Genomic DNA, 57,671 nt, shown 5'->3' on the forward strand with positions numbered 1-57,671 from the left:
GAACGGTTACGAGCAGAAAACGCATTCTTAAAAAAGTTAGAGGAACTCGAAAGGAGGCGGGAATAAGCCAGGTACGATTTCCCGATACATATATAGCTATTCAAAAGTTACATGAGGAAGAAGGCTTTTCTATTACTCTACTTTGTGATATCGCTGGGATCGCGCGGTCTTCTTACTACAAATGGATCCATCGCACACCTTCTGAGAGAGAACGTCAGAATGAGGAAATCATAAAAGAGATGAAGGCCCTTCATGAAAAAGTTAATGGCATTTATGGGTACCGTCGAATGACGTTACATATGAATCGAATATTCAATCAAAACTTTAATCACAAGAGAATTTATCGACTGATGAAAGTTTCTGGCCTACAATCTGTCATTCGAAGAAAGAGAAAGCATTATCCTCGTTCGTCACCTCAGCATGTGACTGAAAATGTGTTGAACCGAGAGTTTAAAGCAAGTAAACCAAATGAAAAATGGGTCACTGATGTCACAGAACTCAAATATGGATCTTCTAAGAAAGCTTATTTAAGTGCGATTCTTGACTTATATGATGGTTCGATTGTTAGTTACATGCTGGGCCATTCGAACAATAATCAGTTGGTGTTTAAAACGCTAGATCAAGCCATTGCCTCGTTACAGGGAGAACAACCATTAATTCACAGTGACCGTGGATTTCAATATACTTCGCTTGGATTTAAAAAAAGAATTGATAAGGCAAAGATGACTCATAGTATGTCACGTGTGGGCAGGTGTATTGATAATGCACCAATGGAATCTTTGATGAACGACTTCAGAAACGACTAAACGGCCTCAGCCCTATGGAATATAGAGCCAAAGCCGCTTAGATGATTTTAATTATTTCCACTGTCTACTTGACAGGGGGCAGTTCACTTTTGGGACAGCCTCTTTGTTTTTTAATCGTGAACTTCATCTTCAATTTCATCGCGAAATCTTTCAATGGCTTCTAAGCGGCGGTCATTTTTTGCTAAAATTTGCTCTTTTTCTTTTTTAGATCATTCTTCAGGAATATTCATGGTGTCTACAGTCGATTCCTCAATCAAACCATTGACATTTTTTGCGGCGATATAGCCCCCACCCAATCCTTCATTTGTCATTCGATCAATATCCATAAACATTTTATCTCGGCCTTCATACAGGGAATCTTTTGCTTTTGGATTTTTATCTGCCAATGAGAGAACCTCCTGTCATTGTTTTTAAACCCATTTAAAAAGAACAAGATCAATCTTGTTCTTTTTTAGTATGACCCTTTAATAAAAAAAAACTCCCACCATCGCTTATGTTATCACAGCACCTTCGACATATTTTATAGATGGATTAAACGATTTAAACGTTTTTGACTTTCTCCAAGTATAGGGATAATCTCCTTAATTCTCCGGTATGTTAATCGATTGATGGGTCCTGAGACAGTTAATGCGGCAAGGATTTTCCCCGAATGACTAAAGATAGGTACAGAGACCGCAGAGGTTCCTTGTTCCCGTTCTTCAAAACTGGTCGCATATCCTTGGTTTTTTACTTTCGAGAGTTGCTTTTCAAATTGTTCTAAATCAATTTGTTCATTTTCCTTTAAGTATTGAAGGATTTGTTGTTTTTCACCGGAATCAGAATAGGCGACTAAAACTTTACTTGAGGCGCCAACTGAAAGAGGCATTCTGGCCCCTACTGGTGCAACTCTTCGGATCGGTAATTGACTTTCTACCGATTGTATCCGTAATCGTTCATAGCCATCTTTAATGTAAAGACTAATAGTCTCGCCAATTCTGTCTCTTAAAGATTGCATTTCAGGGAGAAACAAAATTGCTGGATCATTTTTCCCCACAATATTTGCCGATAACTCTAAAATTTTATAACCGAGGCGGTATTTTTCTGTATCCATTGTCTTAATGAGAAATCCTTTATTTTCTAAAGTTTGCACTAAACGGAAAACGGTACTTTTATGAAGGGATACAAGATGAGCGATTTCTGTCAAGTTTAATTCTTTGTGTTGCAGGAAACAAAGTAAAATATCTAAGGATCGGTCAACGGCTCGAACAATAGATTTTTTTTCATTTGCTTCTCTTTCCATATGTTTTCTTATCTCCATTCTTTTTAAGGTATGAAACGAAATTTTGTTTAATAAATTATAGGGGACATCAATAGAAGTGTAAAGAGAGAAAAATTAAAAAAAATATGAAAAAAAGGATATATCCGAATTGACAAAAAACATGTATAATAAAAACGATAAGAGAAAGAAAGGAACCCTGTTTCATCAAGTGAAACGGTTCTTTTCATTATTAATAAGGAGGGGAAAAGCATGGCAAATAACGACGTATTCTCTGTTAAAAGAAGCCTTCAAGTGGGAGACAAAACGTATATTTATTACTCTCTCAAAGCCTTAGAAGAAAAAGGAATTGGCAACGTATCAAAACTTCCTTTTTCTATTAAGGTGTTACTTGAGGCAGCTGTACGTCAATTGGATGGTAAGGCGATTACAGAAGAACATGTAAGACAATTAGCAAACTGGGATAAAGGGGCAGGAAAAGACAAAGAAGTACCTTTTAAACCAGCACGGATTGTTTTGCAAGATTTTACGGGTGTACCTGCTGTTGTTGACCTTGCTTCGATGCGAAAAGCAATGGCAGATGTAGGTGGCGATCCGGAGAAAATCAATCCCCTTGTTCCAGTAGATCTTGTCATCGATCATTCAGTTATGGTTGATAAGTTTGGTTCAGATGATGCATTCCAATATAACATGGATCTTGAGTTTGAAAGAAACATGGAACGTTATAAGTTACTTCGATGGGCACAAGATGCGTTTGATAATTTTCGCGCTGTGCCACCTGGGACAGGAATTATACATCAAGTGAACTTAGAGTATTTAGCAAAAGTAGCTTTAACCAAAGAAGTTGATGGGGAAACCGAGGTATTTCCCGATAGTTTAGTAGGTACAGACTCTCATACGACAATGATTGACGGTCTTGGTGTTGTAGGTTGGGGTGTTGGTGGTATTGAGGCAGAAGCAGGAATGCTTGGACAACCTCTATATTTCGTAACTCCTGAAGTTATTGGCTTTAAATTAACGGGTCAATTATCTGAAGGAGCAACAGCGACCGACTTAGCTTTAACGGTTGTAGAAATGTTGCGGAAAAAAGGTGTAGTAGGCAAATTTGTCGAGTTTTATGGCGATGGTTTAAGCAACATAAGTCTAGCTGACCGGGCGACGGTTGCCAATATGGCCCCAGAGTATGGTGCAACGATGGGATACTTCCCAGTCGATCAGGAAACATTAAATTATTTGCGCCTCACAGGTCGTGATGAGGAATTAATCCAACTGGTTGAGGCTTATTATAAAGAACAGGGATTGTTCCGCGAAGATGGAATGGAACCTCCAGTATTTACCGATACCATTGAATTAGATCTTTCAACTGTCGTTCCAAGTTTAGCAGGTCCAAAGCGTCCACAGGACCGGATCCTTTTAACAGAGATGAAAAAAGCTTGGAATGAAGTGATTCGCAAACCAATTGATAAAGGCGGACTGGGATTATCTGAAGAAGAAATTGAAAAGCGCGTTGAAGTCGAACATCCAAACGGAGAGAAGACTACCCTTGGTACGGGTTCTGTTGTGATTGCCGCCATAACCAGCTGTACAAATACATCCAATCCAAGCGTGATGCTAGGGGCAGGACTTGTAGCAAAGAAAGCCGTAGAAAGGGGATTAAAAAAACCTGCATATGTAAAGAGCTCTTTAGCTCCTGGTTCTCGAGTCGTTGCCGATTATCTCAAAAACGCAAACTTGCTTGAACCGCTAGAACAATTAGGATTCCATATTGTTGGTTATGGTTGTACAACATGTATTGGCAATAGCGGTCCATTACCAGATGAAGTAAGCAAGGCCATTGAAGAAAATGACCTAACTGTTGCATCCGTACTCTCTGGTAATCGTAACTTTGAAGGACGTGTTCATGCACAAGTGAAAGCGAATTATCTCGCTTCACCACCACTTGTTGTGGTTTATGCATTAGCGGGTACTGTTGATATTGATCTAACGAAAGACCCAATTGGATATGATCAAAATAACCAACCGGTATATCTCAAAGACATTTGGCCAACCAATGAAGAGATTCAAGAAGCTATCAAATCTTCGATGAATCCAGAACTCTTCCGTAAACAATATAGTTCCGTATTTACCGCAAATGAGAAATGGAATAATATTGATGTTCCAAAAGGAAAACTTTATCAATGGGATGAAAATTCCACATACATTCAAAACCCGCCATTCTTTGAAGGATTAAGCAAAGAAGTGGGTGATATTGAAGAGATTAAGGGTGCAAGAGTCCTCGCTTTACTCGGTGACTCGGTTACTACCGACCATATTTCACCTGCAGGTAATATTAAAGTAGACAGCCCCGCAGGAAAATATCTCTTAGATCACGGAGTCGATCGGAAAGATTTCAACTCATATGGTTCTCGTCGCGGTAACCATGAAGTGATGATGAGAGGTACATTTGCGAATATCCGCATCCGTAATCAAGTGGCACCGGGAACAGAAGGGGGAGTAACCAAATATATTCCTACAGGTGAAGTCATGCCAATATATGATGCAGCAATGAAGTATCAGGCAGATGGTACTCCATTAGTTGTCATTGCTGGTAAGGAGTATGGTACAGGAAGTTCACGTGACTGGGCAGCCAAAGGTACATTCTTGCTTGGAGTAAAAGCCGTTATTGCGGAAAGCTTTGAGCGAATTCACCGTAGTAACTTAGTCGGAATGGGTGTGCTTCCATTACAATTTGCAGAAGGATTAAGCTGGAAGTCTCTTAATATTGATGGTACTGAGACATTTGATATTCTTGGTTTAGATAATGATGTAAAACCAGGTCAAAGATTAAAAGTCGTTGCTACCCGTCAAGATGGTTCACAGTTTGAATTTGATGTCATCTGCCGTCTTGATAGTGTAGTCGATATTGAATACTATCGTAACGGTGGTATCTTACAGACGGTATTGCGTCAAATGCAGTAACATTCCATATGAAAAATAGAAGGGGTTTCGTCACACCATCACACGTACCGGCTCGTATATGAAGTTTATGAGTTTCAAAAAATCTTTTAGAAGACTTTTAAGCCCTTGGAATCACTAGGCAATTCCAAGGGCTTTATGATGTAAATGAGGGGCTTATCTCACACGTTTATTTTATGATTCATAAAATTGATTCTATTGTAAAAAAAGTCGAAAAAAGTTTTACAAATACATTGACTTGTTAGCGTTTTCATAAATAAGATAAATTTAAATTTTATCAATTTAATCTAATAAAAATTTTTAGAAATTCAGTCGAATTCTAGATAGCAAGGAAGAAAATTATGGAAATTAAAAGTGGTATTGAAATGATTAAGCCTAAAATCATGAACGATTTTTACTACCTTCATCAGAATCCAGAAATCAGCTGGCAAGAGTTTAAAACAACCATGTATTTAAAAGAACGCCTAGAGTCATTAGGTTTGAAAACGATGACTTTTAATGATATGACAGGAGTTGTAGGTATTTGGGATCAGCAAAAACAACATAAAAAAGGCTTAACAGTCGCTTTACGTTCAGATATTGATGCATTGTGGCAAGAACTAGATGGTAAGTGGCAAGCTAATCATTCTTGTGGACATGATGGACATATGGCAATCGTGTTAGGAACTGTAGAATTATTAAAAGTAATTGGATTTGAACCGAATGGTACATTAAAAATTATTTTTCAACCTGCAGAAGAAAATGGAACCGGAGCTTTAAAAATGGTTGAAAAAGGAGTGGTCGATGACGTTGACTATCTTTATGGTGTCCATCTACGCCCCATTCAGGAGTTACCTTTCGGAAAAGCAAGTTCAGCTATTTTTAATGGGGCAGCACTTTTGATTAAAGGCAAAATTTACGGAACAGCAGCACATGGTGCAAGACCTCATTTAGGAGTTAATGTTATTGACGTTGCTGCTCATTTAATTCAAGCTCTCCACTCCATTTATACTGATCCAATGATTCCTGCTTCAGTTAAAATGACTCAGTTAAAAGCTGGAGGAGAAAATGCAAATATTATTCCCGATTTTGCGGAATTTTCTTTAGATATAAGGGCCCAAACCAATCAACTATTAGATGAACTTTACGAAAAAGTCAAATTCCGATTAAAAGGGATTGGGGACTTATATGGAGCAAGAATTGAAATCGTTCCTTCAAATAAGATTCCTGCTGCAGAGGTGAATCAAGAAGCGAAACAGATCATGGAAAAAGCAATAAAGGAAACGTTAAACGAAGAAAATTTGGTACCAGGCATTGTTACGCCAGGTGGAGAAGATTTTCACTTTTATACATTACAAAGACCATCAATTAAAGCGACGATGCTAGGGCTTGGCAGTGATCTTCAACCTGGTTTACATCATCCGAAAATGACCTTTAATCATATGGCATTAGTTTCAGGCGCGGAAATTCTAGCTAGGGCAATTGTTCATACCTTTAAAAGGGGGAAAAATGGTGACTGAACATTTAGTAGAGACATCTTTAGAAATTCGTACTTTAAAGCAAATTGATGAATTAGAAAAAGTACAAGAGCTTGAAAAAATGGTATGGGGTATGTCTGAAGTCGTTCCAACCCATCAGACATTAACGGCAGTTAAAAATGGAGGATTAGTATTAGGGGCCTATTATGATGAAAAGTTAGTGGGTTTTCAATATAGTTTTGCTGGTTATAATGGCAAAGAAGTTTATCTTTGTTCCCATATGTTAGCCATTCATCCTGAATTTCGCCATTTGGGAATAGGAGAAAAATTAAAACGCGCACAAAGAGAAGAAGCCTTAAAGTTAGGTTATCAACTGATCACATGGACATATGATCCTTTAGAGAGTGTAAACGCTTATTTAAATATCGGAAAACTAGGCGCAATCACTTCTACTTATATTTCTAATGCTTATGGAGAAATGAATGATTCATTAAATCAAGGCCTTCCTTCTGATCGTTTTTTAGTAGAATGGTGGTTAAATGATATTCGTGTTTTACAAAAAAGTAAGGGTGTAAGATTTGATGAGCGGAATTTTAATTCTAAGTATGCTTTGATCGAATGGAAAGTGAATGATATTGGGTTACCTATTGCCACGTCACTTCATTTATCCTTGGATCAACATCAGGGTTTCCTTTTTGTACCAATCCCTAGCAAATTTCAACAATTAAAACACCTAGATTTTCAATTGGCATCCGATTGGCGAATGAAAACGAGAGAAGTATTTACCTATTATTTTGAAAAAGGTTGGGCAGTTACAGATTTCTTTAAGCTATCAAGTGACGACCAAAATGGAGTTAATTTTTATGTTCTAACGAAAAGAGGGGAAAATCATGCAATTTAAGCACATTACGTTACGACATTTAAAAATGCGACTAAAGCATCCGTTTACAACGAGTTTTGGGACTCAACAAGATAAAGAATTTATTCTTGTAGAAATTAAAAATAAGGATGGAATCTCTGGCTGGGGAGAGTCCGTAGCTTTTACTGAACCTTTGTATAAAGAAGAAACGGTAAAAACCAATTGGCATATCATGGAGGATTTTTTAATTCCTTTACTTTTTAAAGAACCCATTAACCATCCTGATGAAGTTTCCCAACGTTTTGCTCATATAAAAGGAAATTACATGGCGAAATCGGCATTAGAAGGTGCCGTTTGGGATCTTTATGCCAAGGAACAGGGCATCTCATTAGCAAAAGCTTTAGGAGGTGAAAAAGAGAAAATTGAAGTTGGTATTAGCATAGGTATTCAAAAATCAATAGACGATCTATTGAAGATCATAGATCAATATGTAACTGAAGGTTATAAACGGATTAAAGTGAAAATCAAGCCAGGATGGGATGTTCAGGTTATTCAACAAATTCGGGAAAAATTCCCTTCTATTCAGTTGATGGCTGATGCCAATTCTGCTTATACCTTAGATGATGTGGATCATTTAGCAAAACTGGATGATTTTAATCTTATGATGATCGAACAGCCTTTGGCCCATGATGATATTATAGATCATGCGGCTTTGCAAGCAAGATTAAAAACTCCCATATGCTTAGATGAAAGCATTCATTCGGTTGAAGATGCAAGGAAGGCGATTCAATTAGGCAGTTGCAAAATTATCAATATTAAAATTGGGCGAGTAGGTGGTTTGACAGAAGCAAAGAAAATTCATGATCTATGTAAAGAAAAGGGCATACCTGTCTGGTGTGGAGGAATGCTCGAATCGGGAATTGGAAGAGCCCATAATATTGCTTTAACAACCCTGCCTAATTTTATTCTTCCAGGGGATACGGCCGCCTCATCTCGCTATTGGGAGAAAGATATCATTCATCCTGAGGTTGAAGTGAATAACGGGGAAATCATTGTTCCCGATGGTCCGGGAATTGGCTTTGAGCCGAATCTGGAACAAATTGAAGAATACACTTTATACAGTAAGATCTTTCGTCCTTAAGGGTGAAAAAAGAATGGCCAAAAAGCCATTCAATTTTCCATAAATTATCAGAAAATTATAAAAAATTAACGAAGTGAGGGATACTTGATGAACGTTAAGCAAATGTTTAATATTGCAGGAGCATATGTTGGAGTAGTGGTAGGTGCTGGTTTTGCGTCGGGGCAAGAAATTTTACAATTTTTTACATACTTTGGTTGGTGGGGAACCTTAGGTGGAATCGTTGCTGGGCTTTTATTTGCTTGGTTTGGTTATCAATTGCTTCAAATTGGTTCAGGTATGAATGCTAGCTCACATAAACAAGCCATTCATCTGATAAGCGGTAAATATCTAGGGTGGTTAATGGATATCATTATTACTTTCTTTTTGTTTGGTGTTGCAGGAGTTATGTTAGCTGGTGGTGGAGCTGTTTTAAATCAACAATTTGGAGTACCTGTTACCATCGGTAGTATTATTATCTTAGTTCTAACAATTCTTACTCTTCTTTTAAAGATGGAGAAAATGGTATCAGTGATTAGTATTTTTACACCCTTTTTATTAATTGCCGTTTTGATCATTACAATTGGTGCATATTTTACGATGGATAAGGATTTTGCAACTTTAGCTTCGTTTGCCAAACCTGATAAGGCTGCAGCAAGTAATTGGATTTTTGGTGCTTTTTTATATGTTTCATATAATCTAGCGGCTACAGCTCCAATTTTGATTACAATGGGTGGAAGAATTTCTTATGATAAGAGAACCTTAGGAATGGGAGGTATGATGGGAGGATTAACCCTAGGTCTCCTTGTTCTCATCATTCATTTAGGAATGTTATCCCATCTTGATCAATTGACTGGAATTGATTTACCTACTTTATATTTAGCCAATCAACAATTTCCCTGGTTAGCGCCAATTCTTTCTATCATCATTTTAGGGATGATTTTTAACACTGCTGTTGGAATGCTTTATACGTTTACTTCTCGAATGGTTTCATCCGAAAGCCCAAAATTTAAGTATGCTTTGATTGCATCAGGAATATTAGCCTATGTATCAAGCTTATTTGGCTTTTCCAAATTGGTCGGTACAGTTTATCCAATTATGGGGTATTTAGGTTTTCTCTTAATGGGAGCAACCATATTCGCATGGTTAAGGAAAAAATCGAGATTAACCCCTTTTTCTAACGAAAAACTTGAATATTAGGCTTATATATGATATTTTTAATTTTGTTAAACACCTGAGGGAGGTGCAAACGGTGGCCTTATTTTTGAAAATCCTTTTAGTGATCTTTTCATTAGGACTGATTATTGCGGTCTTATTGCAATCGGGTAAAAGTGCAGGTTTATCTGGTGCTATTACAGGAGGAGCCGAACATTTATTCGGGAAACAAAAAGCTCGGGGAATGGATGCCATCTTAGAAAAAGCCACGATTGTTTTAGCTGTAGGATTTATTCTCTTATCACTAACCGTTGCTTATATTGTTAAGGGATAAGAAAATTTTGGACATAATAAAAGGTAACAGCAAGCAAACACTTGCTGTTTTTTCTTTAATTGGCCTTTATGTTCTATAAGCTGATTAAGCTGATTCTTTAGAGTGAGTTTTTCTACCGACCTTATTTACGGAAAGCCGTAAGGTTAGAAGCAGCGTTGGAATGTACAAACCTATAATCGTTGGTGAGACATTTTATGAAGAAAAAAGGTTGTGTATTGATCCACGGGTTTACAGGAAGTCCCCGAGAAATTGAAATTCTAGCCAAACACTTGCAAAAAAAAGGATTGATTATCTCAACCCCTGTTTTGCCTGGTCATGGTTATCCATTACAACGATCAAAAATGAAACAATCTCATTGGCAAGATTGGATCCGAAGTGCAGAAGAGGCTGTAGAACAGATGGCAAAGCAAGTTGATGAGTTATATTTAATTGGTTTCTCTATGGGGGGGATGATCGCAAGCTATTTAGCGACGAAATATCCTGTGAAAAAGTTGGTATTACTTAGTGCTAGTTTGTATTATATCAATCTGGGAAGGTTGATCAAAGATTTTTTTGAAGGGTTTATTCATCAGCCGATTAAGGATCATTATCAACGGTATTGGTATAAAATAAAAAATACACCGGTCTCTTCAACCTTTCATTTTCGTAGACTGGTTCGAGAGTTAAAACCGTATATTAAAAAAATCAAAGTCCCTACTCTCATTATTCAGGGACTAAAAGATGATTTAGTGGATCCAAAAAGTGCTGAGGAGATTTATCAAACGATTCAATCAAAGGAAAAATATCTTCATTTTTTATCTAACTCCAAACATCTCATTTGCTTGGATGTAGAAAAAGAAAAAGTGGTACAGCTTGTTGATGATTTTTTCTTTTCTGAAGAACAGGCGGGAATGCAAATGAAAAACACGTATAAAAAATCCAATCCTTTCTTCCATGAAGGACATCGTTCCGTTGGTATTTTATTGATCCATGGATTTACGGGTTCACCAGCTGAGATGAGATTATTAGGGGAGTATTTACATCAACAAGGATATACAGTATCTGCTCCCCTTTTAGCAGGCCATGGGACCACACCGGAAGAGATGGCAAAAACGAATAAAGAAGAATGGTTTTACAGTGTATTACAAGCATATGATGATTTAAAAGAAAAAGGATATCAGCATATTATTGCAATTGGACTTTCTATGGGTGGCATTTTATCCCTTAAATTAGCAACGGAAAGACCTCTTGCAGCAGTCATTTCTTTAGCTGCTCCCATCTATGTTCACGATAAACGAATAGCTTTAGCAAGATGGATAAAATACATCAAAGCTTATCAAGCCAAATCAGGCAAAAAAGCTCCCCATATCGAAGAATATTTAGATAGTTATGATCGTACACCCATCGCTTGTATTGCAAGCCTTCATCAATTGATTCAGGAAGTGAAAGAAAAGCTAAACGAAGTAACCATTCCCGTACTAGTGTTGCAAGGATTAAAGGATGAAACGGTACAACCAAAAAGTGCCCAATTTATTTTCGATCATGTTGCTTCCAAGAAAAAAGAGATGAAATGGTATGAAAAAACATCTCATATCATGACATTAGATTACGAAAAGGAACAAATTTATGCAGATATTCGCGATTTTTTGGAAAGGATAATGAATAAGAAATCTCTTGGATGAAATGAGGAAAGAACGATGGAAATAAAAAGAGAAAATATACTGGAATTTATGAGAGAAACCCTTTATAAACCGATGACCATTAAAGAATTAGAGGAAGTATTTGAGATTTCTGATGCGGCTAGTTTTAAAGAGTTTGTAAAACTTATCAACCAATTAGAGGAAAATGGGGATATCGTAAGAACACGAGCAAACCGATATGGTCTTCCAGAGAAGATGAATCTGATCAAAGGTAGACTACAAGCCCATCCAAAAGGCTATGGTTTTGTCATTCAGGAAGAAAAAGGAGAACCCGATATTTATATTCATGCGACCGATATGAATGGGGCGATGAATGGCGACCTTGTATTAGCACGGGTAAGTAAAAAAACATCTGGACCACGGATGGAAGGGGAAATTGTCCGCATTCTAAAAAGAGGAAATGATCAAATCGTCGGTACTTTTACTGAAGGGGAATTTTATGGTTTTGTCATCCCTGATGACAAACGCATCTTTCAAGATATTTTTATCCCTAAGTCAAAGATAAACGGAGCTGTTGAAGGGCATAAGGTTGTAGTGAAAATTAATAAATATCCTGAAGGAAGGATGAGTCCAGAAGGGGAAGTCATCGAAATCTTAGGACATAAAAATGATCCTGGTGTCGATATCCTCTCGATTATTCGCAAATATGGCTTACCTGAAGCCTTTCCTGAAGAAGTACTGAAAGAAGCGGAACAAATTCCTGATGAACCAACAGAAGAAGAGATGAAAAAACGCCGCGACTTACGGAATAAGAAAATGGTAACGATTGACGGCGAAGATGCAAAAGACTTAGATGATGCTGTCTCCATCGAACGTTTGGAAAATGGCAACTATTTACTCGGCGTACATATTGCAGATGTATCTTATTATGTAAAAGAAGGGTCAGCGCTAGACAAAGAGGCGTATAAAAGGGGAACTAGTGTTTATCTTGTGGACCGGGTGATTCCCATGCTTCCCCATCGTTTATCTAATGGCATCTGTTCGCTAAATCCCAGGGTAAATCGCTTAACCATGAGTTGTGAAATGGAGATAACACCTCAAGGTCAAGTTGTTAATCATGATATTTTCCCTAGTGTAATTCAAACGAATGAGCGGATGACATATAACGATGTACGGCGTATTCTTGAAGAAGAACCCCCTGAATTAATGCAACGCTATCAAAATCTGATAGAGGATTTTCGCATGATGCGAGATCTTGCGATGATCTTAAGAAAGAAACGAATGGCAAGAGGTGCCATTGACTTCGATTTTGATGAAGCGAAAATCATTGTTGATGAAAAAGGAAAACCCATCGAAATCAAAAAAAGAGAACGTTCTATTGCCGAACAAATCATTGAAGAATTTATGCTAGTTGCCAATGAAACGGTAGCTGAACATTTTTATTGGTTACGGGCTCCTTTCTTATATCGGGTCCATGAAGATCCAGATCCAGATAAATTGTTTGCTTTTGCCGAGTTTATCACCAATTTTGGTTATGTAGTAAAAGGAATTGGCAATCAGGTTCATCCAAGGGCATTACAAACCTTATTAGAAGAAATCCAAGATACACCAGAAGAAACGATCATTAGTACAGTGTTGTTGCGCTCGATGAAACAAGCAAGATATGATGCGGAGCCTTTGGGCCATTTTGGCCTTTCAGTGGATTATTATTCTCATTTTACTTCACCGATTCGCCGCTATCCTGATTTACAGATCCATCGGATCATCCGAGAAATCTTAGAAAACGGTAATCTATCACCAGAACGTCATACTCATTTTCAAGAGCTCATGCCAATCGTAGCTGAACATTCATCTGAACGGGAACGAGTTGCTGTGGAAGCAGAACGGGATACAGAACAACTGAAAAAAGCTGAGTTTATGTTAGATAAAATTGGCGAAGAATTTGAAGGTATTATTAGCTCGGTCACTTCCTTTGGCATGTTTGTCGAGTTAGACAATTTAGTCGAGGGAATGGTTCACGTTAGCTATCTTACTGATGATTATTATTATTTCCATGAAAAACAGTATGCATTGATTGGTGAACGAACGGGTAAAATCTATCGAATTGGCGATATGGTCAAAGTTCGAGTGGTCAATGTTAATATTGATGACCATACGATCGATTTTGAATTGGTAGATATGAAACCGAAGGCAACTCGGAAAAATAACCGACCAAAAGTGATTGAAATTGAAAAGGTGAGGAAAGGAAAGAAAGGGAAAAAGAAAAAAGGTTGGGAAAATGAGGACCAAAGCCTTCTTATTAAGAAGAAAAAGAAAAAGAAAAGAAAATAGTTCATCTTTATCTCCCTTTATTTGAAGGGAGATTTTGCTTTTATTTAAAAATTTATATTGAATTAGAGTGTTTTTCATAATAAAATAATGTTTATGGGTAATTTAATTTTTTTATTGAGGTGAGCACGAGTATGGGGAAAAAGGATATAAAAGTAGTGGCCCAAAATAAAAAAGCAACCCATGATTATTTTATTGAAGATACGTATGAAGCGGGTATCGTGCTTACTGGAACCGAAATTAAATCGATCCGAGCAGGTAAAGCCAATCTGAAAGATAGCTTTGCACGTATCGCAAATGGCGAAGTTTTCTTATATAACATGCATATTAGCCCATATGAACAAGGGAATCGCTTTAATCACGAACCAACAAGAACAAGGAAGTTACTCCTTCATAAAGAAGAAATTCGCAAATTGATTGGAAAAACGAAAGAAAAGGGATATTCCTTAATTCCATTAAAGCTCTACTTGCGTAATGGGTTTGCAAAAATCGATTTGGCTTTGGCAAAAGGGAAGAAGCAATACGATAAACGGCAAGCGATAGCCAAGAGGGATGCAAACCGTGAAATGGCAAGAGCACTTCGGGAAAAACAAAAATATTGATGGCAAAAGGTGCATCTTTAAAAAGTATAGATTTTATGATATATTATTGGTTGCATTAAACTAAATATGGGGGCGTTTTGGATTCGACGGGAGTAGATCGAGCATCAGTAGCGAGTCGAGGGGCAGCGACCTCGTAAAAACGCGATGCCAAAAATAACTGGCAAAGCTAACAATAATCTCGCATTAGCTGCTTAATTCAGCTTGCGGCTCTACCATTCTATCGCCCATGTGGAATGGCTAGGGCTCAGACGTAATGGGCTACGCGGTTTACCTTCCGCCTGGAGGTAGCCGAAGAGATCAATCAGGCTAGCTTATTCGAACGCTTGTTACTTGGCAGTCGAATAAGTGAAACCTTCCTCAAGTAACTGCACTCGGAGAAGCTGATGTGGCGATGCTTTCGGACAGGGGTTCGATTCCCCTCGCCTCCACCATACATAAACATACATAAATCCTTAATGAGCAAAAAGCTTTAGGAACATCAAAACATAACCATTAAGAGGGGGTTTCTCCCCTCTTATTGTTTTATCCATTCTATTGCTTCTTCTCTAGTTCTAGTTAGATCTTGTTTCCCATTTCAGATCAAAAATGTTGATATAGTCATTGGATAAAAAGAAAACGCACTTGGCTGGAGTGACATGCTTGAAAACTTGTATCTAGAATTATTTATCGAATCATGGATATATTGGCAGTGACAAAAATGGATAAACACACATAAAATAAATGGAAGTTATAACAACTTTTTGTTAGATTGTGAAGAATAACTGAAAAATTGAAGTAAAAGGATGTTTTTTGATGCTTTCAGCGAATGTGGACCTTTCAGAAAATATTGTAAAAACACTCATTGAGGAGCATTACGGTATAGATGTTTATTCAATGAAAAAGATTCGAGCAGTCTACAAAGTGAATACATCCCATGGCTCTTTTGGGTTTAAAGGGGCTGAAGAGTTGCCAGACCTTCCTCTTATTGCAGAGTATTTGAATAAGATTAGAGAAAATGGATTTATTAAAATTCCTAAACTCTTACGTTCGAAAGAAGGAAAATATTTAATTCACTTTGAAGACAAGGATTATTTTATGGAGGAGTGGCTTGAACTACAAGAGCTTCCTAATCATAGCTATCCATATGTACAAGTAATAGGGGAAGCCTTAGCTGATTTTCATCAAGCTACGGTAGGAATTAGACCAGAGCAAGATAGTCTCAGATATGAATGGGGAAAACGTCCATTATTTCTCTTTAGAGCTTATCAAAAACTTACGAAAATGAAAGAGAAATTTTTATACCAATCTTCCCATTCATTAGAAGTGAAAATTTTAGATTTTTTACTTGAACGTTGTAGCCTAGCTTATCAATATATCCAAAATATTAATTATAACAAACTTTTATCCTCTCATCCTGAGTCAGCCGCTTTATGCCACGGGGGATTGCAACACCGAAATATCATGTTGGATCAAAAAGGGGAGGTTTGGTTTATCGATTTTGAGACATTATCTTATGCAGAACGGGTAAAGGACCTTGCACATTTTCTTGAACATCATGCAAAACCCTACGATTGGGATTCCAACATGGTCTTTACATTCCTTCATGGCTACCAATCAAAATTATCTACCCCAATCAATGATATGGAATGGAGGATTTTTTTCTCCTATTTAGCTTTCCCCACACGATTCTATCGTCGATCTATTCGTTACCTTACTAATAACTCTAATCCAGAAAAATATTTAAAATTGAAAGAAATCATCGATTCTGAGACAGAAAAAGAACCGTTATTTTTGCTTTTTAAAGGATCATTTTGTGGCCTGTCATTTATACCAGTAAATCGCATAAAAGCCTTTTACTTGCAACACCCTAAAAAAGTGGAGGTGTTGTATATGAGCAACCAAAATCAATTGAACGTCGATTTAAATACACTAGTTGCTGCATGGAATGATACCCTTCCTGATTATTTGAACCCCTCCGATTCTGCAGAGGTTAAAGCTTTGGAAGATCCGCCAAATTCTTTATTGGTTCATATCGATACCAAGGGAAGACAAGGGTATCATTTTGACTTTCGTGTAACCTATTTAGATCCAAGAGAAGTAAAAGTGAATGTCGTCAATATTGGAACCGATGGATTGGTTGATGATGCCCATGGTGTGATTGCACGTCAACTTGTAGAGGACTATACACGTCACATTCATGAATGTGCACAAGCGTTACAATCGATGACCCATCCATAATTGAATATCATTTTTATGTGAAAAGGGTTGAATCATTAGATTCGGCTCTTTTTTTGTCTCTAAAGAACATTTTTAAAAAATTATGGTATATAATGGGATAAAAGGACGGAGGTTCTTCTTTATTTCCTAGGGAAAAAAGGGAAAAAAAGAATTAGAGGTGAACGATGAAAAAGGCCTATATATTTGTTATTTTGAGTGCAATTTTATGGGGATTGATTGGTTTTTTTGTTCAGGGACTATATAAATATCACTTTTCTCCGCTTCAAGTTGTGGCTGTTCGTGCGATTATTGCAGCATTTTTTCTTCTTATCTATATTGTGCTTAAGGATAGAAGATTGTTAAAAATCGCATGGAAAGACAGTTTTTATTTTATAGGAACAGGAATCTTCAGCATTGTTTTTTTTAATTGGAGCTATTTTACCGCGATAAAAGAAGTATCTTTATCTGTTGCCGCTGTCTTATTATATACTGCTCCTGCGTTTGTCACGATTCTTTCTTGGATCATATTTAAAGAAACTTTAACAAAAGGTAAAATCTTCTCATTGTTAATCACTTTGATTGGAACCACTTTAGTCATTGGTCTTTTTGAGCAGGAAGTAAACATTTCTCCTAAAGGGCTAATGGCAGGAATCGGTTCAGGGATTGGCTATGCGTTGTATAGTATTTTTGGAAAAGCTGCATTATCTAAATATGATACATTGACGATTACATTCTATACATTTGTGTTTGCGAGTATAGCAATAATTCCTATGACTCATTTTTGGACATCGATGGAATTATTTTCAGCAAAAGCGGCATGGATTTATATGATTGGCTTAAGTTTTTTACCAACTGTACTTGCTTATATTCTGTATACGAAAGGGTTGGAAAGTTTAGAGTCGAGTCGTGCATCAATCGTCTCAACTATTGAACCCGTTGTGGCCGCTTTGCTTGGTGTTTTTCAATTTGGTGAAAAGCTAACTTTGCTTCAGGTCATAGGAATGTTACTCGTTCTTTTGGCTATTATTTTGGTTCGAGAAAGGGAAAAAGATATACTTGTCAATAATCATCCTATCAAAACAACGGAACCATAAGGATAAATAAAAAGGCTTGTAAAACCGAGTACGGTTTACAAGCCTATATTAACCTCTTTTGTTTCCTTACCGATGAACCACAAAACAAGAACGCCAATAATAATTGTTGCTGTGAAAATAAGGAAAATGATCTGATAGTTTACTTGGTTTGCAATTAGGATTCCGACTAAAATTGGAGCAATAATACTTCCGATTCGGCCAAATCCAGCGGCAGAACCTGAACCTGTACCGCGAATTTCGGCTGGGTAGTTTTCAGGTGTATAGGCATATAAAGCGCCCCATGCACCAAGATTAAAGAAAGAGAGTAGTAATCCCCACAGAAGAAGTTGTGCTTGTTGCTCACTTCCTCCAAATAACCATGCGCTAGCAGCCGTACCAAGTAAAAAAGTAGCGAGTACAGGTTTTCTCCCCCATTTTTCCACGAGATAAGCAGAAAGAAAATATCCAGGTAATTGGGCAATGGTCATGATAAATACATACTCAAACGATTTAATCATCGTAAATCCTTTACCGACGAGAACAGAAGGCAACCAAAGGAACATTCCGTAGTAGGAAAAAGCGATCACAAACCAAATGGTCCATAGAGTGATGGTTTCTTTTTTATAATGCTTAAAGAGGTTGATTGTTTCGTTTTTCCTCTTTTGTTTTTCTTTTTTCTGAATTTCAAGATAGACTGGAGACTCTGGTACTTGTTTACGTATCAATGCAGCATAGATTGCGGGTATTCCGCCAATAATTAAAGCCAATCTCCACCCATAAGAAAAGTTAGGTATCACAAAATAAGCGAGAAGAGCAGCTAATAACCAACCAACGGCCCAGAAACTTTCTAAGATTACTACAGCTCGGCCACGCATATGTTTTGGTGCATGTTCGTTTACGAGGGTAGAGGCAACTGGTAGTTCAGCACCAATACCAAGTCCGATCAGAAAACGAAAGACAAACATCACCGCAAAACCAGTGGCTAATGCACTACCTGCTGTTGCAATACCGAACAATAATAAGGTATAAAGAAAGATAGGCTTTCTTCCTATACGATCTGCTAAAATGCCACCAATAGTTGCTCCAATTGCCATTCCAATTAAGTTAATCGATCCAAGCCATCCTGTTTGATAGGAGCTTAATCCCCATTCCTTTGTCAATGCAACCATGATAAATGATAGTAAACCTACATCCATGGCATCAAATGCCCAGCCCAAACCAGCGATCCCGATTAGTTTTTTAAACTCTTTACTCAAATTCATCGTTTTTACCCCCACTCTTTTGTATATATAATTGTCTTTACACATGACAACTATATATTAAATCAGAATGGAATAGAAGTATAGTAGAATTTGCAAAAAAATATAAAACCTATTGTTCTAGTAAAAGATTTTGATAAAAGAGGAAATTAAATTGATTTCAAGAATAAAGTATTTATTAAAAAGAAAAGGGTGGGATGTAATGAGTGGGGTAAAAAAGGTCAAAATCGTTACACTTGCAGATGATTATGCAGGGGGTGGTCGGTGTCTCGCTCAACATGGAATCTCCTTTTTTATTGAAATTTTTTATCAAAGTGGGGAAGTGAAGCGCGTCTTATTTGATACAGGAATTTACCATGAACCGATCTTATTTAATGCTAAGCGCTTGTCAGTCCCATTAGAAAAAATCGATGCAATCGTTTTGTCTCATTCTCACTATGATCATACGGGTGGACTTCTTGGAATCTTAGAAAAGATTCAAAGAGAGGACTTACCGATTGTGGCCCATCCTCTCGTATTCAAAAAATCATACTATAAAGGCAAAAGTACCAATATTGGAATGGAAAATGACCGAACAAAAGAGATTGCAGAAAAATTAGGTGGAGTTTGGTATTTAACAAAAGAATCTTTTGAGGTAATCGATAACCTTTTTTTTATGGGGCAAGTACCAAGAGTGACCGATTTTGAGCAAGATTTAACGATTCAATTACAAACGGAAGTAAATGGGGAATGGATAGATGATCTAATCGAAGATGATAGTGCTATTTATATGAAAACTTTGAAAGGATTAGTCATTGTCTCAGGTTGCTCTCACTCAGGTATCGTCAATATTGTGAAACATGGAATTCATTTGAGTAGAGGAGAAAAACCCTATGCCGTGATTGGAGGATTTCATTTACTCACTGCTTCTGAAGAAAGAATCATTCAAACAGCAGAGAGTTTAAAAGAATTAGGAGTAGAAAAACTAATCACAGGTCATTGTACAGGAGGTGTGGCTGAGTATTTGTTTCAACAAATATTTACAACTAGTTTTCAAAAATTGTATGCAGGTAAAACGATTCAATATGAGTTTTAAGAAGTGAATGGTGTGCTAAAATCAATTGAAAGCAGCCTATTCTTAGCCATTGAATGCTATATAAGGCGATATAAAAAATGAGAAAAGAACCTTGGGGATGGTTCTTTTCTCGTGTCTGGATTATTTAACTTGGACTATTTTACTAAGGGTGCTGCCGATTTAATTTCGTCAGAGACATGGGAGAATTTTTTGAAGTTTTCATTGAAACGTCTTGCAAGGTCTTTAGCTTGTCGATCATATGCTTCTTTATCTGCCCATGTATTTCTAGGATTTAATACTTCAGAAGGAACACCTTCAATTTGTGTTGGGATTTGTAACCCAAAGATTGGATCTGTTATAAACTCTGAATTTTCAATCGATCCATTAATGGCGGCTGTAACCATTGCACGGGTATAAGCAATTTTCATTCGTTGTCCTACACCATATGGTCCACCAGACCAGCCCGTATTTACAAGATAAACTCTCGCATTGTGTTTCGTAATTTTTTCTCCTAACATTTCGGCATAAACCGTTGGAGATAATGGTAAGAATGGTTCGCCAAAGCAAGTGGAGAAGGTTGCTTCAGGCTCCGTTACACCACGCTCAGTACCAGCTAATTTACTCGTATATCCAGATAAGAAGTGGTACATTGCTTGTTCTTTTGTAAGTTTAGAGATTGGCGGCAATACGCCAAATGCATCAGCCGTTAAGAAGATCACTACATTAGGATGACCAGCTTTACTTGGAATAACGGCACCAGGGATATAATGTAATGGATAAGCTGCACGGGTATTTTCTGTTAATCGGTCACTATCAAAATCTAAATTACGATTTTCATCGATATCTACGTTTTCTAATACAGTACCAAATTTAATCGCATTCCATATTTGTGGTTCATTTTCTTCAGATAGGCGGATACATTTTGCATAGCAACCACCCTCAATATTAAAGATGCCATCTTCTGACCAACCATGCTCATCATCCCCAATAAGGAAACGATTGGGATCAGCAGAAAGGGTAGTTTTTCCTGTTCCAGATAAACCAAAGAATAAAGCAACATCGCCGTCTTTTCCTACATTTGCAGAGCAATGCATCGAAAGAACATTTCTTTGAGGTAATAAGTAGTTCATCACACTGAAAATCGATTTCTTCATTTCACCCGCATATTCGGTTCCACCAATGAGAACTACTTTTTCTTTCAGATTAATGATAACAAATGCTTCAGAATTGGTACCATCAACGCTTGGATCGGCTTTGAAACCAGGTGCGGCAATTACAGTGAATTCAGGCTGATGAGTTTTTAATTCTTCCTTAGTTGGGCGAATAAAGAGTTGATGAACAAAGAGGTTTTGCCATGCATATTCATTAACAACGCGGATAGGAAGTTGGTAATTTTTATCTGCCCCTGCGAAACCATCAAAGACAAACAGTTCTTTGTTGCTTAAGTAGTTTAAAACTTTATTATAAAGATTTTTAAAAATCTCTGGAGAGATAGGTTGGTTTACTTTTCCCCAAGAGATTTTAGCACTATACTCGGGTTCATCAACAATAAAACGATCCTTTGGGGAACGACCTGTATATTTTCCTGTCGTTGTACGAATGGCTCCTGTTTTTGTCAACATGCTTTCTCCACGTTTAATGGAGTGTTCAACAATTTCTGGTACAGATAAGTTGTAATAAACGGTGGTTCCTTCTAAGATCGAATTTAAATCAGCCATTTTTAATCCCATGAAAAAATCCTCCCCTAAATCATTAATGATATTATTTAAATAAAAAGTTCGAAAATATGCTATACTAATTAACTAAAAAAGACATATTAATTAAGAATTATTATATTCCGTATAGCTTAATTTGACAATATGAAATGGCAAAATTTTTAAAAAAATGTTCACCTTCTTTTTTTATGAAAGATGAGCATTTTTTATGCTAGGAATAACTTCTTTTTTAAAGAAAAGAACAGAATTGTGTTTTCTAAGATCGATGCTACAATAAGGGATAGGCTAATAATAGGAGGTAAATTCATGAAGGTAATTAAAATATCTCCGAGAGGATATTGTTACGGGGTTGTTGATGCGATGGTAATAGCGAAAAATGCGGCGATGGATAAATCTTTACCTCGGCCGATATATATATTAGGAATGCTAGTGCATAATCAACATGTAGTAGAAGCGTTTAAAGAAGAAGGCGTTATTACGTTAGACGGAGATAACCGCTTAGCATTATTAGATCAGATTGACCATGGAACGGTAATCTTCACAGCACATGGGATTTCACCAAAAGTAAGAGAAAAAGCAAAAGAAAAAGGACTTGTTGTAATCGATGCAACCTGTCCAGATGTGACGAAAACACATATTTTGATTGAAGAAAAGACAAAGCAGGGCTACGAAGTTATCTATATTGGGAAAAAAGGTCATCCAGAACCAGAAGGAGCGATTGGTGTTGCTCCTGACCATGTTCATTTGATTGAAAAAGAAGAGGACATTGAAAAATTAAATCTAAAATCTGATCAAATTTTGATTACGAATCAAACCACGATGAGCCAATGGGATATTGCTCATATTGTGAAGAAAGTCTTAGAAAAGTATCCCTATGCAGAAGTTTATAATGAGATCTGTATGGCTACCCAAACCAGACAAGAGGCTGTAGCTGAACAAGCCAAAGGAAGCGACCTCCTCATTGTCGTTGGTGATCCACGAAGTAATAATTCTAATCGCCTCGCACAGGTTGGGGAAGAGATCGCGAAAGTTCCTGCTTATCGAATTGCGGATTTATCCGAATTGGATATCGAATGGTTAAAAGGGAAAAAAACTGTTGCCGTAACGGCAGGAGCTTCCACGCCAACTCCTTTAACCAAAGAGGTGATTGATTTTTTAGAGCAGTTTGATGAAAACGATCCATCTACTTGGGAGAAGAAACGTACCATCGATATGAAAAAGATTTTGCCTAAGATAAGGGAAAAGAAAGATTAATAATCAATAGACAATAGAAATAACCGTGTTATAGATAAGCACGGTTTTTTCTTTATTACATTATTACGTTATACACCTTTCAAAAATTTTATTGCCAAATTAGTTAAAAGGGGATATGATCAAATTAAATTAATTAAATTAATAAATAATCTTTTTTTTGTCAAAGAATATGAATTGGGGGAAATGAAATGGATAGGAAGACTATTGTAAAAGAGCGTCTTATAAAATTACGCAATTTAATGGAAATGGAAGGATTAGACGCTGTTCTTTTAAGGAAACGAAGAAGTTTTTCCTGGGTAACAGGGGGAAAGGTAAATCATATTGTGCAAACAACAGAAATGGGCGTAGCTGATTTATTGATTTTTCCAGATCGTCAATATTGCATTACTACAAAGATGGAAGCTGCACGCATTGAAGAAGAAGAATTAGAAGGACTCAGGTTTGAGATGATTAGTCCTGAGTGGTATGAGGGAACAGAAGAAACGATTCGTAAAATGGTAAAGGGAAAAAGGATAGGAGTAGATGTTCCATTAGATACTATTAGCGGTATTGAAGGAAAAGAGATTAGTCAAAAACTTGCTGAATTAGCTTATGTTTTAGAGCCTTTTGAAATTGAACATTATCGTGAGTTATCACAAACAACGGCTCATGCATTAGAATCAACGGCGAAAGAAATTGAACGGGGTATGAGTGAATTTGAAATTCAAGCCATTTTGGCAAAAAAATTAATGGCTAAAGGGATCAATCCACAAGTGCTTCTTGTTGCAACAGACGAACGTATTTACCGATATCGTCATCCCATCCCAACAGAGAAAAAATTGGACAGGTATGCGATGATAGTAGTATGTGGGGAAAAATGGGGACTTGTTACCAATGCAACCCGATTTGTTCACTTTGGTTCTCTTCCAAAAGAAATTGACGAAAACCGACGAAAATTGGTAAAAATTGATCTAGCATTTAATTTAGCCACTAGACCAGGTGTTCCAATTAAAGAGATTTTCCAAAAGGGAATTGATATGTATCGTCAAGTTGGCCATGGAGATGACTGGCATTTTCTTCACCAAGGAGGACCAACAGGTTACGCTTCCCGTGAATTTTTGGCCACACCAACAAGTGTGGGAGTTGTTCATGTGAACCAAGCGTTTGCTTGGAATCCGGCAATTCGGGGAATTAAATCAGAGGACACGATTTTAGTTGGTGAACAAGAAAATGAATTCTTGACACATACGGGAAATTGGGTCTATCTAACCGTAGAAAAAGAAGGGAAGATCTATCAACGGCCTGATATTCTCATCCGCTAGGAAGGTGATAAAGTTTGTCTCATTCGATGCAAATTGGCAGTTTTCAAGGAATGAAAGCATTAAATAAAGCAACCATTTTAAATGTGATTCGGGAGCATGGTCCCATCTCTAGGGCTGAGATTGCTAAATTAACAACCCTCACTCCTCCAACAGTAACAAACATTGTGGGTGAATTATTGGAATCAAAGATTATTGTGGAAAAGGAATTGGGAGAATCAACAGGTGGGAGAAAACCGATCCTATTAGAATTGAATGTCAAAGCCTTTTATGTGATTGGCGTTTATGGCGGGGCTAATAAGATTAAAGGAGTCGTAGCCACTTTAGATGGAACTGTTATTGAAGAGACAGAAGAAGCGGTTGCCAAAGGGATAACGGTAGAAGAGTTTCTAGACTTACTTACAAAAGCTGTTCGAGATCTTATTGAAAAAACGGGAAAGAATAGGAGTTCCTATTTAGGCATTGGGGTAGGGATGCATGGTCTTGTTGATCCTGAAAAAGGGATTTCTATCTTTGCACCTAATTTAAATATGCGGAACATTCCTATTAAGTCCCATTTAGAACAAATTTTTCAAATGAATGTTGAAGTAGAAAATGATGTACGAGCTCTTGCTCTAGGGGAGAGCTGGTTTGGCCAAGGAAAAGATATCAGTAATTTTGTTTGTGTAAATGTGGGAACAGGAATTGGTGCTGGAATTATAATAGATCACAAACTTTACCACGGTACTTCGTTTACAGCGGGTGAAGTAGGTCATACCACGATCGATATCAACGGACCAAAGTGTAGTTGCGGGAATTATGGGTGTTTAGAAGCTTTGGCAGCTGCCCCAGCAATAGTTTCTAGAATGCGTCAACACATACGTTTGGGAAAAGAAACCATCTTGCTAGATTGGTTAGAGAATATTGATGAACTCACGAGTGAAATGATTTATCGAGCAGCACTTGAAGAGGATGTTCTCTCTAAAGAAGTTTTGGCAGATACTGGCAGGTATCTGGGGATCGGCATTGCCAATTTAATTAATACATTTAACCCATCGAAGATTATTTTAAGTGGAGGGGTTTTAGGAGCGGGAAACTTTATATTAAAAACTCTAAAAGAAACTGTTGAACGTCGGGCATTATCTACATCAGCAGAGGCGGTTTCAATCGTTGTTTCTAATTTAGGTAAAAATGCCCAAGCCATAGGAGCATTTACACTAATATTAGAAAAATTGTTTACACCAAGTGGAGTAAATAAAGTTTAAGAAAAATTAGAAGAATAGATTTTTGATCCCTAGATTTGGGTAACTTAAAATTTCCTCTGTTATATAGATTAGGTTCTTCCTTCGATTTTAATAGATTTAGTTTTCTTTCATTGGTATAACTATTATTTAAATCTTACGAAAGGTGGAAAGAGAAGTGTTAAAAAAATTTGTATATAACCCACCAAAAAATGGATACCCAGAATGGAATAACAATCCAGAAATCTTCCAAATTAACCGTATGGAACCTCATGCAACTTTAATGCCTTATCATACATTAGAGGAAGCCTTAGAGGGGAATCGATATGAATCTAAATTTTATCTCTCTTTAAATGGAAAGTGGAAATTCTACTTTTCAGAAAACCCTGAACAAAGGATAAAGAACTTTTATGAAAAAGATTATGACTATAGTGACTGGGATGAAATAAAAGTACCATCACATTGGCAATTACAAGGTTATGATTATCCCCAATACACCAATGTAACTTATCCATGGGTTGGTAAAGAAGAACTTAAACCTCCTTTTGCACCTACAAAATATAATCCAGTTGGTCAATATATAAGAACGTTTTCTATACCAAATGAATGGAAAAATCAACCTGTTTATATTAGCTTTCAAGGAGTCGAGTCTGCATTTTATTTATGGGTAAACGGGGATTTTGTTGGTTATAGCGAAGATAGTTTTTCACCTGCTGAATTTGACCTCACTCCTTATCTAGTAGATGGAGAAAATAAACTTGCAGTAGAAGTGTATCGATGGAGTGACGCTAGTTGGTTAGAGGATCAGGATTTTTGGCGATTAAGTGGTATTTTTAGAGATGTATACTTATACTCAACGCCAAAGGTTCATATCTATGACTTTACAGTAATAACAGACTTAGATGAAGAATATAAAGATGCAAATCTCATTATTAAAGCTAAAATTAAGAATTACTTTAAGGAAAATCCTGGAACATATACAGTTGAAGGAATGCTTTACGATAAAGATAAAAAAGCAATATTTGATGAACCAATTAAAGTAGATTTTCTCATAAATGAAAATCATTTCTTTAATATTGAAACTTTGAAACATGTGAAAAACCCTTTAAAATGGAGTGCCGAGTTTCCAAATCTCTACACACTTGTCTTGATGCTAAAAGATGAGAAAGGAAATTTGATTGAAACCGAAAGTTGTAAAGTTGGATTTAGAAAATTTGAATTGAAAGATGGAGTAATGAAATTAAATGGTGAAAGGATTGTTTTTAAAGGTGTAAATAGACATGAATTTCACCCAGAGAAAGGCCGTGCGATTGATTATGAAGATATGGTGAAAGATATACAACTCATGAAGGCCTTCAATATTAATGCAGTTCGTACTTCTCATTACCCTAATCATCCATTATGGTATGATCTTTGTGATGAATATGGAATCTATGTTATTGATGAAACAAATCTGGAGACTCATGGGACCTGGCAACTAGGGCAGATTGAAGAGGGAGACACGATACCAGGAAGCAAGACAGAATGGACAGAAGCAGTATTAGATCGATGTAAATCAATGTTTTTTAGGGACAAAAACCATCCTTCGATATTAATCTGGTCCTTAGGAAATGAATCTTTTGGTGGAGATAATTTTATAAAAATGCATGACTTTCTGAAAGAGATTGATCCTACGAGACTTGTACATTATGAAGGTGTATTCCATTATCGTGATTCTGAGGCTGCATCAGATATAGAAAGCCAGATGTATTCAAAAATTGAATCCATTGAAGAATACGCTAAAAATAATCCAAAAAAGCCCTTTATTCTCTGTGAATATAGTCATTCCATGGGAAATTCTAACGGGAATTTATTTAAGTATTGGGAGTTATTCGAAAAATATCCCATTCTTCAAGGGGGTTTTATCTGGGACTGGATTGATCAAGCAATAAAAACGAAAACCCCTGAAGGAATTGAATATTTAGCATATGGAGGAAATTTTGGCGATACTCCTAATGACGGAAACTTTTGTGGTAATGGTTTAATTTTTGCTGATCGAACCATTTCTCCGAAGATTTATGAAGTGAAAAAATGCTATCAAAACGTAAAATTTGAAGTGATTGATTTAAGACAAGGAAAAATAAAAGTATCAAACCGTTACCTATTTACGAATTTAAAAGATTTTGAGTTTGTTTGGCAGATCATGAAAAACGGAAATGTTATTTTGCAAGGTAAAGAAGCTTTAAATATTCAACCCAATTCTTCTGAAATTATGACTTTATCCTATTCGTTACTTGATCATATTGAAGAGAATGAAGAACTATGGTTAAACTTAAGTTTATTATTGAAAGAAGATACTTTATGGGCAAAAAAAGGGCATGAGGTGGCATTTGAACAATTTAAGATTCCAGTTGAATGTCATTTTGTATATAAGGTTAATGAAGATGATCCTGAATTAAAATTAATAGAGAGTGAAAATTTGATTAAAGTTCATGGAAAGGATTTTTCAGTTGTATATGATAAATTAAATGGTGACATGGAATCATACCAATTTAACGGAGTAAATATAATCAAAACACCACCGATCCCTAACTTCTGGAGAGCACCAATCGACAATGATAGAGGCAATGGTTTACCAGAAAGAGCGGCTACTTGGAAAAATGTTGGTAAAGAACGGGTATTGAAATCAATGGGAATTAAGAAATTTAAAAATGAAATTCATATCGAGAATGAATATATTCTTCCGACTACAATAGAAAGTAAATGTTTGATAAACTATACAGTTTATGGAAATGGAGAAATTAAAGTAAAACTCGACTTAATACCAGGTGAAAACCTTCCCGAAATTCCGGAAATAGGAATGATGTTTATACTAGACAAACAATTTGAAAATCTAAAATGGTATGGAAAAGGTCCTCATGAAAATTATTGGGATCGTTCAACAGGAGCAAAAATAGGCATATATCAGGGTAAGGTTGAGGAACAATTTGTACCTTACCTAAGACCACAGGAATGCGGGAACAAAACAGAGGTTAGATGGGCTGAGCTTACCAATAATAGTGGGATAGGACTTAAAATTATGGGTGTTCCCATAATTGAGCTAAATGCTTTGCCATATACTCCTGAAGAATTAGAACAAAATGATCATATTTACAAACTTTCAAAAAGTAATAAAGTTGTATTAAGAGTTAATTATAAGCAGATGGGTGTTGGTGGAGATGATAGTTGGGGAGCTAAAACCCATCCCGAGTTTACATTGTATGCAAACCGTGTGTATTCATACTCTTTTATTATCAAAGCATTGAGAAGAAGTTAAGTGATTAAGCTATAAAGAACATCAATTTAACGGATGTTCTTTATAATTTTAATTTGGTCATATACGTATTGCACTTATGAAAAAAGTTGACTAAAGTTAAAAATTTTACTAAATTTTTTATTAGATAATGTAAGCGTTAATAAATAATACACGAATAAAGGTGCTTTCATTAAAAAAAGGGAGAATTTGAAAGTCTGTTATATTAAGGATATGAATGTTATCCAATAATTAAGATCAATATTGATTAGGAAAGGAGGGAACATATGGCAACAATTAAAGATATAGCAGAAAAGGCGGGCGTTTCGATTGCAACTGTCTCCCGTGTGCTTAACTACGACCCTACTCTATCTGTAACAGACGAAACAAGAAAGAAGATCTTTGAAATAGCTGAAGAACTATCCTATAAAAAAAGGTCGGTAAAAACCCAAACCTCTAAAATTGCGATCATTCACTGGTATACCGAAAAAGAAGAATTGGAAGATTTATATTATATGTCGATTCGTTTAGGTATTGAGCAACGTTGCCAACAATTAGGCATCCAAGTAGTAAATTACTTTTATAACAAATTAAATGAAGTAAGACAAGAGAATATACAAGGAATTATTGCTGTAGGAAAGTTCAGTGAAAATGAAGTAGCGGCGTTATCAGAGATCACCGAATATATAATATTCGTTGATTACAGCCCTGACGATAATGCGTATGATTCGGTCGTTATTGATTTTGAGGAAGCAACCAAAAAAATTATTAATTACCTATTAGCAAAAGGTCATCGATCGATTGGTTATATTGGCGGACGTGAAAAATTTAAAGATGGTTCATCGGAAATCGAAGATCTTCGCGACAAGACATTTCGCTCTTATCTTCAAGAACGTAATCTTTTTAATGAAAGCTTCATGTATATTGGTAAATTTACCGTCAACGATGGATACCGTTTGATGAAACAAGCCATTCATGATCATGGTGAAAATCTTCCTACCGCTTTTTTTGCGGGAAATGATTCAATTGCCATTGGCTGTTTACGAGCACTTCATGAAGAAAATATTGCTGTTCCTGAACGAGTGAATATTATAGGGATTAATGATATAAGCATATCAAAATATATCTTTCCCTCATTGACAACATTAAAGGTGTACACAGAATTAATGGGGGAAACAGCTGTTGACTTATTATTGGAACGAATTGCTGGAAGAAAAGTTGCTAAAAAGATAATTATTGCTACGGAATTAATCAAGAGAAATAGTAGTTTTTAAAAAAAATAAGTAATCTTGTAGCAGTGAAAAATAATATTGACAGTTTGACTAAAATTTTAGTAAAATTCTAATGTAAGCGCTTTATTGATTTTTAAAAAAAAGAGAGGGGAAAATAAATGAAAAAATTTTTTGCAGTAGTAATGGTTTTTTCACTCATTTTAACGATGGCAGCATGTGGTATATCCACAGGATCTAATGCCTCATCCGACAAAGCTTCGGAAATGCCGAAGATCGGTGTAGCTATTTATAAATTTGATGATAACTTCATGTCTTTCGTGCGCCGAGCAGTCGAAACAAGTGCAAAAGGAAAAGCAGAATTAATTTTAAATGATTCACAAAATAACCAATCTACCCAAAATGAGCAGGTAGATATGATGATCGCTAAAGGGGTAAAAGCCTTGGCAATCAACTTAGTTGATCCTCAAGCTGCGCCGACAATTATTGCAAAAGCAAAAGCGGCAAATGTACCAGTTATATTCTTTAATAAAGAGCCAGATGCTAGTGTATTAAAGAGCTATGATAAAGCATGGTACGTAGGTACTACATCCTCAGAATCTGGTGTAATTCAAGGGAAGATAATTGTAGATGCTTGGAAAGCAAATAAAGATAAATGGGATAAAAATGGTGATGGTAAAATTCAATACGTTTTACTAAAAGGTGAACCAGGACATCCTGACGCTGAAGCTCGTACGAAGTATGTTATTGATGAGATTAAAGCGGCAGGTATTGGAGTAGAACAGTTAGAACTCCAAACAGGTATGTGGGATTCTGTAAAGGGTAAAGAATTAATGGATGCTTGGTTAGCAAAGCATGGGGATAAGATTGAATTTGTGATTTCTAACAATGACGCAATGGCATTAGGTGCAATTTCTTCGTTGAAAGCAAATGGCTATTTTACCGGTGACAAATATATGCCTGTTGTTGGTGTGGATGCAATACCTGATGCAATACAGCAGATTAAAGCTGGTACAATGTTAGGTACAGTATTAAATGATGCGAAAAATCAAGGACAAGCTACATTTGATTTAGCATTCAATGTAGCAACTGGAAAAGATGTATTAGCAGGAACAAACTGGAAATTGGATGATAAAAAAGCAGTTCGTGTTCCATATGTAGCAATTACGAAAGATAACATTTCAGTAGCTGAAGAAGCTTATAAGTAAAATATAAATGAGAAGACAAATAAGGATGCAAGGATGCAAAGCACAAGCATGCATCCTTATTTATTAGATGCCTATAGAATGGGGTGAAACCTATGTCTGAGCTAGTGAAAGAGCAAAAGAATACAAACTATTTATTAGAAATGATAAATATTACAAAGGAATTCCCTGGAGTTAAAGCATTAGATAATGTGCATTTAAGGGTCAAGGCTGGCACAGTACATGCATTAATGGGGGAAAATGGCGCTGGTAAATCTACTTTGATGAAATGTTTGTTTGGTATTTATCATGCAGATAGTGGTGAAATTTTTCTTGATGGTAAACAAGTAAAATTTAATACTCCCAAAGAAGCCTTAGATAATGGTGTTTCAATGGTTCATCAGGAACTAAACCAAGTACGTCAGCGCAATATAATGGATAATATTTGGTTAGGTCGTTATCCTAAGAAGGGATTATTTATCGACGAGGAAAAGATGTATGAAGATACAAAAAAGATTTTTGAAGAATTAGATATAAATTTAGATCCACGCTTAAAAACGGAAAAATTATCTGTTTCTGAAATGCAGATGGTTGAAATCGCGAAAGCAGTCTCTTATAATTCAAAAATTATCGTAATGGATGAACCCACCTCTTCCCTAACGGAAAAAGAGGTAAACCATTTATTTAAAATAATAAAAACTTTAAAAGAAAAGAACGTAGGTATCATTTATATCTCTCATAAAATGGAAGAAATCCTGCAAATAGCTGACGAAGTAACCATCATGAGAGATGGTAAGTGGATTGCAACAAAACCTGCCCATGAGTTAACGACAGATAAAATTATTAGTTTGATGGTAGGTCGTGACTTAGAAAAACGTTTTCCTAATAAAGATAATGTCCCAAAAGAGACGATATTAGAAGTTAGAGATTTGACAGCAACTTATCAGCCTTCAATAAAAGGTGTATCCTTCGAATTACGAAAAGGTGAAATTTTAGGTATTGCTGGATTAGTAGGATCAAAACGTACGGATGTAGTTGAATCAATATTTGGTATCAGAAAACTAAAGTCTGGAAAGATTTATTTACATGGTAGAGAAGTAATCAATAAATCGCCGAGAGATGCGATTAAAAACGGATTTGCTCTTGTTACAGAGGAACGCCGTTCCACTGGTATATTTGGAAATCTAGATATTACTTTTAATGCAACCATTGCAAATTTGAATGCGTATGTCGGTAAGTATGGGATGATTGACGATAACAAACGTAAAGAAGATACAACTTGGGTTATTAATAGTATGAAAGTAAAAACACCTTCCCAAAAAACATTAATTCATTCTTTATCTGGAGGAAATCAACAAAAAGTAATTATGGGAAGATGGTTATTAACTCAGCCGGAAATCCTCATGCTTGATGAACCAACTCGTGGTATTGATGTTGGAGCAAAATACGAAATCTATCAATTAATTTTGGAATTAGCAAAAAAAGATAAAGGTATCATCATGATTTCATCTGAGATGCCGGAGCTATTAGGTATTACAGATAGAATCCTTGTCATGAGTAATGGGAGAGTTGCAGGGATTGTAGAGACGAAAAATACAAATCAAGAAGAGATTTTGCGCTTAGCTGCTAAATTTTTATAAAGGAGTGAAATAAAATGCTGGCTTTAAATTCAGATAAAATGAAAAATATAACCAAAAAAGATGTGTTACAGTGGTTGATGAATAACGCGATCTATTTTATTTTAATCGCCTTATTGTTAATTATTATTGCAATTTCTCCAGATTTTCTTTCAGTTATAAATATACGTAATATATTAGCACAGGCTTCCACTAGAATCATTATTGCTTTAGGTGTTGGTGGGCTTATTATCACTCAAGGAACGGACTTATCTGCTGGTCGTTTAGTTGGATTAGCAGCTGTAGTATCTGCGTCTTTATTACAAGCACCAGATTATGCCTATCGAATGTATCCTAATTTACCTGAATTACCATTATTTGTACCAATAATTCTTGTAGCAATCATCACTGGGTTATTTGGTCTAATCAATGGATTTATCGTATCAAAATTTAATGTTACACCATTTATTGCTACTTTAGGCGTCATGGTTATTGTATATGGTATAACTTCAATTTATTTTGACCGACCGCCATATGGCGCACAACCAATTGGGGGATTGGATCCACGGTTCATGAATTTTGCTCAGGGTAATGTAGTGATAGGTAATTTTATGATTCCTTATCTCGTAATTTATGCAACAATTATTACGATCATCATGTGGGTGATTTGGAATAAAACTCGTTTAGGGAAAAATATGTATGCCATTGGCGGGAATCCAGAAGCAGCAGCTGTTTCAGGAATTAATATTACAAAGAATTTACTAATTCTTTACACGATTGCTGGGGTATTGTATGGATTTGCCGGGGCATTAGAAGCAGGCCGTGTTGGTAGTGCAACAAACAACACAGGATTTATGTATGAATTAGATGCGATTGCTGCCGTTGTTGTCGGAGGAGTGTCATTTAGTGGTGGTGTCGGAACAGTCGGTGGAGTAGTTACTGGTGTAATCATCTTCCAACTTATTAACTATGGTTTGGCCTTTATCGGCGTGAATCCTTATCTTCAATATATTATTAAAGGTTTAATCATTGTAGCTGCTGTGGCTATAGATACACGAAAATATATTAAGAAAAAATAAAAATAGTATCAAAATAAAAAAGTAGGGTATCCTCGCAAGACCACTCCATAAAAGAAGAGAATACCCTACTATGTCATCTAAGATATCGAAATCTTTGTGGTTTATGATTGAACAATATAGATTGAAAACATATAATGGAGTTATGACTTTATTAATTAAATTAATAAATAATAATATTTTTTTTCTTTAAGTAATTCCTAACTCAATGATATTTGAGAGCAATTAAAGTTTCTCGTTAATGAAGATTTTTATGTTAGTAAAATTGAGAGGAGAAAAAAAAATGCTACACCAACTAAAAAATGACTTTACACAAATCTTTGGATCAAATGATGGAATCAGGGCCTTTTTTGCCCCTGGACGGGTGAATCTTATTGGTGAGCATACAGACTATAACGGCGGCCATGTTTTTCCATGTGCTTTAAGTTTAGGGACTTATGCCATTGCCCGAAAACGGAATGATTCGATCGTTAAAATGTATTCCAAAAATTTTGAGACAATTGGAATGGTAGAGTTCCCGTTGGATGAATTAGTATATGATTCGAAACACGATTGGGCCAACTATCCAAAAGGTGTGATGAAAACCTTTTTCGAGCATGGATATTTTATAGATTCTGGGATAGAAGTTCTTTTTTACGGTAATATTCCAAATGGAGCAGGGCTGTCTTCTTCTGCTTCGATTGAGCTTGCTACAGCTGTGATGCTAAATGAATTATTTGGTTTACAGATCGATATGCTAGAAATGGTCAAAATGAGCCAAGAAGCAGAAAATAAGTTTATTGGTGTTAACTGTGGGATTATGGATCAATTTGCCATCGGAATGGGGAAAAAGGCAAGGGCAGTGTTACTCGACACCCAATCATTGAATTTCACTTACAGCCCGGTTAAATTGGAAAATACCTCCCTTGTGATTGCAAATACCAATAAAAGAAGGGGGTTGGCAGATTCCAAATATAACGAACGTCGAGAAGAATGTGAAAGGGCTTTAAGTCAATTAAAAGAAAAGTTATCCATTCAATCCCTTGGTGATTTATCAATTGATCAATTTGAACAGAACAAGCATTTTATTACCAATGAAACGGATCGGAAAAGAGCAAAACATGCTGTCTATGAGAATCAACGTACCATTGAAGCAGTAAAAAAACTGCAGCAGGGAGATATTGAAGGTTTTGGCAAACTGATGAATGAGTCCCATATATCTTTAAGGGATGATTATGAAGTGACAGGTCCTGAATTGGATGCTTTGGTTGAAGCGGCATGGCAACAAGAAGGGGTTATCGGCTCGCGAATGACAGGAGCAGGATTTGGTGGATGTACCATTAGTATTGTAAGAAATGACAGAATGCAAGCATTCATTGAAAATGTTGGCAAAAAATACACAGAAAAAACGGGTTTAACGGCTGATTTTTATGTCGTGGAAATTGGTGATGGTGCTAGAGAAATCGAGTTTGAATAATTTTTTGGAGGGGGAAAATATGGCAATTTTAGTTTGTGGAGGAGCCGGATATATTGGCAGTCACGCAGTTGCAGCTCTTCTAGAAAAAGGAGAAGAGGTGGTTGTTATTGATAATTTACAAAAAGGACATAAACAAGCGGTTTTAGAAGGAGCCAAACTATATATTGGTGATTTGAGGGATAGTGAGATTTTAGACCAAGTCTTTAATGAAAATCCCATTGATGCTGTGATGCATTTTGCTGCTTATTCGCTTGTAGGTGAAAGTGTAGAGCAACCTTTAGAATATTATGAGAACAATGTTTATGGTACTCTTAGCCTATTAAAGACAATGGCGAAATATCAAGTGAAAAAAATCGTTTTTTCTTCAACCGCAGCCACCTACGGAGAACCAAAGAACATTCCGATCTTAGAAACGGATCCAACAGAACCAACAAATCCTTATGGCGAAACCAAATTAGCCGTTGAAAAAATGCTCAAATGGGGAGACAACGCTTATGGAATAAAATATGTGGTGCTTCGTTATTTCAATGTAGCAGGTGCACATCCTGAAGGAATCATCGGTGAAGATCATCAACCAGAAACCCATTTAATTCCTATTATTTTACAAGTGGCCCTTGGAAAACGGGATAAAATTTATATTTTTGGCGATGATTACGATACTCATGATGGCACATGTATCCGTGATTATATTCATGTAAGCGATCTTGTGGATGCTCATATTCTTGCACTTAACCATCTAAGAAAAGACAGGGAAAGTGCAACGTATAATCTTGGTAATGGCAATGGCTTTACAGTCAAAGAAGTGATTGAAACGGCAAGAAAAGTAACGGGAAGGCCTATTCCAGCTGAAGTTGCTCCAAGAAGAGCAGGGGATCCATCTAGACTTGTGGCTTCTTCCGAAAAAGCGATGAAGGAATTAGGTTGGACTCCTAAATACGCATCCCTTGAACAAATCATTACAAGTGCTTGGAAGTGGCATCTAAGTCACCCTAATGGGTATAAAGAGTAGTTCTTCCTAAAGAGAGGATGGGAGAAATGAATATCAATATTTATGAACAAGTGGAACGCCTGATACAATACGGATTAAAAAAGAACCTCATTGCTAAATGGGATATAGAAGATGCGAGAAACAAAATTTTGGAAGTGCTTCAGTTGCAAGAATGGGAAGAGACTCAGGTTCCAAATGAGGAGCTTGCTTTCCCTACTCCCATTTTAGAAAAAATTCTTGATTGGGCAGGGAAAAATGGACGGCTAGAAGAGGATGCAATCACTTATCGCGATCTTTTCGATACAAAAATCATGGGTTGTTTGATGCCAAGACCTTCAGAAGTGGTTCGAAACTTTTATGAGAAATATGAAAAAAGTCCGGAACAAGCAACTAATTATTTCTATCAACTTTCTCAAGACTGTAATTATATTCGAATAGATCGAATTGCAAAGAATGAACATTGGTTGACAGAAACGGAATATGGAAATTTGGAAATTACTATTAATTTGTCTAAACCGGAAAAAGATCCAAAATCCATTGCCGCAGCCCAAAATATGAAACAAAGCTCTTATCCCAAATGTTTGTTATGCAAAGAGAATGTGGGATATGCTGGGAGAGTGAACCATCCTGCAAGGCAAAATCATCGAATCATTCCTTTAGAATTAAATAACGAACGTTGGTATTTACAATATTCTCCATATGTTTATTACAACGAACACTGTATTGTGTTATCTGATGAGCACCGTCCTATGAAAATTTCCAGGGAAACCTTTGCAAGACTTTTGGAATTTGTGGAGAAATACCCCCATTATTTTCTTGGTTCCAATGCCGATTTGCCAATTGTAGGAGGGTCAATTCTCAGTCATGATCACTTTCAAGGTGGACGTCATGAGTTTCCTATGGCAAAAGCGTCAATTGAAAAAGAATTTACATTACCCCAATTTCCCAATGTAAAGGCGGGAATTGTCAAGTGGCCCATGTCTGTTATTCGCATACAAAGTGAGAATTGGCATGATTTGGTGGAATTGGCCGATAAAATTTTACATCAATGGAAGAGATATAGTGATGAATCGGTTGGAATTTTAGCCTTTACAGGGGATACGCCTCACAATACCATTACCCCTATTGCTAGAAAAAGGGGAAAAGATTTTGAATTAGATCTAGTGTTAAGAAATAACCGAACCAGTAAAGAACACCCATTGGGGGTTTTCCATCCTCACCAAGAAGTTCATCATATTAAAAAAGAAAACATTGGACTCATTGAAGTCATGGGGCTTGCAGTGTTGCCAGGAAGACTGAAAGGGGAACTGAAACAATTAGCAGAAGCTCTAGTAAAAGAAAATTATATCGAGGAAATTAAAAAGAATGAAGATATCGTGAAACATCTAGAGTGGGCCATTGAACTAAAACAAAAATATCCTGAGCTAAATGAAGGGAATAGTCTAACCATTCTACGACAAGAAGTAGGGTTTGTCTTTACAAAGATTCTAGGCCACGCTGGGGTGTTTAAAAGAGATCAAAAGGGAAAAGAAGCGTTTGTGAGGTTTATTAAGACTTTGTGATCTTTTTCACTGCCTTTAATTGAGATGCACTGTAAACTGTATATTAAGCAGTAGAAACTTGGAGGTGCATCCCAATGAATGGCTTTTTAGAAGTGTTATACGATGATCACGAAAAGGCATTGGTTGAATTGGACCAATTAGAAAAACAACTTGATTTGGTTCGAAAAGGGGAGTTGGAAAGAGCAAAAATCCGCATTGCTGCCTTTGCCCGTTTTTTGGAAGATTCCTTAAATCTCCATTTTGTTCAAGAAGAAAAAGCGTTATTTCCTATCATGGCAGCGAAAATAGGCCCCGGTGGTCCAGTGATGGTCATGGAAATGGAGCATAATGAACTTAGAGAAGCCCAACAAGCATTAAAAGCTGAGCTTCTAAAAGAGAGTATAGATGCAGAACGCATTCTTCAATATGGAAGTAGTATCATAGAAGTCTTACGTAACCATATTGCAAAGGAAAATCAGGTTCTCTTTCCTATGTCAGAACAAATTTTATCTGCAGATGATTGGAAAAAAGCAGAAGAGCTAGCTGCACAAATCGCTTTAAACAAGGATAATTTTTAGATTTATTTTGCTTTAATGATTTGAGTTGCCTTTCTTTCAGAGAAAATAAAGAAAGAAAGGCACTCTTTATTCCACATAAATCATTCTTTTTGTCATTCCGCCATCAATGACCATATTTTGCCCCGTAATAAAACCAGCCTCATCAGAAGCTAAATAAAGACATGCATAAGCAATATCCATAGGATCTCCTACACGGCCAACTGGATGTTGCATTTTATCCTCTTGTGAATGGAAAGGTGTTTTCGCCTTCGAAGACTTTTGCCAATTGCTGACTTCAATCCAGCCTGGGCTAATCGCGTTAACCCGAATTCCATCATGGCCAAGACTTACGGCTAGAGCATGTGTTAAGGCTACAATTCCACCTTTAGAAGCGGCGTAACTTTCCGTATTTGCTTCAGACATCAATGCTCTTGTTGAGGCAATATTGATAATCACGCCCTTTTTTCGTTTTTTCATTTCCAAAGCGGCATATTTGCTGCAGATAAAAGTAGCACGTAAATTTGTAGCAATTACTTTATCAAAATCTTCTACTTTAATGGTATAAATAGATTCAGTGTGACCAATTCCTGCATTGTTGATTAAAATATCAATTTGCCCAAATTGATGTATCGTTTCATTCATAAGATGTTTGATTTCTTCTTCTTTTGTCACATCAGTTTTGATAAATAAAGCTTGATTTCCCTCTTGGGTAATCAGACGTTCATTTTCTTTCCCTGCTTCTTCATCAATATCGGCGATGACGACTTTTGCACCTTCTCTCGCAAACGTTTGGGCAATTGCTCGGCCAATCCCTTGTCCCCCGCCTGTTACAATCACGACTCGATCCTTATATCTCATTAAAAACCCCTCCCTGTCTTATAATTCTTTTTCTATTTTCATATTTTTACCAAAATAATTCAAGTTACCTCATGGACAAAAAAAAGAACTTCAAAACGAAGTCCTATTTTTGATCCAAAGATACGATATAAACGTTACCCTTTTTCTTTAATATTTCCCTTGGCGCACCAATTAATAGATCATCTTTTTGATTCGAGCTTATTTTACCTGCTGCTAGGGAAAATCCGAACTGATCTTTTTCTTCAATACCATACCAACGGTGAAGAAGTGAACCATCTATACTAGAATAGATATCCACTTGTCCTGCATATTTTTTTCGTTTGTGTGGGGAATCAAATGCACCAACAATAATTTCTTTTTTTCCATCACCATCTAAATCACCTGTTGCCATTGTTTCGCCAAAACCAATATCTACCTCATCATTGTCGATTTCAAAAAGGGGATAAAAGTACGGGGCTTGATAGGCAGAAATCCGATTTCCTTCTAAATCTTTCGTTGTTACAAATAAGACAGGTGGCCCGTTTTCTTCTAGTCGGTCAACGTGAACATGAATTCCAAAACCTGGATCTCCTGTTAACTTATACATTAACCAGCCGTGATTACCAGAATAAATGTATACTTCACCTTCTGGATTACCTGGAGAACCGATAATGATCTCTTCCATCCCGTCATCATTAAGATCAAATGCAGCAACAGAGGTCCCAAAATCACTATTTCCTCTAGGAACACGGGATGAAAATTTGCGAATCAATGATCCATCTTTCCCACTATAGGCATAAACTTTCCCCCTCCCATCTTGAGTCGGTTGGGGGGCAGCAATGATGATATCAGGAACCCCGTCCCCATCTACATCGCCAGAGGCAATGGCAAAACCAAAAGCATCATATTGCTCAACACTTTTTAGATGAAGCAAGATTTTATTCATTTTATACGAATAGACCTTTACTTCTCCAGATAAATCTTGATAGGTGATTCCAACAATAATTTCATCAACTTGATCCTGGTTGATATCCTTTGTCAGGATGCGAATCGTACTTACTTTTTTCTTGCTAAGGGGAAACGACTTTAAATGTTTTCGTTGATGATTGTAGATTTTAAGAGATCCACCAACCGGCTGGTTGGTTGTTACAACAATGATTTCATTATGTCCATCCCCATTTATATCCCCGATTGCTGTAGAAAAACCAAAAGCATCATCATTCATTTCACCTTGAATTTTTCTAATTTTCAACATAATCACACCCCCTGATTGGGCTTTATATTAGAGTATGATAAATACCTAGAAATGGTTCATCCTAGGAGAAAGAGAAATGAGTAAGTTTTTTCACAGATTGATTTAAAAACGTGATACAATAATATCGTTTGAAAAAAGTATGAACAGAGGAGAAAATATGACAGAACTTGTACTTGACGGGAGAAGGAATATTTATATTCGTTTAAGCGGTTTTTATTATATTTACTTTTTTGGTGTGGGGGCTTTGTATCCTTTATTATCTGTTTACTTTAAAGATAAAGGGTTGACAGGGAGTCAGTTAGGCTTGGTTATGTCTATTGGACCTATTGTATCGATCATCACTCAGCCCATTTGGGGGATGCTTTGTGATCGATATGGGATCCAGAAGAAGGTATTGATGGTCACGCTACTCTCAGCTGGAGCTATATCATTGATCTTCCCTATAATGAACTCTTTTTGGCTATTTTTTATTCTGACAGGGATTCTTAATATCTTTCAGAGTGCTGTTGTTCCAATCACAGATAATATTTCAATGAATTTTGTTCAAAAATATGGTGGGCAATACGGAGATATAAGGCTTTGGGGATCTCTTGGTTTTGCGATCGCGGTATGGGTGGCAGGTATTTTATCTGACCATCTTCAAGCTGATATTATCTTTTATTTATATGCTATCTCTCTTTTCATTGCTTCATTTCTAACAAGGAGAATGCCTAATGAACATACGACTTCATTTTCTGTAAATGTATTCAAAGGGATTAAAAATCTTTTAAAAGTTCCTTCGTTTTCGTTATTTCTGTTAGGGACGTTTTTGCTTTTTGGGACGATGAATGCGAATAATACGTATTTTGGTATCTTCTATCAATCTATTGGTGGGACGAAAACAGGAATTGGCTTAGCATTTTTATTAGCGGCTGGAAGTGAAGTTCCCTTTATGCGATGGAGCGGAAAACTCATTAATAAATTTGGCTTATTGCCTGTCATGATTTTTGCAGCATTCGTAACAGTAGCTCGATGGTTCTTTTATTCCCTCAGGCCATCTGTTCCATGGGTGATTGCCACAACATTTGTTCAAGGTTTGTCCATTGGATTATTTCTAGCAACAGCGGTCCAATTTGTGAAACAAAAGGCCGATGAAGAAGTTCAAGTTTCTGCGATGTCTTTATATGGATCATTTGGCTTAGGACTTGGAAGTTTTGTGAGTAGTATGATCGGCGGGTGGATTTATGAGCAATTTGGCATTTTGAATACCTATGTATATATGGCATTTGCTTCATTCTTATCGGTGATTGTTTTTCTTTTGATTTGGGGAATCGAGAAAAAGAAAAAATCAATACGTGAATGAATTAAAGCTTGTCTTAAAAAAACTCCCTCCATATTTCGAAGGGGGTTTTTGTGTATTTTTGATTAATTTTACATTTTATTTATCAAAATTTTACAAAAACAATCTATAATTAATGGCAATAGAAAATAGAAATAGAAGAGGGAAAGGGGGAGCAGTATTGATGTTATTTTCAATTATTGATGAAAAAATTGAAGGGATTATCAAATGGATTGAGATTATTTTAGCTATTATACTGGTTTTAACGGTTATAGCTGAAGGCGCTTATATTGTAATTGATCTACTACACCTTGTCAAAAGTCATCATATTATTGATCAATCGAAGACAGTCTTAGGCGACTTCTTAGTCTTGGTGGTTAGTTTAGAGTTTGCGATCATGTTGATTCGTAAAAACCCATTCGCCATTATTGATATTGTGATGATTGCCTTAGCGAGAAAAGTGGTTCTTGAATATAAAAGCGCAACAGATTATTTCATTGCCGCGATCACCTTAGCTCTATTATTCCTTGTACGGAAAGTCGTAACAAAGCAAGAAGAAAGAAGAAGATCAGAAAAAAGGCTTTGAAAGGATTGAACCTTTCCATCATTCTATCTCATTCTTGTCGCCGGCTAAAATCGCCATTAGAACGCTGTAGATTAGGATACTCCTGCTATGGTATCCCTTTCATACATATGATAAAATTGGAAAAAATATGGTTAGTTCCTTATGAAAAAAGGAGGAGTAGATCTTGAGTAAATATGTGATTATTGGCGGGGATGCAGCTGGGATGAGTGCAGCCACACAAATTCGTCGGTTACAACCCGAGGCCGAGATCGTTGTTTTTGAAAAAGGAGAAATTTTATCGTATGCTCAATGCGGTCTTCCTTACTATGTAGCAGGATTAGTTCCAAGTTCGAAGGATTTGATCGCCAGAACAAAGGAACAATTTGAAGAAAAATATAAAATTAAGATTCATCTGCTTCACGAGGTCACATTAATCGATCCTAAATCCCAACATGTCACCGCACTTTCCTTAAAGGATCAGACTGAAGTAGTTACCAATTATGATTATCTTTTGATCGCAACGGGCGGTGAGCCCATTGTACCACCTTGGAAAGGAACTGATTTGGATGGAGTAACGGTATTGAAAACCATTCCTGATGCGGATCGGATTCTTAAGTGGCTAGATGAAAGAAAAGAGATTCAAAAGGTGGTAATTATAGGTGGCGGCTATATTGGTCTTGAGATGGCTGAAGCATTTCACCTACAAGGGAAAGAAGTACAAATTATCGATATTGCGGATCAATTAAATGCATCATTCGATCCGGAAATGGCTGAACACGCAAAAACAGAGTTAGAGAAACAGGGAATAAAAGTTTCTTTACAAGAAGAAGTAAAAGAATTAAAAGGAGACGGGAAAGTTCAGTCTGTTGTTACGAATAAAGGAGAATATCCTGCAGATATGGTGATTATTTCTGTAGGTATCCGACCCAATACTGAAATTGCTAAAAAAGCAGGAATTGAGCTTGGACCAAAAAATGCGATACGGGTCAATTCTAGAATGCAAACTAACATAGAGAATATTTATGCGGCAGGAGATTGTGCTACCCATTATCATTTAGTGAAACAACAGGATGACTATATCCCTCTTGGAACAACAGCAAATAAACAAGGGCGAATTGCTGGAACCAACCTTGGTGGCGGCAATGCAGAATTCAAAGGAATCGTTGGCACAGCAGTAATGAAAGTCCTTGATTTAGAGATGGCGAGAACAGGTCTTAATGAAAAAGAAGCAAAAGCATTAAATATTGACTACGAGACCGTAACGATCAAATCTCGTCATCATGCAACTTATTATCCTAATGCTGAACGGTTATATATTAAATTGGTTTTCAGGAAGGATGATCGAACATTACTTGGAGGGCAAGTAGTGGGGTATGCTGGTGTCGATAAAAGAATTGATGTATTGGCAATGGCCATTACATTTGGAATGAAGATTGATGAATTGCAAGATTTAGATCTATCATATGCTCCGCCGTTTAATGGAGTATGGGATCCAGTACAACAAGCTTCAAGGGTAGCGGAAAAAATAAGATAAGTGGAATATAGTTTGCTAGTAAGCCGATAAGGACTCTTTCTTATCGGCCTTTTCATGGTTTGGTTGTGATTTTTTTTTGCGATAATGTTACTAAAGGAAGTTAAAGGAGAGGATCATCAATGAAAACGTATCAAATTCCTGGAAGAGGAGAACTAAAAATTGACCATCTTGTCTTAGATTTTAACGGTACGATTGCCGAAGACGGAAAATTAATTGAAGGGGTAAAAGAACGATTACTTCAATTGGGGCAAGCCTTCGATATTTATGTCGTCACAGCAGATACCAACGGAAGTGTTCATCGAGAATGCGAGGGTCTACCTGTTATTGTTCATGTTATTGACAAAGAGGATCAATTAGGTGAGAAAAAACGCTTCATTCAAAACTTGAACTCCCAAGGTGTCATCTCCATTGGTAATGGTGTCAATGATGCATGGATGTTTGAAGCATCGAATCTAGCCATAGCCGTAATTGGCAAAGAAGGGTGTGCGACTTCATCCTTATTAAAAAGCGATATTGTCGTTTTCCATATTCTCGATGCCTTCGATTTACTGTTAAAAGAGAATCGATTAATAGCAACATTAAGAAGATAAGCGGTATAAAAATGATGAAGAAAAAGAAAGAAGGAAGCAATGATGGAAGAATTGATCACAATCGAAAATGTCGTGAAAAATGATGAAAAAGGAAGTCCAATTCTAAAAGGAATTTCTGCGAAAGTGATGGAAGGAGAACTCATTACCATCATTGGTCCTTCTGGATCAGGAAAAAGCACCCTTCTTTCACTATTGAATCGTATGAGAGATCCTGATTCAGGGGAATTACGATTTAAAGGGACAAATTACTTGAAGATAGATGTGCTTGAGCTTCGACGGAAAATCGGAATGGTGTTTCAATTACCAACGATGATTCAAGGAACGGTAAAAGAGAATCTGTTGCTTGGCCCTAAGCTCAATCGAAAAACGCTAACAGAAAAAGAGATCGATCAGCTCTTGGAAGATGTAGCATTGCCATCAACGATCAAAAATCAAGATGCTCGGTCGTTATCAGGAGGACAAAAACAAAGGGTCGCCTTAGCAAGAACACTAGCCAACCGACCAGAGGTCTTATTATTAGACGAAGTTACAGCATCTTTAGATCCAACAAGTTCCCTTGAAATCGAAGAGTTGATCCAAACTTTACATCAGCAGCAAAGGAAAACCATTCTTTGGGTTACCCATAATTTAAAACAAGCAAAACGTGTCGGTCAATATACATGGGTGATCGCAAATGGTGAAATTGTAGAACAAGGTCCGACAGAAGAAGTATTTGAACATCCTCAACATGACATCACCAAAGAACTGATTATGACCTCATATGATCAGGAGGGAGAGAGTCGATGAGTATCTTTGCCCTAATTTTGACCTTAGTTTTTGTGGCTTTAGCCATAGTTTTATCCAGATGGCAACGATTAGGATTAGAAAAGGATATTATCATTGGGACCATTCGGACAGCGATTCAATTGATTGCTGTTGGTTACGTATTACATACAATTTTCGCCCTTCGGTCTTTGGTTTTCATTCTATTGATGTTAACAGTGATGATTACGGTGGCCACCATCAATGCGAGAAAGAAGGGAAAAGGTTTACCGGGGATTGGTCGCCGTATTGCAATTGCGATCACTTCGGCAGAGATTTTGACAATGGCATTATTGCTTGGTTTGAAAATCATTGGCTCAATCCCTCAATATGTCATTCCCATTAGTGGAATGATCATCGGGAATGCCATGGTCGTTTCTGGATTATTCTTAAACCGATTAAAATCAGAAATCGATACAAGAAAAGAGGAGATCAAAGTCTACTTAGCTTTGGGGGCCACCTCCAAACAAGCGATTTCCCATGTGATGCGAAATGCAGTAAAGGCAGCGATGTTACCAACGATTGATGGGATGAAAACGGTAGGATTGGTTCAACTTCCAGGTACGATGACAGGAATGATCGTAGCTGGAGCTAATCCGATTGAGGCTGTTCGCTATCAGATTCTCATTATGTATTCTTTTACTTCTTCGGCAGCCATTACTGCGATTGTGCTTGGAATCTTAACCCATGGATTGTTATTTAATAAGGCCCATCAGTTTATTGAACGTTTCTAGAGCAATGAAAAAACGGCCAATTCAGCCGTTTTTTCATCAGTCGCCTTTCCAACTCTTCAAGTGGTAGAAAGAATCTTTACTTACCCTTTTGATTCGTTCTTACTAAAAATTTCTCCTCTTCAACGATGTATCTTTCATGCGTTCCTTCGCCAATTAGTCCAACTTCATCATGTGCTTCAATTTTGAAAAGAAGCCGTTTTCCATTTACTTCAATCAATTCGGCGTTTGCCATCACTTTCATTCCCATTGGTGTAGCTGCAATATGTTTTACATTTACCATTGTTCCAACCGTTCCATAACCAACAGGTAGATGGGGTTGAACAGCATTCATTGCCGCTCCTTCCATTAATCCAATCATTGCAGGTGTAGCAAAAACCTCTAATGCACCACTTCCATAGGTTTTGGCCGTATTTTCTTCTGATACAATCGTTTCTTTTGTTCCATTTAACCCAATGGATAATCCGAAATCCATTTGCATAACCTCCGTTTACACTCTTTGTCTATAGAATATCATATTGACAGATATTTTTTAAAATCTAAGAAAGCATAGTAATAAATACACTTACAAAAACTTTTTTCTTTACTTAGAAGAAAAATTTGGTTTAGAGTAGTGTGAGTAACTCATACTAATTCTGTATCAAAAATTAAGGAGGTACTATTCATGGCAAAAGTTCTATACATTACAGCAAATCCCAAACAAGTAAATGAATCATTCAGTCTAACCCTTGGTCAAGAGTTCCTTAACGTGTACAAAAAGGAAAATCCAAACGATGAAATCATTACTTTGGATTTATATAAAGAGTACATTCCTTTGATCGATGAGGAAGTCTTATCTGGATGGGGAAAACTTAGAAATCAGGAAAGTTTAACTGAAAGTGAACAAAAGAAAGTAGCACGGATGAATGAGCTGGTCGATCAATTCGTAGCTACAGACAAATATATTTTTGTTACTCCTTTATGGAATCTTTCCGTTCCGCCTATGATGCGTGCGTATGTCGACTGTATTATGCAAGCTGGGAAAACATTTAAATACACAGAACAAGGTCCCATTGGTTTGTTAAACGGAAAGAAAGCTGTACACATCCAAGCTCGTGGAGGTTTTTATTCTGAAGGACATGGTTCCGAAGTAGAAATGGGAGATCGGTATATTCGAGCTATCTTAAACTTTATGGGTGTTACAGACGTACAATCGATTTATATGGAAGGTCATGCCTATGACCCAAGTCGCACAGAAGAATTTAAGTCAAAAGCAATGGATCAGGTAATTAGTGTAGCAAAGATGTTTTAAGTGAATGAATTTGAATAGATAATTAAATGATGAAGGAAGCCCAGTGATTTATTGGGATTCCTTTTTTTATCTTTTTGATTGTGATTCTCTAAATGGGAAATATCCTTTGATGTTTAATGATCGATACGTTTAAACTGTGATCGACGAGTAGGGATATTAAATCGTTCCTAGTTTTTGCCCATATAAGGAAGAACCGTTTTAATAAGTTTTTTGACTAACTCTAATTCTTTCGGCGAGCACTTGTTGATCAATTCATTTAGCTCTGCGTCTTTAATACTATCAAAGGCGTCGTAAGTATTATATGCATCACGGATATAATAAGCATCATAGGTATTTTTGCCCCAAATAAGGTAATCTAAAGACACATGTAGACAACTGGCGACTCTAACCAAAACGGGGAGGCTCATCTGCCGCTCCCCACGTTCCAGTTGCCCCACATAGTAGTCCGAAAGTTCTATGATTTCTGCAAACTCTTCCCGCGAAAGTCCAAGCTTTTCCCTTTCTATCCGTATTCTCTGCCCAATGGCTTTGTTATCTATCTCTACATTTTTTTCCACTATCGTTCACTCCTTGCTTCTAACTTTAGCTAACTTTAAGTCGTATCAGAATTTGCAGATTGCATATATTAAGTATTTGCAATAGGCTAATGTTTGATGTAAAATTATCTGAACGGTTATTTTTACAAGGAGTGAATGGAGTGGATAAAAAAGATAAAATAGAAATAGCAAGGAATATTCTTAATAATGCGGCCAATATGAACATGAACAAAGAAATTATTCTGAAAATAAGTCAAAAAATTGATAAATATATTATTGAATATTTACGCAAGGATGGAGGCAAAAGGGGGAATTAAGATGAAGAAGAATGCCTTCATTGAAATTTTGGAATTCTTGGTTTAAAATTAATAGTATCTATTAGTAGTAGGTACTAAAATAGGACAAGGAAGGAGATTTTAGACGTGGAAAGCCTTTTAAAAGGAAAAAATATTTTAATTATGGGTGTAGCAAATAAAAGAAGTATTGCATGGGCAATTGCCGAGTCTCTATATAAAGCAGGAGCTCGCTTGATTTTCACCTACCAGGGAGAAAAATTTGGGAAAAACTTAAAAGAATTAACGGCAGATATGGGAGAAGTGCTTATGTTTCCCTGCGATGTAACAAGCGATGAAGAAATTAAAGATTTATTTCAACATTTAAAAGAAGAAGTGGGAACACTTCATGGGGTTGTACATAGTATTGCTCATGCAAAAGTAGAAGAACTTTCGGGCCAATATCTCAACACATCAAGAGATGGTTATTTAATGGCGCAAAATATTAGTGTCTATTCATTGGTAGCTGTAGCCCGTGAAGCTGCACCTTTAATGACAGAAGGTGGAAGCATTGTTACCATGACCTATCTCGGTGGAGAAAGAGTTGTGAAGAACTATAATGTTATGGGTGTCGCCAAAGCAGCATTAGAATCAAGTGTGAAGTATTTAGCTAATGATCTTGGACCAAATGGTATCCGCGTAAATGCAATCTCTGCTGGTCCGATTCGTACATTGGCAGCAAAAGGAGTATCTGACTTTAATACGATTCTTCATGAAATTCAAGAGAAAGCTCCTCTTCGCCGAACTACAGAAGCTTCGGAAGTTGGAGATACGGCTCTATTTTTAATGAGTCATTTATCTCGTGGGATTACCGGAGAAGTGATTTATGTAGATAGTGGTTATCATATTTTAGGAATTGTTTAAAAAGATACATCAAAAATATGAATCTTAACATTTTCTTTAAATTTGCAAGATAAGTTCTGAAAACCCTTTGGTTATGATAGTGATGGAAACAAAAATCAATCACTTTTGAAAGGGGTTATTCAGATGAAAATCAAACACATGCTTTTTGCTGGGACGATTGCTGGCGCAATGGGAATTGGTGCAATGATTGGCCCAGTGATTAGTTCAGCGAAAACTACTGATCTTGTTCCACCAAAACCACCTGTACAAATTCAACAACAAAACACGACGAATTCTGGTTGGGTTGGAATGGGTCCTCGAATGGGGCAATATTTTGCAGGTGTCATGCATGATGAAATTGCCAAATATTTAGGAATTACTGATGAAGAGCTTTATAACCAACGATTAGCAGGTAAATCATTAGAACAAATTGCCAAAGAAAAAGGCAAAAGTGCGGATGAACTTGCAAAAATGATGATCGACTATAAAAAGGCTCAATTAGATCAACTTGTGAAAGATAAGAAGATCACAGAAGAGCAGAAACAATTTATGCTAGAACGGATAGAGGCCAATACCAAAGCAGCCATTACAAATCAAGGAATCGGTCGAGGCAGAATGGGTGAATTCCAAGGTCAAGGTTATGGTAGAGGATTTGGTGGAGGTCCTCGCTGGTCTACTAACAACAACTAATGATTGAAACAAGGCCCTGAAGTTCCCTTCAGGGTCTTTTTTTCAACGTATATTATAAAGATTTTGAAGCACTAGCTCCATTACTATTCTAACATTTTCCAATTTCTTTGATATAATATTTTTAATATTAAGTAAAGGGAGAATTGGGCATGAAAAAAAAGATTTTAGTTGCAGATGACGAGACGAAAATCCGAGATATGGTCAGTTCTTATTTAATCAATGAGGGATATGAAACGATCGAAGCAAGTAATGGTTATGAGGTTATCGATCAATTGAAACAAAACTCCATCGATCTGATTCTCTTAGATATTATGATGCCGGGTTTGGATGGATATCAAATCTTACGGGAAGTTCGTCAACAGAATAAAAAAATACCGATCATTTTCTTAACGGCAAAATCAGACGAAGTAGACAAACTGTTAGGACTTGAAATAGGGGCAGATGATTATATCACCAAACCGTTTAGTTTACGTGAATTATTAGCCAGAATGAAAGCAGTGTTAAGACGAACCAGTCCTGATGATGAAGTTGATGAAGAAGTGATTATACGAGGGGATATCTCGATCCATCTGTCAAAATATGAAGTTTATGTTTCTGGTAAAAAAGTGGCATTAACGCCTACTGAGTTTAAAATTTTAGTAGCATTAGCGCAAAAACCTGGTAGAGTGTTTAGTCGTTTACAATTGATGAATATAGCAATGGGGGAAGCGTATGCCAATTACGAACGCTCCATTGACACTCATGTCAGCAATTTGCGAAAAAAAATCGAGGAAGATCCGGCAAATCCGAAATATATTCAAACGGTATATGGAATCGGCTACCGTTTTGGGGGAGAAACATGAAACTACAAACAAAACTCATTATTGCCTTTAGTAGCATTGTTGTAATTATGGCTTTATTGCAATCGATTATCTTTCAAAATCGGATTGAAAATGTTTTTGAAAATTATGTACGACAAAATGAAAGTGAAAGAATTGAAACATGGAAAAATGCTTTCGTGAAATATTATGAGTTCTATGGGAATTGGGACGATATTCAACAAGTGGTTGTAAATAATTTTGACTGGCTATGGCAGCGTAAAGGGCCGATGTGGAGAAACAACCCTTCAATAGCGCGTATGGCAGATATTCAAATGATTATCGCAGACAAAAATGGGAAAGTGGTTGCCGATTCAAAACAAGAGTACCTAGGACAAAAAAGTAAAGAAGTACCTGGAATTCATGAGGATTTGCTATTAAATGGTCAAAAAATTGGGGAGCTCATTATTAATAGGGAGAAAAGCTTTGGAATACTTAGTTTGGAACAGCAATTTTTGAATTCCATGAACCATTCCATTCTTTTGGGAACTATGATCGCAGTTATAGTCGCTGCTTTATTTGGAGTTGTTTTTGCAAACAAATTAACAAAGCCATTAGAAAGTTTAATGATTGGGATTCGTCATTTAGCAAAAGGTGATACTTCCTATCGGGTAATGGTGAATACCAAGGATGAGTTTCATCAATTATCGAAAGCATTTAATGAAATGTCGGCAAAATTGGAACACAATGAAGAGGTGCGAAAGCAACTTGTTGCTGATGTCGCTCATGAACTTCGAACTCCTTTATCCATCCTTAGAGGTCAACTTGAATCTATTCAGGAAGGGGCCATTCAACCGACGCCAGAAGTGATTTTGCAACTAAATGATGAAGTTTTGCGTTTGACACGACTCGTGAATGATTTGCAACAGTTAAGTTTAGCAGAGGCAGGCCAATTAGTTTTAAATAAAAAGAGGGTCAATATCAAGCAAATGATTCAAAAGATTATGTTTCATTTTGAATGGTTAGCTGAGGAGAAAGAGATCCAATTACAATTAATCGGGGATGAAGAGATAATGATCGAAGTTGATCCTGATCGCTTCACACAGGTCATTGTCAATTTATTAGGGAATGCGTTGCGCCACACCCCCAATCATGGGAAAGTGAGTATTGAGATAAAGAAAGAAGAACAACCTCAGCGAGTGATGATTTCACTGAAGGATTCTGGTCCAGGAATTGATGAAGAATATCTCCCTTATATTTTTGAACGCTTTTATCGAACCGATTCTTCAAGGTCGCGAGATCAAGGGGGAACTGGATTAGGTCTATCTATTGCCAAAGGATTTGTAGAAGCTCATGGTGGTACGATAACGGTCAAAAGTAAGAAGGGTCAAGGAACAACATTTATTATTCAACTTCCATTATGAACGAAACCTACTCCAGTAAGAAATACACGGACAACGGAGCCGTTGGAATATACAAACCTATTTTTATTTAAGAGTTTGTATAAAAGTTTTCACACTTTTATCACACATTTGTCTAAAGGATGAATTTTTGGAAACGTTACTTATATTTTCTTGTATGTAGGATTATAATAAATATAAGGTAATTCAATATTTACAATTTTTTATTAGTAGTGGTTCCTTTTAAAGAACCAAAATATAAAAATGGAGAGTGCTGAAAAATGAGAGTAAGCGGTTATTTTATTCCAACAGTAAATTTATTTGGAGCGGGAAGTGTAAAAGAAGTTGGGGAGCGGATTAAAACCTTAGGGGGGAAAAAGGTTTTAATCGTTACGGATGCTTTTTTAGCAAAAGTCGGAATGGCTGATCAAGTAAAAGGATTGATTGAAGAAGCAGGATTAGAAGCTGTAATTTTTGATGGAGCTGAACCTAATCCAACTGATCATAATGTTGAGGATGGTTTAAAAGTATGGCAAGAAAATGGATGTGACTCGCTTGTATCATTAGGTGGTGGATCATCACATGATTGTGCGAAAGGCATTGGGCTTGTCGCAGCAAATGGAGGAAGAATTCACGATTATGAGGGAATAGATAAATCTAGTAATCCATTTGTACCATTTGTAGCAGTGAACACGACCGCTGGTACTGCATCTGAAATGACACGTTTCTGTATTATCACTGACACAAGCCGTAAAGTAAAAATGGCGATTGTGGATTGGAGAGTTACTCCTGCTGTATCAATTAATGATCCGGAATTAATGGTAGGAATGCCACCATCACTAACAGCTGCAACAGGAATGGATGCGTTAACCCATGCAATTGAGGCATATGTATCTACAGATGCGAACCCATTAACAGATTCTGCAGCGTTAATGGCGATTGAACTCATTTCAGAATATCTTCCAAAAGCAGTTGCGAATGGTTCCAATATGGAAGCCCGTGAAAAAATGGCATATGCTCAATTCTTAGCAGGGATGGCATTTAATAATGCAAGCTTAGGCTATGTTCATGCGATGGCTCATCAATTAGGTGGATTTTATAATCTACCTCATGGTGTATGTAATGCGATTTTACTCCCTCATGTCGAGCAATTTAACCTCATTGCAGCCCCTGAACGTTTCCGCGATATAGCCGTGGCAATGGGCGAAAATATCGATGGACTTTCTGTCAATGAAGCAGCTCAAAAGGCGATTGAAGCAATTAAGAAACTATCTGCATCGATTGGAATTCCATCAGGGTTAGCAGAATTAGGTGTAAAAGAAGAAGATTTCGAGATTATGGCAGCCAATGCGCAAAAGGATGCTACACACCTTACCAACCCAAGAAAAGCAACCTTAGAGGAAATCGTACAAATCTTTAAAAATGCAATGTAATTCATATAATGAAAGAAAATAAGTATAGGATGGGGGTGTTTCACCTCCACTTTTTTGTATAGCGGCACTACACAATAGAATTTGCTACCTCGTCAATTCATCAAGTCTAACCTCTCACATCTAACCTCTGAATAAAGTTTACCTTGTAAACTATATTCACTGTGATAAATATCACAGTAAAATGATAAAAAAAGAATTATACTATAAACATAGTGATAATAGAAAGATAATAACTAAAATGTTCACAAAATGTTCACATTTTCGTCATAATGTCCTAGTGTACATTCTAGGAACCTTTTTATATAATATTAATGAGAATGATTCTCAATATTAAATAAAGGGTGATCGGTATGAAGGTTACTCTTGCTCAATGTCGAGTTGGAGAAAAAGTTCGTGTCAAATCTTTGAGAATGAGTGAACGCAAACAAAAACGATTGATGGACATGGGATTATTACCTGGAACTACATTAGAAATTACCAGATTTGCTCCTTTTGGTGATCCTTTAGCAGTTAAACTAAGGGGATTCCAAATGAGTTTTCGTAAACAAGAGGCAGAAGGGATTATCGTTGAGTTTGTGAAATAGGAGGGGGAGGTTATCATGGCGGTTTATGCATTAGTTGGTAACCCGAATGCAGGGAAGACATCTCTGTTTAATTTATTAACAGGAACAAGACAGCATGTTGGGAATTGGCCAGGAGTTACCGTTGAAAAAAAAGTAGGTGTAGCAAAATACGACGAATCGATTCAAATCGTTGATTTACCTGGTATTTATAGTATTTCTCCCTTTTCCATTGAAGAAAAAGTAGCGAGTCAATTTTTGATGGAAGAAGACATCGATAAATTAATTAATATTGTGGATGCTTCTAATTTAGAACGGAATCTTTATTTTACTTTGCAACTATTAGAGCTAGGCAAACCTATGGTCATGTCATTAAACATGATTGATGTGGCCAAAACATATGGGATTCAAATCGATGTGAAATTACTAGAAGAACGATTAGGAATCCCAGTTGTCCCCATGATGGCAAGAAAAGGAAAAGGTTATGATGAATTAATTCAAGCATTTGATCAAGCAGAGGATCCGCCTAATTTTCAATTGGATTATGGAGCAGAGATTGAATGGGGAATTCATACCATTGAACAGTTGATACACGACTTACCACAATTTCGATATCACAATCTTCGCTGGATTGCCTTACAACTCCTTGAAGAAAACTCTGTAGTAGAAGGATATATTGAAGATAAAAAGGTATGGGATCATATTTTAGCAATTCGTGAGAATCTTGCTGCAAAATTAAATACTTCTGTGGCCCAAGTGATCCGGGAAAAGCGTTTCCTTTGGATTAACCAAATGTTACAAGATGTGATGACGATTGATGAGAATAAGCAGATTACATGGACAGAAAGAATTGATGCCGTTGTAACCCATAAATATTTAGGCATTCCGTTATTTTTCTTATTTATGTTTTTAACGTTCCAGGCTACGTTTTCTTGGATCGGGACACCGCTACAAGATCTATTGGATGGTTTTATTAATGGGCCATTCTCCCATACAGTAAAACAATTACTCATCTCTATTCATGCGGAAGAGTGGTTAATTCGTTTCATCGTAGATGGAATTATTGCAGGTGTTGGTGGAGTATTAGTTTTCGTCCCACAAATCTTTGTCCTATTTTTCATTATTTCTTTCTTAGAAGACTCGGGTTATATGGCGAGAGCTGCTTTTGTGATGGATAAAGCGATGGCGAAAATCGGCTTAAATGGGAAAGCTTTCATTCCGATGATCATTGGTTTTGGTTGTAATGTTCCAGGAATTATGGCCGCAAGGACAATGGAACAAGAAAAGGAACGATTAATTACGATCTTATTAAGTCCATTTATGTCTTGCTCTGCTCGATTAGCCGTTTATGCATTATTTACTTCGATCTTCTTTAGACAGTATCAAAGCATCGTTGTTTTCTCTTTATATGTGTTGGGAATTATTTTAGCGATCTTATTAGGACTCATTTTTAAACGATTTTTATTGAAACAAGAAGAAAGTTTATTTGTGCTTGAATTACCACCTTACCGTGTTCCAATGGTGAGAAGTTTATTATTAAATACTTGGGATAAAGGGAAAAACTTCATTAAAAAAGCTGGAACTGTGATTTTTAGCATGGCTGTCGTTTTATGGTTATTAGCAAACTTTTCCTTCCAAGGAATGGTTGAAAATATGAGTGATAGTTTTTTAGCGTTGTTTGGTAAGGTTTTAGCACCGATTTTTGCTCCTTTAGGATTTGGAACATGGCAATCTGCTGTTGCATTAATTAGCGGTTTTATGGCGAAAGAAATTGTTGTATCCACCATGTCAATCGTTTATGGAACAGGGGGAACCATCAGCGATTTATCTGGAGTGATTCAGAGTATTTTTACACCAGTTACTGCTTATGCCTTTATGGTATTCGTTCTTTTATATACACCATGTATGGCAACGTTAGTGGTGATGAAAAAAGAAACGGGTTCATGGAAATGGCCATTATTTTCAATCGGATATAGTTTCACGATCGCTTGGATGTTGGCTTTCATTGTCAATCAAATAGGACATTTACTAATATAAATGGGGGCGATGACATGATGATCTCATATTTGTTGGCGGCTGTGATTGTGATTTATAGTGGTTTTGTCTTGATAAAAGTGATGCGAAAACGATTAAAAGGGGAATGTTGCTTTCATCAAACGAATGAAATGAAGAAGGGAGAAGAGGAGAGATCATGATTCTTTCCTATCTCATTTTAGGTTTAATGGTCAGTTACAGTGGATGGACATTGTATCGATCCTTTCGTAACCTAAAAGCAGGGAAAAGTTGCGACAACTGTACAGGATGTTCTTTAAAAGGGGCATGCCCTGTACAACAGTTAAAGGCAAATCAAGCAGCGTTAATATTGGATCAAAACTCATGATCATAGTGTCTGAATATAAATGGTGGGCTATTTTTTAGAGAATAGCCCATATTTTTTTTTCTTATCCTATGAGTTCTTCAGTTTCTCTATATGGTACCGATTCTTCCTCTTGATTCCATTCAGGATGATATTTTTCTTCTGTCTTTGTGATTACCACAGCACAAGCCGCATCACCAGTTGCATTCACTGCTGTACGAAGCATATCAAGGAGTCGATCAACACCTAGGATTAAGCCAATTCCTTCAACAGGTAAACCAACCGATTTTAACACCATCGTTAACATAACCAAGCCTACACCTGGAACGGAAGCTGTTCCAATACTTGCAAGTGTCGCCGTTAAAACAACAGTGATGATTTGACTAAAGGTTAAATCAACACCGTAAACTTGGGCGATAAAGACAGTAGCCACACCTTGCATAATTGCAGTACCATCCATGTTAATGGTGGCACCCAGTGGTTGAACGAAACTGCTAATGGGTTCAGGTACCTTTAAATTTTCTTGTGCTGTTTTCATTGATACCGGCAGTGTTGCACCACTACTTGATGTACTAAAAGCAACGGCCATTGCTGGAAAGAATCCTTTGAAAAAGTCGATCGGATTTCTTTTTGCAATGAATAAGATCATGGAACCATAGGTTGCAATCGTATGGATGAATAAAGCAAGAATCACAACCGACATGTATAATCCCATTGCACGGATCGCAGTAAACCCTTGTTTACCAATTGCCGAGGCAATTAAACCAAACGTACCATATGGGGCAAACTTCATCATGAGAGTAACTAAATACATCATAATTTCATTTCCTTGTTCAACAAAAGCGTGGAAAGTTTGCGCTTTTTTTCCTAGGGCTGCGATTCCGATACCAATGAAAACTGAGAAGAAAATTAAAGGTAACATATCTCCATTTGCCATGGACTGAATGGGGTTTTTTGGAATAATACTGAGCAAGGTATCCATAATAGGAGGAACTTCTTTTGGTTTAAAATTAGCTTGTTCAACAGAAAATTGCCAGCCTGCTCCAGGTTGAATGGTAAGTGCTAAAGCTAAACCGATAATGATTGCAATTGCTGTGGTAGAAATAAAGTAGATTAATGTTTTACTTCCAATTCTCCCTAATTTCTTAAGATCACCAATTCCAGCTGTTCCAAGGGCAATAGAGAAAAAGACGATGGGTACCACTAACATATTAATGAGGTTAAGAAAGATTTTGCCTAGTGGGGTAAGAAGATATTGATCAACTGATGGGAATACATGTGGTGCAAAAAGATTTAATCCTAAACCAAACAATGTCCCTAATCCTAAT

Annotated in this window: 50 protein-coding genes, 1 other RNA gene and 2 pseudogenes (1 of these 53 running past the window's edge); 43 read left to right on the forward strand and 10 right to left on the reverse strand. The window is 36.7% G+C overall.

Annotated elements, in window-relative coordinates:
* Positions 1-847 (forward strand): annotated as a pseudogene (locus ACMW72_RS08040) (IS3 family transposase); the annotation flags it as partial.
* 69 nt (positions 848-916) lie between these two features.
* Here ACMW72_RS08040 and ACMW72_RS08045 read toward each other — a convergent pair.
* From ACMW72_RS08045 to ACMW72_RS08055, 3 genes and pseudogenes are all read right to left on the reverse strand, one after another.
* A pseudogene (locus ACMW72_RS08045) lies at positions 917-1,000 on the reverse strand (small acid-soluble spore protein Tlp); the annotation flags it as partial.
* Between the two features lie 15 nt (positions 1,001-1,015).
* A complete protein-coding gene (locus ACMW72_RS08050; protein WP_418368463.1) occupies positions 1,016-1,192 on the reverse strand; it encodes a hypothetical protein in 177 nt (58 codons plus the stop codon).
* 134 nt (positions 1,193-1,326) lie between these two features.
* On the reverse strand, positions 1,327-2,085 hold the full coding sequence (locus ACMW72_RS08055; RefSeq protein ID WP_418368326.1) for an IclR family transcriptional regulator: 759 nt from the start codon (positions 2,083-2,085) through the stop codon (positions 1,327-1,329).
* Positions 2,086-2,313: 228 nt separating this feature from the next.
* Here ACMW72_RS08055 and acnA point away from each other — a divergent pair, with 228 nt between their 5' ends.
* The 12 genes from acnA (at position 2,314) to ACMW72_RS08115 (ending at position 17,777) form a co-directional block, all read left to right on the forward strand.
* On the forward strand, positions 2,314-5,019 hold the full coding sequence (gene acnA, locus ACMW72_RS08060; protein WP_418368327.1) for an aconitate hydratase AcnA: 2,706 nt from the start codon (positions 2,314-2,316) through the stop codon (positions 5,017-5,019).
* 344 nt (positions 5,020-5,363) lie between these two features.
* Positions 5,364-6,515 (forward strand): M20 peptidase aminoacylase family protein, encoded by a 1,152-nt coding sequence (locus ACMW72_RS08065; protein ID WP_418368457.1) that lies wholly within the window; start codon positions 5,364-5,366, stop codon positions 6,513-6,515.
* Positions 6,508-7,374, forward strand: coding sequence for a GNAT family N-acetyltransferase (locus ACMW72_RS08070; RefSeq protein WP_418368328.1), 867 nt, complete (start codon positions 6,508-6,510; stop codon positions 7,372-7,374). Before ACMW72_RS08065 ends, ACMW72_RS08070 begins: the two co-directional genes overlap by 8 nt.
* On the forward strand, positions 7,364-8,473 hold the full coding sequence (gene menC, locus ACMW72_RS08075) for an o-succinylbenzoate synthase (RefSeq protein WP_418368329.1): 1,110 nt from the start codon (positions 7,364-7,366) through the stop codon (positions 8,471-8,473). Before ACMW72_RS08070 ends, menC begins: the two co-directional genes overlap by 11 nt.
* Before the next feature lie 87 nt (positions 8,474-8,560).
* Positions 8,561-9,649, forward strand: coding sequence for a hypothetical protein (locus ACMW72_RS08080; protein WP_418368330.1), 1,089 nt, complete (start codon positions 8,561-8,563; stop codon positions 9,647-9,649).
* A 52-nt stretch (positions 9,650-9,701) separates the two neighbouring features.
* Positions 9,702-9,938 carry a preprotein translocase subunit SecG gene (gene secG, locus ACMW72_RS08085; RefSeq protein WP_418368331.1) on the forward strand — a complete coding sequence of 79 codons (237 nt, stop codon included), beginning with the start codon at positions 9,702-9,704 and terminating at the stop codon, positions 9,936-9,938.
* Positions 9,939-10,132: 194 nt separating this feature from the next.
* The gene (locus tag ACMW72_RS08090) at positions 10,133-11,599 is read left to right on the forward strand and encodes an alpha/beta hydrolase (RefSeq protein WP_418368332.1); all 1,467 of its coding nucleotides are present in this window, start codon (positions 10,133-10,135) and stop codon (positions 11,597-11,599) included.
* A 15-nt stretch (positions 11,600-11,614) separates the two neighbouring features.
* Positions 11,615-13,888, forward strand: a complete 2,274-nt coding sequence (rnr, locus tag ACMW72_RS08095; RefSeq protein WP_418368333.1) for a ribonuclease R — start codon at positions 11,615-11,617, stop codon at positions 13,886-13,888.
* A 131-nt stretch (positions 13,889-14,019) separates the two neighbouring features.
* Positions 14,020-14,487, forward strand: coding sequence for an SsrA-binding protein SmpB (gene smpB / locus ACMW72_RS08100; RefSeq protein ID WP_418368334.1), 468 nt, complete (start codon positions 14,020-14,022; stop codon positions 14,485-14,487).
* Between the two features lie 68 nt (positions 14,488-14,555).
* Positions 14,556-14,918, forward strand: a transfer-messenger RNA (tmRNA) gene (ssrA, locus tag ACMW72_RS08105).
* A 361-nt stretch (positions 14,919-15,279) separates the two neighbouring features.
* A complete protein-coding gene (locus ACMW72_RS08110) occupies positions 15,280-16,704 on the forward strand; it encodes a phosphotransferase (protein ID WP_418368335.1) in 1,425 nt (474 codons plus the stop codon).
* 164 nt (positions 16,705-16,868) lie between these two features.
* The gene (locus tag ACMW72_RS08115; protein WP_418368336.1) at positions 16,869-17,777 is read left to right on the forward strand and encodes a DMT family transporter; all 909 of its coding nucleotides are present in this window, start codon (positions 16,869-16,871) and stop codon (positions 17,775-17,777) included.
* 35 nt (positions 17,778-17,812) lie between these two features.
* Here the strand turns inward: ACMW72_RS08115 and ACMW72_RS08120 are convergent, their stop codons facing one another.
* Positions 17,813-19,018, reverse strand: a complete 1,206-nt coding sequence (locus ACMW72_RS08120; RefSeq protein ID WP_418368337.1) for an MFS transporter — start codon at positions 19,016-19,018, stop codon at positions 17,813-17,815.
* A gap of 199 nt (positions 19,019-19,217) precedes the next feature.
* Here ACMW72_RS08120 and ACMW72_RS08125 point away from each other — a divergent pair, with 199 nt between their 5' ends.
* Positions 19,218-20,090, forward strand: coding sequence for an MBL fold metallo-hydrolase (locus ACMW72_RS08125; RefSeq protein WP_418368338.1), 873 nt, complete (start codon positions 19,218-19,220; stop codon positions 20,088-20,090).
* Between the two features lie 134 nt (positions 20,091-20,224).
* On the opposite strand, the gene pckA is transcribed toward ACMW72_RS08125, so the two are convergent.
* Complete coding sequence (gene pckA, locus ACMW72_RS08130; protein WP_418368339.1) at positions 20,225-21,799, reverse strand: phosphoenolpyruvate carboxykinase (ATP); 1,575 nt, start codon at positions 21,797-21,799, stop codon at positions 20,225-20,227.
* Between the two features lie 291 nt (positions 21,800-22,090).
* Between pckA and ACMW72_RS08135 the strand changes: the two genes are divergently transcribed.
* From ACMW72_RS08135 to ACMW72_RS08190, 12 genes are all read left to right on the forward strand, one after another.
* A complete protein-coding gene (locus tag ACMW72_RS08135; RefSeq protein ID WP_418368340.1) occupies positions 22,091-23,038 on the forward strand; it encodes a 4-hydroxy-3-methylbut-2-enyl diphosphate reductase in 948 nt (315 codons plus the stop codon).
* Between the two features lie 188 nt (positions 23,039-23,226).
* Entirely contained in the window at positions 23,227-24,339 is a 1,113-nt protein-coding gene (locus ACMW72_RS08140) for a M24 family metallopeptidase (RefSeq protein ID WP_418368341.1), read from the forward strand.
* Between the two features lie 14 nt (positions 24,340-24,353).
* Positions 24,354-25,580 carry an ROK family protein gene (locus ACMW72_RS08145; RefSeq protein ID WP_418368342.1) on the forward strand — a complete coding sequence of 409 codons (1,227 nt, stop codon included), beginning with the start codon at positions 24,354-24,356 and terminating at the stop codon, positions 25,578-25,580.
* Positions 25,581-25,734: 154 nt separating this feature from the next.
* Complete coding sequence (locus ACMW72_RS08150; RefSeq protein WP_418368343.1) at positions 25,735-28,851, forward strand: glycoside hydrolase family 2 TIM barrel-domain containing protein; 3,117 nt, start codon at positions 25,735-25,737, stop codon at positions 28,849-28,851.
* 263 nt (positions 28,852-29,114) lie between these two features.
* Positions 29,115-30,101, forward strand: a complete 987-nt coding sequence (locus ACMW72_RS08155) for a LacI family DNA-binding transcriptional regulator (protein WP_418368344.1) — start codon at positions 29,115-29,117, stop codon at positions 30,099-30,101.
* A 116-nt stretch (positions 30,102-30,217) separates the two neighbouring features.
* Positions 30,218-31,264 carry a galactose/glucose ABC transporter substrate-binding protein MglB gene (mglB, locus tag ACMW72_RS08160; protein ID WP_418368345.1) on the forward strand — a complete coding sequence of 349 codons (1,047 nt, stop codon included), beginning with the start codon at positions 30,218-30,220 and terminating at the stop codon, positions 31,262-31,264.
* 92 nt (positions 31,265-31,356) lie between these two features.
* The gene (mglA, locus tag ACMW72_RS08165) at positions 31,357-32,880 is read left to right on the forward strand and encodes a galactose/methyl galactoside ABC transporter ATP-binding protein MglA (RefSeq protein WP_418368346.1); all 1,524 of its coding nucleotides are present in this window, start codon (positions 31,357-31,359) and stop codon (positions 32,878-32,880) included.
* Between the two features lie 38 nt (positions 32,881-32,918).
* Positions 32,919-33,935: a galactose/methyl galactoside ABC transporter permease MglC gene (mglC, locus tag ACMW72_RS08170; RefSeq protein WP_418368458.1), complete on the forward strand. Its 1,017-nt coding sequence runs from the start codon at positions 32,919-32,921 to the stop codon at positions 33,933-33,935.
* A gap of 280 nt (positions 33,936-34,215) precedes the next feature.
* Entirely contained in the window at positions 34,216-35,388 is a 1,173-nt protein-coding gene (locus tag ACMW72_RS08175; RefSeq protein ID WP_418368347.1) for a galactokinase, read from the forward strand.
* A gap of 19 nt (positions 35,389-35,407) precedes the next feature.
* A complete protein-coding gene (gene galE, locus ACMW72_RS08180) occupies positions 35,408-36,397 on the forward strand; it encodes a UDP-glucose 4-epimerase GalE (RefSeq protein WP_418368348.1) in 990 nt (329 codons plus the stop codon).
* A 26-nt stretch (positions 36,398-36,423) separates the two neighbouring features.
* Positions 36,424-37,938 carry a UDP-glucose--hexose-1-phosphate uridylyltransferase gene (gene galT, locus ACMW72_RS08185; protein WP_418368349.1) on the forward strand — a complete coding sequence of 505 codons (1,515 nt, stop codon included), beginning with the start codon at positions 36,424-36,426 and terminating at the stop codon, positions 37,936-37,938.
* A gap of 74 nt (positions 37,939-38,012) precedes the next feature.
* A complete protein-coding gene (locus ACMW72_RS08190) occupies positions 38,013-38,495 on the forward strand; it encodes a hemerythrin domain-containing protein (RefSeq protein ID WP_418368350.1) in 483 nt (160 codons plus the stop codon).
* Between the two features lie 66 nt (positions 38,496-38,561).
* Here ACMW72_RS08190 and ACMW72_RS08195 read toward each other — a convergent pair whose 3' ends face one another.
* Together ACMW72_RS08195 and ACMW72_RS08200 are read right to left on the reverse strand one after the other, a co-directional pair.
* A complete protein-coding gene (locus ACMW72_RS08195; RefSeq protein WP_418368351.1) occupies positions 38,562-39,332 on the reverse strand; it encodes an SDR family oxidoreductase in 771 nt (256 codons plus the stop codon).
* Positions 39,333-39,435: 103 nt separating this feature from the next.
* Complete coding sequence (locus tag ACMW72_RS08200; protein ID WP_418368352.1) at positions 39,436-40,566, reverse strand: FG-GAP-like repeat-containing protein; 1,131 nt, start codon at positions 40,564-40,566, stop codon at positions 39,436-39,438.
* Between the two features lie 157 nt (positions 40,567-40,723).
* Here ACMW72_RS08200 and ACMW72_RS08205 point away from each other — a divergent pair, with 157 nt between their 5' ends.
* The 6 genes from ACMW72_RS08205 (at position 40,724) to ACMW72_RS08230 (ending at position 46,108) form a co-directional block, all read left to right on the forward strand.
* Entirely contained in the window at positions 40,724-41,908 is a 1,185-nt protein-coding gene (locus ACMW72_RS08205; protein ID WP_418368353.1) for an MFS transporter, read from the forward strand.
* 160 nt (positions 41,909-42,068) lie between these two features.
* Complete coding sequence (locus tag ACMW72_RS08210) at positions 42,069-42,470, forward strand: phosphate-starvation-inducible PsiE family protein (protein WP_418368459.1); 402 nt, start codon at positions 42,069-42,071, stop codon at positions 42,468-42,470.
* Between the two features lie 160 nt (positions 42,471-42,630).
* On the forward strand, positions 42,631-43,983 hold the full coding sequence (locus ACMW72_RS08215; protein ID WP_418368460.1) for a CoA-disulfide reductase: 1,353 nt from the start codon (positions 42,631-42,633) through the stop codon (positions 43,981-43,983).
* A 119-nt stretch (positions 43,984-44,102) separates the two neighbouring features.
* Complete coding sequence (locus ACMW72_RS08220) at positions 44,103-44,573, forward strand: HAD family hydrolase (RefSeq protein ID WP_418368354.1); 471 nt, start codon at positions 44,103-44,105, stop codon at positions 44,571-44,573.
* A 42-nt stretch (positions 44,574-44,615) separates the two neighbouring features.
* Positions 44,616-45,359: an ATP-binding cassette domain-containing protein gene (locus ACMW72_RS08225; protein ID WP_418368355.1), complete on the forward strand. Its 744-nt coding sequence runs from the start codon at positions 44,616-44,618 to the stop codon at positions 45,357-45,359.
* Positions 45,356-46,108: an ABC transporter permease gene (locus ACMW72_RS08230; protein WP_418368356.1), complete on the forward strand. Its 753-nt coding sequence runs from the start codon at positions 45,356-45,358 to the stop codon at positions 46,106-46,108. The genes ACMW72_RS08225 and ACMW72_RS08230 overlap by 4 nt, the downstream gene beginning before the upstream one ends.
* A gap of 76 nt (positions 46,109-46,184) precedes the next feature.
* Here the strand turns inward: ACMW72_RS08230 and ACMW72_RS08235 are convergent, their stop codons facing one another.
* A complete protein-coding gene (locus ACMW72_RS08235; RefSeq protein ID WP_418368357.1) occupies positions 46,185-46,580 on the reverse strand; it encodes a thioesterase family protein in 396 nt (131 codons plus the stop codon).
* A 189-nt stretch (positions 46,581-46,769) separates the two neighbouring features.
* Here ACMW72_RS08235 and ACMW72_RS08240 point away from each other — a divergent pair, with 189 nt between their 5' ends.
* Positions 46,770-47,396: an FMN-dependent NADH-azoreductase gene (locus ACMW72_RS08240; protein WP_418368358.1), complete on the forward strand. Its 627-nt coding sequence runs from the start codon at positions 46,770-46,772 to the stop codon at positions 47,394-47,396.
* 167 nt (positions 47,397-47,563) lie between these two features.
* Here ACMW72_RS08240 and ACMW72_RS08245 read toward each other — a convergent pair whose 3' ends face one another.
* A complete protein-coding gene (locus tag ACMW72_RS08245) occupies positions 47,564-47,953 on the reverse strand; it encodes a helix-turn-helix domain-containing protein (RefSeq protein ID WP_418368359.1) in 390 nt (129 codons plus the stop codon).
* A gap of 140 nt (positions 47,954-48,093) precedes the next feature.
* On the opposite strand from ACMW72_RS08245, the gene ACMW72_RS08250 reads away from it, so the two are divergent.
* The 10 genes from ACMW72_RS08250 to ACMW72_RS08295 all read left to right on the forward strand — a co-directional run bounded on the left by ACMW72_RS08250 (position 48,094) and on the right by ACMW72_RS08295 (position 56,367).
* Positions 48,094-48,249, forward strand: coding sequence for a Spo0E family sporulation regulatory protein-aspartic acid phosphatase (locus ACMW72_RS08250; protein WP_418368360.1), 156 nt, complete (start codon positions 48,094-48,096; stop codon positions 48,247-48,249).
* 105 nt (positions 48,250-48,354) lie between these two features.
* Positions 48,355-49,128 carry an enoyl-ACP reductase FabI gene (gene fabI / locus ACMW72_RS08255; RefSeq protein ID WP_418368361.1) on the forward strand — a complete coding sequence of 258 codons (774 nt, stop codon included), beginning with the start codon at positions 48,355-48,357 and terminating at the stop codon, positions 49,126-49,128.
* Positions 49,129-49,251: 123 nt separating this feature from the next.
* Complete coding sequence (locus ACMW72_RS08260) at positions 49,252-49,797, forward strand: hypothetical protein (RefSeq protein WP_418368362.1); 546 nt, start codon at positions 49,252-49,254, stop codon at positions 49,795-49,797.
* Between the two features lie 149 nt (positions 49,798-49,946).
* Positions 49,947-50,639, forward strand: coding sequence for a response regulator transcription factor (locus tag ACMW72_RS08265; RefSeq protein WP_418368363.1), 693 nt, complete (start codon positions 49,947-49,949; stop codon positions 50,637-50,639).
* Positions 50,636-52,018, forward strand: a complete 1,383-nt coding sequence (locus tag ACMW72_RS08270; protein ID WP_418368364.1) for a sensor histidine kinase — start codon at positions 50,636-50,638, stop codon at positions 52,016-52,018. The genes ACMW72_RS08265 and ACMW72_RS08270 overlap by 4 nt, the downstream gene beginning before the upstream one ends.
* A gap of 257 nt (positions 52,019-52,275) precedes the next feature.
* On the forward strand, positions 52,276-53,427 hold the full coding sequence (locus ACMW72_RS08275; protein WP_418368365.1) for an iron-containing alcohol dehydrogenase: 1,152 nt from the start codon (positions 52,276-52,278) through the stop codon (positions 53,425-53,427).
* Between the two features lie 350 nt (positions 53,428-53,777).
* Positions 53,778-54,011 carry a FeoA family protein gene (locus tag ACMW72_RS08280; protein ID WP_132768784.1) on the forward strand — a complete coding sequence of 78 codons (234 nt, stop codon included), beginning with the start codon at positions 53,778-53,780 and terminating at the stop codon, positions 54,009-54,011.
* Positions 54,012-54,026: 15 nt separating this feature from the next.
* Positions 54,027-56,024, forward strand: a complete 1,998-nt coding sequence (feoB, locus tag ACMW72_RS08285; RefSeq protein ID WP_132768782.1) for a ferrous iron transport protein B — start codon at positions 54,027-54,029, stop codon at positions 56,022-56,024.
* A 14-nt stretch (positions 56,025-56,038) separates the two neighbouring features.
* On the forward strand, positions 56,039-56,182 hold the full coding sequence (locus tag ACMW72_RS08290) for a hypothetical protein (protein ID WP_165895003.1): 144 nt from the start codon (positions 56,039-56,041) through the stop codon (positions 56,180-56,182).
* Entirely contained in the window at positions 56,179-56,367 is a 189-nt protein-coding gene (locus ACMW72_RS08295) for a FeoB-associated Cys-rich membrane protein (RefSeq protein ID WP_132768780.1), read from the forward strand. Before ACMW72_RS08290 ends, ACMW72_RS08295 begins: the two co-directional genes overlap by 4 nt.
* Before the next feature lie 61 nt (positions 56,368-56,428).
* Here ACMW72_RS08295 and ACMW72_RS08300 read toward each other — a convergent pair whose 3' ends face one another.
* A protein-coding gene (locus ACMW72_RS08300; protein ID WP_418368366.1) for a dicarboxylate/amino acid:cation symporter crosses the window boundary here: on the reverse strand, positions 56,429-57,671 show its 3' portion. It continues 29 nt past the right edge of the window; 1,243 of the gene's 1,272 nt are visible here — the last part of the coding sequence; its start codon lies off the right edge, out of view; the stop codon is at positions 56,429-56,431.

Origin of the sequence: Tepidibacillus sp. LV47, from assembly GCF_048381575.1 — a bacterium.
Lineage (GTDB): Bacteria > Bacillota > Bacilli > Tepidibacillales > Tepidibacillaceae > Tepidibacillus.

Bases quoted from the DNA above. Each gene is read 5' to 3' on its own strand.
- ACMW72_RS08055 (WP_418368326.1), bottom strand. From the start codon at position 2,085: ATGGAAAGAGAAGCAAATGAAAAAAAATCTATTGTTCGAGCCGTTGAC.
- acnA (WP_418368327.1), top strand. From the start codon at position 2,314: ATGGCAAATAACGACGTATTCTCTGTTAAAAGAAGCCTTCAAGTGGGA.
- menC (WP_418368329.1), top strand. From the start codon at position 7,364: ATGCAATTTAAGCACATTACGTTACGACATTTAAAAATGCGACTAAAG.
- ACMW72_RS08080 (WP_418368330.1), top strand. From the start codon at position 8,561: ATGAACGTTAAGCAAATGTTTAATATTGCAGGAGCATATGTTGGAGTA.
- ACMW72_RS08090 (WP_418368332.1), top strand. From the start codon at position 10,133: ATGAAGAAAAAAGGTTGTGTATTGATCCACGGGTTTACAGGAAGTCCC.
- rnr (WP_418368333.1), top strand. From the start codon at position 11,615: ATGGAAATAAAAAGAGAAAATATACTGGAATTTATGAGAGAAACCCTT.
- smpB (WP_418368334.1), top strand. From the start codon at position 14,020: ATGGGGAAAAAGGATATAAAAGTAGTGGCCCAAAATAAAAAAGCAACC.
- ACMW72_RS08110 (WP_418368335.1), top strand. From the start codon at position 15,280: ATGCTTTCAGCGAATGTGGACCTTTCAGAAAATATTGTAAAAACACTC.
- ACMW72_RS08115 (WP_418368336.1), top strand. From the start codon at position 16,869: ATGAAAAAGGCCTATATATTTGTTATTTTGAGTGCAATTTTATGGGGA.
- ACMW72_RS08120 (WP_418368337.1), bottom strand. From the start codon at position 19,018: ATGAATTTGAGTAAAGAGTTTAAAAAACTAATCGGGATCGCTGGTTTG.
- ACMW72_RS08125 (WP_418368338.1), top strand. From the start codon at position 19,218: ATGAGTGGGGTAAAAAAGGTCAAAATCGTTACACTTGCAGATGATTAT.
- pckA (WP_418368339.1), bottom strand. From the start codon at position 21,799: ATGGGATTAAAAATGGCTGATTTAAATTCGATCTTAGAAGGAACCACC.
- ACMW72_RS08135 (WP_418368340.1), top strand. From the start codon at position 22,091: ATGAAGGTAATTAAAATATCTCCGAGAGGATATTGTTACGGGGTTGTT.
- ACMW72_RS08140 (WP_418368341.1), top strand. From the start codon at position 23,227: ATGGATAGGAAGACTATTGTAAAAGAGCGTCTTATAAAATTACGCAAT.
- ACMW72_RS08155 (WP_418368344.1), top strand. From the start codon at position 29,115: ATGGCAACAATTAAAGATATAGCAGAAAAGGCGGGCGTTTCGATTGCA.
- mglB (WP_418368345.1), top strand. From the start codon at position 30,218: ATGAAAAAATTTTTTGCAGTAGTAATGGTTTTTTCACTCATTTTAACG.
- mglA (WP_418368346.1), top strand. From the start codon at position 31,357: ATGTCTGAGCTAGTGAAAGAGCAAAAGAATACAAACTATTTATTAGAA.
- mglC (WP_418368458.1), top strand. From the start codon at position 32,919: ATGAAAAATATAACCAAAAAAGATGTGTTACAGTGGTTGATGAATAAC.
- ACMW72_RS08175 (WP_418368347.1), top strand. From the start codon at position 34,216: ATGCTACACCAACTAAAAAATGACTTTACACAAATCTTTGGATCAAAT.
- galE (WP_418368348.1), top strand. From the start codon at position 35,408: ATGGCAATTTTAGTTTGTGGAGGAGCCGGATATATTGGCAGTCACGCA.
- galT (WP_418368349.1), top strand. From the start codon at position 36,424: ATGAATATCAATATTTATGAACAAGTGGAACGCCTGATACAATACGGA.
- ACMW72_RS08190 (WP_418368350.1), top strand. From the start codon at position 38,013: ATGAATGGCTTTTTAGAAGTGTTATACGATGATCACGAAAAGGCATTG.
- ACMW72_RS08195 (WP_418368351.1), bottom strand. From the start codon at position 39,332: ATGAGATATAAGGATCGAGTCGTGATTGTAACAGGCGGGGGACAAGGG.
- ACMW72_RS08200 (WP_418368352.1), bottom strand. From the start codon at position 40,566: ATGTTGAAAATTAGAAAAATTCAAGGTGAAATGAATGATGATGCTTTT.
- ACMW72_RS08205 (WP_418368353.1), top strand. From the start codon at position 40,724: ATGACAGAACTTGTACTTGACGGGAGAAGGAATATTTATATTCGTTTA.
- ACMW72_RS08210 (WP_418368459.1), top strand. From the start codon at position 42,069: ATGTTATTTTCAATTATTGATGAAAAAATTGAAGGGATTATCAAATGG.
- ACMW72_RS08220 (WP_418368354.1), top strand. From the start codon at position 44,103: ATGAAAACGTATCAAATTCCTGGAAGAGGAGAACTAAAAATTGACCAT.
- ACMW72_RS08225 (WP_418368355.1), top strand. From the start codon at position 44,616: ATGGAAGAATTGATCACAATCGAAAATGTCGTGAAAAATGATGAAAAA.
- ACMW72_RS08230 (WP_418368356.1), top strand. From the start codon at position 45,356: ATGAGTATCTTTGCCCTAATTTTGACCTTAGTTTTTGTGGCTTTAGCC.
- ACMW72_RS08235 (WP_418368357.1), bottom strand. From the start codon at position 46,580: ATGGATTTCGGATTATCCATTGGGTTAAATGGAACAAAAGAAACGATT.
- ACMW72_RS08240 (WP_418368358.1), top strand. From the start codon at position 46,770: ATGGCAAAAGTTCTATACATTACAGCAAATCCCAAACAAGTAAATGAA.
- ACMW72_RS08260 (WP_418368362.1), top strand. From the start codon at position 49,252: ATGAAAATCAAACACATGCTTTTTGCTGGGACGATTGCTGGCGCAATG.
- ACMW72_RS08265 (WP_418368363.1), top strand. From the start codon at position 49,947: ATGAAAAAAAAGATTTTAGTTGCAGATGACGAGACGAAAATCCGAGAT.
- ACMW72_RS08270 (WP_418368364.1), top strand. From the start codon at position 50,636: ATGAAACTACAAACAAAACTCATTATTGCCTTTAGTAGCATTGTTGTA.
- ACMW72_RS08275 (WP_418368365.1), top strand. From the start codon at position 52,276: ATGAGAGTAAGCGGTTATTTTATTCCAACAGTAAATTTATTTGGAGCG.
- ACMW72_RS08280 (WP_132768784.1), top strand. From the start codon at position 53,778: ATGAAGGTTACTCTTGCTCAATGTCGAGTTGGAGAAAAAGTTCGTGTC.
- feoB (WP_132768782.1), top strand. From the start codon at position 54,027: ATGGCGGTTTATGCATTAGTTGGTAACCCGAATGCAGGGAAGACATCT.
- ACMW72_RS08290 (WP_165895003.1), top strand. From the start codon at position 56,039: ATGATGATCTCATATTTGTTGGCGGCTGTGATTGTGATTTATAGTGGT.
- ACMW72_RS08295 (WP_132768780.1), top strand. From the start codon at position 56,179: ATGATTCTTTCCTATCTCATTTTAGGTTTAATGGTCAGTTACAGTGGA.